At 52.0% G+C, this 57,671-nt stretch carries 44 protein-coding genes and 1 pseudogene (2 of these 45 only partly in view); 28 read left to right on the top strand and 17 right to left on the bottom strand.

The window, feature by feature from the left end; translation table 11 throughout:
• A protein-coding gene (locus OGV94_RS17990) for a MurR/RpiR family transcriptional regulator (RefSeq protein ID WP_042309464.1) crosses the window boundary here: on the top strand, positions 1-501 show its 3' portion. The gene continues 348 nt to the left of window position 1, outside the view; 501 of the gene's 849 nt are visible here — the last part of the coding sequence; the start codon falls outside the window, past its left edge; it ends in the stop codon at positions 499-501.
• 5 nt (positions 502-506) lie between these two features.
• Here the strand turns inward: OGV94_RS17990 and OGV94_RS17995 are convergent, their stop codons facing one another.
• The 6 genes from OGV94_RS17995 to ycaO all read right to left on the bottom strand — a co-directional run bounded on the left by OGV94_RS17995 (position 507) and on the right by ycaO (position 8,488).
• On the bottom strand, positions 507-1,301 hold the full coding sequence (locus OGV94_RS17995) for a PA3715 family protein (protein WP_286523899.1): 795 nt from the start codon (positions 1,299-1,301) through the stop codon (positions 507-509).
• Between the two features lie 11 nt (positions 1,302-1,312).
• Positions 1,313-2,047, bottom strand: coding sequence for a hypothetical protein (locus tag OGV94_RS18000; RefSeq protein ID WP_047412343.1), 735 nt, complete (start codon positions 2,045-2,047; stop codon positions 1,313-1,315).
• Positions 2,048-2,072: 25 nt separating this feature from the next.
• The gene (gene pflA / locus OGV94_RS18005; RefSeq protein ID WP_003035751.1) at positions 2,073-2,813 is read right to left on the bottom strand and encodes a pyruvate formate lyase 1-activating protein; all 741 of its coding nucleotides are present in this window, start codon (positions 2,811-2,813) and stop codon (positions 2,073-2,075) included.
• A gap of 310 nt (positions 2,814-3,123) precedes the next feature.
• Entirely contained in the window at positions 3,124-5,406 is a 2,283-nt protein-coding gene (gene pflB, locus OGV94_RS18010) for a formate C-acetyltransferase (RefSeq protein WP_043015754.1), read from the bottom strand.
• 59 nt (positions 5,407-5,465) lie between these two features.
• A complete protein-coding gene (gene focA / locus OGV94_RS18015; protein WP_043015755.1) occupies positions 5,466-6,323 on the bottom strand; it encodes a formate transporter FocA in 858 nt (285 codons plus the stop codon).
• Positions 6,324-6,727: 404 nt separating this feature from the next.
• Positions 6,728-8,488: a 30S ribosomal protein S12 methylthiotransferase accessory factor YcaO gene (ycaO, locus tag OGV94_RS18020; protein WP_080626331.1), complete on the bottom strand. Its 1,761-nt coding sequence runs from the start codon at positions 8,486-8,488 to the stop codon at positions 6,728-6,730.
• A gap of 136 nt (positions 8,489-8,624) precedes the next feature.
• Here ycaO and OGV94_RS18025 point away from each other — a divergent pair, with 136 nt between their 5' ends.
• The 14 genes and pseudogenes from OGV94_RS18025 to OGV94_RS18090 all read left to right on the top strand — a co-directional run bounded on the left by OGV94_RS18025 (position 8,625) and on the right by OGV94_RS18090 (position 24,497).
• Positions 8,625-9,317, top strand: coding sequence for a DUF421 domain-containing protein (locus OGV94_RS18025; protein WP_043015756.1), 693 nt, complete (start codon positions 8,625-8,627; stop codon positions 9,315-9,317).
• 212 nt (positions 9,318-9,529) lie between these two features.
• The gene (serC, locus tag OGV94_RS18030) at positions 9,530-10,618 is read left to right on the top strand and encodes a 3-phosphoserine/phosphohydroxythreonine transaminase (RefSeq protein ID WP_043015757.1); all 1,089 of its coding nucleotides are present in this window, start codon (positions 9,530-9,532) and stop codon (positions 10,616-10,618) included.
• Between the two features lie 69 nt (positions 10,619-10,687).
• The gene (gene aroA / locus OGV94_RS18035; protein WP_087051457.1) at positions 10,688-11,971 is read left to right on the top strand and encodes a 3-phosphoshikimate 1-carboxyvinyltransferase; all 1,284 of its coding nucleotides are present in this window, start codon (positions 10,688-10,690) and stop codon (positions 11,969-11,971) included.
• A 140-nt stretch (positions 11,972-12,111) separates the two neighbouring features.
• Positions 12,112-12,873 (top strand): metalloprotease LoiP, encoded by a 762-nt coding sequence (gene loiP / locus OGV94_RS18040; protein WP_048225883.1) that lies wholly within the window; start codon positions 12,112-12,114, stop codon positions 12,871-12,873.
• Between the two features lie 171 nt (positions 12,874-13,044).
• Positions 13,045-13,728 carry a (d)CMP kinase gene (gene cmk / locus OGV94_RS18045; RefSeq protein ID WP_005123561.1) on the top strand — a complete coding sequence of 228 codons (684 nt, stop codon included), beginning with the start codon at positions 13,045-13,047 and terminating at the stop codon, positions 13,726-13,728.
• A gap of 113 nt (positions 13,729-13,841) precedes the next feature.
• On the top strand, positions 13,842-15,515 hold the full coding sequence (rpsA, locus tag OGV94_RS18050) for a 30S ribosomal protein S1 (RefSeq protein WP_003035776.1): 1,674 nt from the start codon (positions 13,842-13,844) through the stop codon (positions 15,513-15,515).
• Positions 15,516-15,675: 160 nt separating this feature from the next.
• Positions 15,676-15,960, top strand: a complete 285-nt coding sequence (gene ihfB, locus OGV94_RS18055) for an integration host factor subunit beta (RefSeq protein WP_003035780.1) — start codon at positions 15,676-15,678, stop codon at positions 15,958-15,960.
• Positions 15,961-16,166: 206 nt separating this feature from the next.
• Positions 16,167-18,430, top strand: a pseudogene (locus OGV94_RS18060) (ComEC family protein).
• Between the two features lie 36 nt (positions 18,431-18,466).
• Positions 18,467-20,215, top strand: a complete 1,749-nt coding sequence (gene msbA, locus OGV94_RS18065) for a lipid A ABC transporter ATP-binding protein/permease MsbA (protein ID WP_043015761.1) — start codon at positions 18,467-18,469, stop codon at positions 20,213-20,215.
• The gene (gene lpxK, locus OGV94_RS18070; protein ID WP_087051461.1) at positions 20,212-21,189 is read left to right on the top strand and encodes a tetraacyldisaccharide 4'-kinase; all 978 of its coding nucleotides are present in this window, start codon (positions 20,212-20,214) and stop codon (positions 21,187-21,189) included. Before msbA ends, lpxK begins: the two co-directional genes overlap by 4 nt.
• Positions 21,190-21,230: 41 nt before the next feature.
• Entirely contained in the window at positions 21,231-22,463 is a 1,233-nt protein-coding gene (locus OGV94_RS18075; protein ID WP_043015763.1) for a winged helix-turn-helix domain-containing protein, read from the top strand.
• A gap of 51 nt (positions 22,464-22,514) precedes the next feature.
• Positions 22,515-22,697 (top strand): protein YcaR, encoded by a 183-nt coding sequence (gene ycaR, locus OGV94_RS18080; RefSeq protein WP_003035793.1) that lies wholly within the window; start codon positions 22,515-22,517, stop codon positions 22,695-22,697.
• Positions 22,694-23,440 (top strand): 3-deoxy-manno-octulosonate cytidylyltransferase, encoded by a 747-nt coding sequence (kdsB, locus tag OGV94_RS18085; protein ID WP_043015764.1) that lies wholly within the window; start codon positions 22,694-22,696, stop codon positions 23,438-23,440. Before ycaR ends, kdsB begins: the two co-directional genes overlap by 4 nt.
• Positions 23,441-23,603: 163 nt before the next feature.
• Positions 23,604-24,497 carry a YcbJ family phosphotransferase gene (locus OGV94_RS18090; RefSeq protein WP_043015765.1) on the top strand — a complete coding sequence of 298 codons (894 nt, stop codon included), beginning with the start codon at positions 23,604-23,606 and terminating at the stop codon, positions 24,495-24,497.
• Positions 24,498-24,590: 93 nt separating this feature from the next.
• On the opposite strand, the gene elyC is transcribed toward OGV94_RS18090, so the two are convergent.
• Positions 24,591-25,355: an envelope biogenesis factor ElyC gene (gene elyC / locus OGV94_RS18095; RefSeq protein WP_043015766.1), complete on the bottom strand. Its 765-nt coding sequence runs from the start codon at positions 25,353-25,355 to the stop codon at positions 24,591-24,593.
• Positions 25,356-25,490: 135 nt separating this feature from the next.
• Here elyC and cmoM point away from each other — a divergent pair, with 135 nt between their 5' ends.
• The 7 genes from cmoM to OGV94_RS18130 all read left to right on the top strand — a co-directional run bounded on the left by cmoM (position 25,491) and on the right by OGV94_RS18130 (position 36,155).
• Positions 25,491-26,270 (top strand): tRNA uridine 5-oxyacetic acid(34) methyltransferase CmoM, encoded by a 780-nt coding sequence (cmoM, locus tag OGV94_RS18100; protein WP_100194156.1) that lies wholly within the window; start codon positions 25,491-25,493, stop codon positions 26,268-26,270.
• A 3-nt stretch (positions 26,271-26,273) separates the two neighbouring features.
• Positions 26,274-27,596, top strand: a complete 1,323-nt coding sequence (gene mukF / locus OGV94_RS18105) for a chromosome partition protein MukF (protein WP_043015768.1) — start codon at positions 26,274-26,276, stop codon at positions 27,594-27,596.
• Positions 27,577-28,281: a chromosome partition protein MukE gene (mukE, locus tag OGV94_RS18110; RefSeq protein WP_016152457.1), complete on the top strand. Its 705-nt coding sequence runs from the start codon at positions 27,577-27,579 to the stop codon at positions 28,279-28,281. Before mukF ends, mukE begins: the two co-directional genes overlap by 20 nt.
• Positions 28,281-32,741: a chromosome partition protein MukB gene (gene mukB / locus OGV94_RS18115; protein WP_087052627.1), complete on the top strand. Its 4,461-nt coding sequence runs from the start codon at positions 28,281-28,283 to the stop codon at positions 32,739-32,741. The genes mukE and mukB overlap by 1 nt, the downstream gene beginning before the upstream one ends.
• A 260-nt stretch (positions 32,742-33,001) precedes the next feature.
• Positions 33,002-34,753, top strand: coding sequence for a L,D-transpeptidase (gene ldtD / locus OGV94_RS18120; RefSeq protein WP_043015770.1), 1,752 nt, complete (start codon positions 33,002-33,004; stop codon positions 34,751-34,753).
• A 177-nt stretch (positions 34,754-34,930) separates the two neighbouring features.
• Positions 34,931-35,479, top strand: a complete 549-nt coding sequence (gene mepK / locus OGV94_RS18125) for a peptidoglycan L,D-endopeptidase MepK (RefSeq protein ID WP_003831948.1) — start codon at positions 34,931-34,933, stop codon at positions 35,477-35,479.
• A gap of 28 nt (positions 35,480-35,507) precedes the next feature.
• Positions 35,508-36,155 (top strand): MBL fold metallo-hydrolase, encoded by a 648-nt coding sequence (locus tag OGV94_RS18130; RefSeq protein WP_003035823.1) that lies wholly within the window; start codon positions 35,508-35,510, stop codon positions 36,153-36,155.
• 52 nt (positions 36,156-36,207) lie between these two features.
• Here the strand turns inward: OGV94_RS18130 and aspC are convergent, their stop codons facing one another.
• The 4 genes from aspC to pncB form a co-directional block, all read right to left on the bottom strand.
• Positions 36,208-37,398 carry an aspartate transaminase gene (gene aspC, locus OGV94_RS18135; protein ID WP_181633941.1) on the bottom strand — a complete coding sequence of 397 codons (1,191 nt, stop codon included), beginning with the start codon at positions 37,396-37,398 and terminating at the stop codon, positions 36,208-36,210.
• A gap of 183 nt (positions 37,399-37,581) precedes the next feature.
• Positions 37,582-38,658, bottom strand: a complete 1,077-nt coding sequence (gene ompF / locus OGV94_RS18140; RefSeq protein ID WP_075144922.1) for a porin OmpF — start codon at positions 38,656-38,658, stop codon at positions 37,582-37,584.
• 599 nt (positions 38,659-39,257) lie between these two features.
• Complete coding sequence (gene asnS, locus OGV94_RS18145; protein WP_043015773.1) at positions 39,258-40,658, bottom strand: asparagine--tRNA ligase; 1,401 nt, start codon at positions 40,656-40,658, stop codon at positions 39,258-39,260.
• 166 nt (positions 40,659-40,824) lie between these two features.
• Positions 40,825-42,027, bottom strand: a complete 1,203-nt coding sequence (gene pncB / locus OGV94_RS18150; protein ID WP_286523906.1) for a nicotinate phosphoribosyltransferase — start codon at positions 42,025-42,027, stop codon at positions 40,825-40,827.
• A gap of 265 nt (positions 42,028-42,292) precedes the next feature.
• On the opposite strand from pncB, the gene pepN reads away from it, so the two are divergent.
• A complete protein-coding gene (gene pepN / locus OGV94_RS18155; RefSeq protein WP_286523908.1) occupies positions 42,293-44,905 on the top strand; it encodes an aminopeptidase N in 2,613 nt (870 codons plus the stop codon).
• Positions 44,906-45,001: 96 nt separating this feature from the next.
• Here the strand turns inward: pepN and ssuB are convergent, their stop codons facing one another.
• From ssuB to ssuE, 5 genes are read right to left on the bottom strand one after another with little or no spacing between them, the layout of a single operon-like run.
• Positions 45,002-45,769 (bottom strand): aliphatic sulfonates ABC transporter ATP-binding protein, encoded by a 768-nt coding sequence (gene ssuB, locus OGV94_RS18160; protein ID WP_043015776.1) that lies wholly within the window; start codon positions 45,767-45,769, stop codon positions 45,002-45,004.
• A complete protein-coding gene (gene ssuC / locus OGV94_RS18165; RefSeq protein ID WP_047412294.1) occupies positions 45,766-46,557 on the bottom strand; it encodes an aliphatic sulfonate ABC transporter permease SsuC in 792 nt (263 codons plus the stop codon). The genes ssuB and ssuC overlap by 4 nt, the downstream gene beginning before the upstream one ends.
• A gap of 10 nt (positions 46,558-46,567) precedes the next feature.
• Positions 46,568-47,713, bottom strand: coding sequence for an FMNH2-dependent alkanesulfonate monooxygenase (gene ssuD, locus OGV94_RS18170; protein WP_100194158.1), 1,146 nt, complete (start codon positions 47,711-47,713; stop codon positions 46,568-46,570).
• A complete protein-coding gene (locus OGV94_RS18175; RefSeq protein WP_286523912.1) occupies positions 47,710-48,684 on the bottom strand; it encodes a sulfonate ABC transporter substrate-binding protein in 975 nt (324 codons plus the stop codon). The genes ssuD and OGV94_RS18175 overlap by 4 nt, the downstream gene beginning before the upstream one ends.
• Entirely contained in the window at positions 48,677-49,252 is a 576-nt protein-coding gene (ssuE, locus tag OGV94_RS18180) for an NADPH-dependent FMN reductase (protein WP_172862876.1), read from the bottom strand. The genes OGV94_RS18175 and ssuE overlap by 8 nt, the downstream gene beginning before the upstream one ends.
• Before the next feature lie 243 nt (positions 49,253-49,495).
• Here ssuE and pyrD point away from each other — a divergent pair, with 243 nt between their 5' ends.
• Together pyrD and zapC are read left to right on the top strand one after the other, a co-directional pair.
• Positions 49,496-50,506 carry a quinone-dependent dihydroorotate dehydrogenase gene (gene pyrD / locus OGV94_RS18185; protein WP_220772074.1) on the top strand — a complete coding sequence of 337 codons (1,011 nt, stop codon included), beginning with the start codon at positions 49,496-49,498 and terminating at the stop codon, positions 50,504-50,506.
• A gap of 165 nt (positions 50,507-50,671) precedes the next feature.
• Entirely contained in the window at positions 50,672-51,214 is a 543-nt protein-coding gene (gene zapC, locus OGV94_RS18190) for a cell division protein ZapC (protein WP_016152473.1), read from the top strand.
• Here zapC and OGV94_RS18195 read toward each other — a convergent pair.
• Positions 51,211-52,317, bottom strand: coding sequence for a YcbX family protein (locus OGV94_RS18195; RefSeq protein ID WP_080625448.1), 1,107 nt, complete (start codon positions 52,315-52,317; stop codon positions 51,211-51,213). The two genes, zapC and OGV94_RS18195, sit on opposite strands and share 4 nt — an antisense overlap.
• A 98-nt stretch (positions 52,318-52,415) precedes the next feature.
• Between OGV94_RS18195 and rlmKL the strand changes: the two genes are divergently transcribed.
• The 3 genes in view from rlmKL to pqiA are tightly spaced (at most 15 nt apart) and all read left to right on the top strand, a layout consistent with a single transcriptional unit that may run on beyond the window.
• Entirely contained in the window at positions 52,416-54,524 is a 2,109-nt protein-coding gene (gene rlmKL, locus OGV94_RS18200) for a bifunctional 23S rRNA (guanine(2069)-N(7))-methyltransferase RlmK/23S rRNA (guanine(2445)-N(2))-methyltransferase RlmL (protein WP_286523914.1), read from the top strand.
• Between the two features lie 12 nt (positions 54,525-54,536).
• Positions 54,537-56,444, top strand: a complete 1,908-nt coding sequence (locus tag OGV94_RS18205) for an ABC transporter ATP-binding protein (protein ID WP_043015784.1) — start codon at positions 54,537-54,539, stop codon at positions 56,442-56,444.
• Between the two features lie 15 nt (positions 56,445-56,459).
• On the top strand, positions 56,460-57,671 hold the 5' portion of the coding sequence (gene pqiA, locus OGV94_RS18210; RefSeq protein WP_043015785.1) for a membrane integrity-associated transporter subunit PqiA. Its footprint extends 42 nt past the window's final position; the window shows 1,212 of its 1,254 coding nt (coding positions 1-1,212); its start codon is at positions 56,460-56,462; the stop codon falls past the right edge of the window.

The raw sequence follows: 57,671 nt of genomic DNA on the forward strand, positions 1-57,671 counted from the left end.
TGGATCAACCAGGTTAATTCTGTCGCGATATACGCTGTTGGTACGGCGGTGCCCGTCGCGCTGTTCTTACAAATGAACCTGATTAAAATGGGTAAGGCGGCAAGTTTTGTCGATCGTTTTTACCTCACAACCTCATCCATGATGGTTGAACCGCAGAGCCAGGGAATCATTGTGGTGCACACTGAGCAGGCATCGGCTGATATGATGCAAGCGCTGGCGTTGGCGAAGCAGCATGGCGCGCGGATCCTTTCGCTGACCCGCGGCACCTTTGCGCCGCTTAGCCGTCTTTCGGACTGGAATCTACAGGCCGCCGTAGCCCTGAAGGGTGAGGGGGAGTATGGTTTCGCAGAAATCGCCGGTGCAATGATGGTGGCGGACAAATTACTCAATGCGCTGGAGGAGCAAGATGAGCGCTATGCGGAGTGCCGTAAAGCGCATCAGAAGAGCATTTTCTCAATTGAAAGCGTGGCGAATAAGCTCTCGGAATATTTTATGTCCTGAACCGTTTACTCAAGCGGTGCCAGATTTTTGGGGACGACATACTGTTTTCCATTATAAAGCAGGGTCCAGCTCGCCTTGCTGGACTTATCTTTTGAGGTACACTCAGCATCAGCCTGAAGATTGGCGTTGGATGCTACACTTTTCTCGCTTACACGAATATCAACGTATCCATTATGCGAGTCAGGCGTAAGTGAGAGGGTACGAGTAATATCGTTGAATGTTCCTTCACAGTTCCCGTCCCATTCCCCGGTACTGTTTTCAAGGACGATACCGTTTAATATCGTTCGTAGTTGGTCATTTTCAATAACAAACAGCGATAGCACATCTTCACTAAATGGATTTACACGGGAACTGCCGGTGCGGGCTATCCGCAAGCCAAATGCGGTTTGGTTAGTGGCGACTTTCCAGCGAGCGGTATCCAGTATCAGACCGGAAATTCGAATAGCGTCGTCATTCATCCTTTCGGGCAGGCGTAATCGTTGTTTAACGTCGAGGCTCGCGGAGTCCAGTACCAAAAGTTCCAGATCGCCAGTATGATCGTAATCGTTATCCTGTTGTGCCATCAGCGGAATCGCCGCCAATGTCAGTTCCGGGTGAGCGGGCCAGACGCGGCAAATTACGCTTTGCGCTGAGTTGCCCGTGATATCGATAACCTGATTGCTTTTGGTGAGCATCTGACCTTCCGCTGCTGGTTTTGCCTCCGGCCACGCATGCTGCACAATGGCGTTGATATCACAGGTGCTGGCGGCATTCGTACTCTGAGCAAGCAGCAAAAAAAATGCTGAAACAAGTACTCTCATCGTGAAATCCTTTAGTGGCCTGAGAGGTAGAAGCGGGCAGCAACCAGCTCACTGTCGGTTAAATCAATGATTATTGGTACATGACCAGGGCGGTATAACAAGGAATCAATGGGCAAGCCATCGTTACCTTTTTGCATATCTACCGTGATTTTCAGCCCATTATCAAGGGGAAAAACCAGGTAACGTTTTTCGGTATCAACAATCTGGAGCTTATATTTTTCAAGAGATTCCATGGTTTGCGCGACGTAGTAAGCGTGGTCGGCGCTGGTTTCATTACCGTCTTCTTCACTGACTGACGGATCTAATTGGAACCTGGCGGTTATCAAACTGGCTTGTGTAATTTCCTGTTTTTGCGCTGCGGGTAATTTATTGTTATCTAACTGATAGTCAGGTGTGTCAGCAACCCAACGATAATCAATTATCTTCCAGGGGGACTCTTTTGGAATCTTTAATGGGAGAGGGAAACACTCTGCTGCGTTGATGCAGATTTTGTTATCAGCGACTTTATAAATATTGCCCATTCGGGTATCGAACGGCGTTGAGCGTAGCGCATCGATATCACTTTGACTGTACGGATTGCATTCGGCACAGCGAGCAAAGGAGTTATCGTAGAAGAAAGCGACTGTTTCTTCGGTGGTGTCATCGTTATACAGATAACGAATCTTCGGTCCGGAATCTGACCGGACCGAAGCTGTATGGAATATAAAGAGCAGTGCGAATATTCCGTATCGCAAAAATCTATCCATGATTTACTTCCTTAATGCATAAACATTAATACATCACTTTATGTCCATATTGCTCGAGAATGCCTTTCACGCGCTCCATGGTCTCTTTCTTTGGTGGCTTGACGCCATCCAGTTTGTACTCTTCGCCCATTGCCACCCATTTGTGTTTGCCCAGCTCGTGATATGGCAGCAGCTCGATTTTTTCAACGTTGCCCATATCGCGGGTAAACTCACCCAGGCGGTGCGCAGAGTCGTCATCGTCAGACCAGCCAGGCACGACAACGTAGCGGATCCACACTTTGATGTCTTTATTGGACAGGTAACGCGCGAACTCCAGCGTACGATGGTTCGATACGCCGACCAGATTCTGATGGATTTCATCGTTCATCTGTTTGAGATCGAGCATGACCAGGTCGGTGACTTCCAGCAACTCATCGATAACCGGATCGTAGCGGCGAACAAAGCCGTTAGTATCCAGACAGGTATGAATACCTTCTTTTTTACAGGCCCGAAACCAGTCACGTACGAATTCAGCTTGCAGAATAGCTTCGCCGCCGGACGCCGTCACACCGCCACCGGATGCGTTCATAAAGTGGCGATAGGTCACGACTTCTTTCATTAACTCGTCGACGGTGACTTCTTTGCCGCCGTGCGTATCCCATGTGTCACGGTTATGGCAATACAGGCAGCGCATCAGGCAGCCCTGGAAGAAGGTAATAAAACGGATGCCCGGGCCATCAACAGTGCCACAGGATTCAAAGGAGTGAATGCGACCAATAACTGACATTGCGGTGTATCTCCAGGTGTGGCCCATCCGGGGCCTGTGTTAGTGCACAGTTATTAACTGTGTCGAGTCTGTTTTGGCTGCTATCCATACTTTTCGTCTTTCAAGCTGCATCTTTGTTAGCTACCTTCGCTCACCCCAGTCACGTACTTCTGTACGCTCCAGGGGATTCACTCCGTTGCCGCCTCAATGCAACTCGAAATCCATCGAGTATATAAGTATAGATAGCTGACAAAGCAGGCTATTAAAAAGGCCCCACTTACGTGGAGCCTTTATTGTACGCTTTTTAAAGTACGATTTCAGTCAAAACCAATTACATGGTCTGAGTGAAGGTACGAGTAATAACGTCCTGCTGCTGTTCTTTAGTCAGGGAGTTAAAACGTACAGCGTAGCCAGAAACACGAATGGTCAGCTGCGGATATTTTTCCGGATGTTCCATCGCATCCAGCAGCATTTCACGGTTCATGACGTTCACGTTCAGGTGCTGACCACCTTCGATGGACGCTTCATGGTGGAAGTAACCATCCATCAGACCAGCCAGGTTGGTCTTACGAACTTCGTCGTCTTTACCCAGTGCGTTCGGAACGATAGAGAAGGTGTAAGAGATACCATCTTTAGCGTAAGCAAACGGCAGTTTAGCAACGGAGGTCAGAGAGGCAACAGCACCTTTCTGGTCACGACCGTGCATTGGGTTAGCACCCGGTCCGAACGGCGCGCCAGCACGACGACCATCTGGGGTGTTACCGGTTTTCTTACCATAAACCACGTTAGAGGTGATGGTCAGAACAGACTGAGTCGGGATAGCGTTACGATAAGTAGTCAGTTTCTGAATTTTCTTCATGAAACGTTCTACCAGGTCAACCGCCATATCATCAACGCGAGGGTCGTTGTTACCAAACTGCGGGTATTCGCCTTCGATTTCGAAGTCTACAGCCAGACCGTCTTCATCACGAATCGGTTTAACTTTCGCATATTTGATTGCAGACAGGGAGTCAGCAGCAACGGACAGACCAGCGATACCACACGCCATGGTGCGGATAACGTCACGGTCATGCAGCGCCATCAGAGAGGCTTCGTAGCTGTACTTGTCGTGCATGTAGTGGATAACGTTCAGCGCGGTGACATACTGTTTAGCCAGCCAGTCCATGAAGTGATCCATGCGGTCCATAACTTCGTCGAAGTTCAGAACGTCGCCTTTGATCGGTTCAGATTTAGGACCAACCTGCATTTTCAGTTTTTCATCAACGCCGCCGTTGATTGCGTACAGCATGGTTTTCGCCAGGTTTGCACGCGCACCGAAGAACTGCATTTGTTTACCAACAACCATCGGGCTTACGCAGCAAGCGATAGCGTAATCGTCGTTGTTGAAGTCCGGACGCATCAGGTCATCGTTCTCGTACTGCAGAGAAGAGGTGTCGATGGACACTTTAGCGGCGAATTTCTTGAAGTTCAGAGGCAGTTTTTCAGACCACAGAACGGTGATGTTCGGCTCTGGAGAAGGACCCATGGTGTACAGGGTGTTCAGGAAGCGGAAGCTGTTTTTGGTAACCAGAGTACGGCCATCAACGCCCATACCACCGATAGATTCAGTTGCCCAAATCGGGTCACCGGAGAACAGTTCATCATATTCAGGAGTACGCAGGAAACGAACCATACGCAATTTCATGACCAGGTGGTCAATCATTTCCTGAGCGTCTTGCTCGGTGATTTTGCCTGCTTTGATATCACGTTCGATGTAAGCATCCAGGAAGGTGGATACGCGACCGAAGGACATTGCTGCGCCGTTCTGAGATTTAACAGCGGCCAGGTAGCCGAAGTAAGTCCACTGGATAGCTTCCTGAGCGTTGGTAGCCGGACCAGAGATATCGCAGCCATATTTAGCAGCCATTTCTTTGATCTGACCCAGTGCGCGGTGCTGTTCAGCAATTTCTTCACGCAGACGGATAGTTGCTTCCAGGTTTACGCCGTTTTCCAGATCGGACTGCAGAGAGACGAACTGAGCGTATTTGTCTTTCATCAGGTAGTCGATACCGTACAGCGCAACGCGACGGTAGTCACCGATGATACGGCCACGGCCATACGCATCTGGCAGACCAGTCAGAACACCGGATTTACGGCAGTTCAGAATGTCTTTGGTGTAAACATCGAATACGCCCTGGTTGTGGGTTTTACGGTATTCGGTGAAGATTTTTTTCAGCATCGGGTCCAGTTCGCGATTGTACGCTTTGCAGGAACCTTCAACCATTTTGATGCCGCCAAACGGAATGATTGCACGTTTCAGCGGAGCTTCAGTCTGCAGACCAACGATTTTCTCGAGCGCTTTGTTGATGTAGCCAGCGTCGTGAGAAGTGATGGTAGAAGCAACGGAGGTGTCAAAGTCAACAGGCGCGTGAGTGCGGTTTTCCTGTTTAACGCCTTCCATCACGCTGTCCCACAGTGCAGTGGTCGCATCAGTTGCGCCAGCCAGGAAGGACTCGTCACCCTCATACGGAGTGTAGTTTTTCTGAATGAAGTCACGGACGTTTACTTCATTCTGCCAGTCACCTTTGGTAAAACCTTCCCAGGCTGTGGCTAACTTTTCATTAAGCTCGGACATGTAACACCTACCTTCTTAAGTGGATTTTTTATTTACTGCGTGTAATGGGCATCATCAGATTAATGATGATCGTTACCACGCAGATAAATGACCCAGTATGTCAACCCGACCAACAAACCGCCGCCGATAATGTTACCGATCGTAACCGGAATCAGGTTATCGGTGATGAAGTTCATCACGGTCAGGTGAGAAAAATTCTCCGGAGAAGACCCAACAGCGGCCCAGAATTCCGGGGTGGCGAAATCGCGTATTACAATACCCATAGGGATCATAAACATGTTTGCGATACTGTGCTCAAAACCGCTGGCAACAAACATTGCGACCGGTAATACCATGATAAACGCTTTGTCCATCAGGCTGCGGCCCGAGTAGCTCATCCATACCGCCAGGCACACCATCAGGTTAGCCAGGATGCCAAGACTTACCGCCTCAACAAAAGTATGGTGCACTTTGTGGTCGGCTGTCTGCAGGACGTTGAGCCCCCACGCGCCGTTGGCGGTCATGTATTCGCCGGAAAGCCACATCAGTAGCACGAAGAGCAAGCAACCAACCAGGTTACCGACATAAACGTTAAGCCAGTTTTTAGCCAATTGGCCCCAGGTAATACGACCACTGGCTTTTGCTACGACAATCAATACGGTTGAGGTGAAGAGGTCTGCGCCGCAGACAACACAAAGAATCAGCCCCAGGGAAAAGCAGATACCACCTACTAATTTTGCCATGCCGAAAGGCATAGTTCCGGTACCGGTTGTGGCGGTGATATAGAAAACAAAGGCAATTGAAATGAATACACCGGCAGTAATTGCCAGATAGAACGTCTTAAGCGGATGTTTCGTTGCTTTATAGACGCCTGCTTCTTCGGCAACTTTGGCCATTGCAGCAGGAAGAATAAGATCAAAAGGGTTGTCAGCTTTCACACTAACTCTCTCTTTATTAAGTCGGCGACGAGATACTAACAAAGCATTATAGATGAGAATTTGATATAGATCATATCTCGCCTGGCTTATAGGCCCGTAAGACGCATGGTTTTTATGCGATTACGGAGTAACTTGTTGATTATCCATATAAAAATAAATTTTAAAAATTATAAAGTGAGTTGAATTTTTTCTTTTTGTCTCCTGTCAGACGGTTAATTAAAATGGAGTAATTGAGATAAAAAACCACATTAATAAGCTAATTTTTTTAATATCAACTACTAATATTTAACCTTGTTTTTACATTTATTTTTTGATTTGACCAAAATAAAAAACAGGGCGCATAAAGCGCCCCGTAATATAGCCCAGACAATACCTTTAGCCTACTCAGCGCAGGTTGATTGTCACTATTTTGACCAGTGTGCAGCTTTCGCGCGCTGCAGTTTTTCGTAGGCTTTCAGCAGAGACTGATGCGCCGGGAAAGCCTGCAGATCGCTATCAACGGGTTGCAGCCCGTAGAACGGCGCTTCGCCACTTAATGCCGCACTTGCCGCTTCAACCGCATCGGCTCCGTACATGCGAACGAATGCGTTCAGATATTGCAGCGGTTGGCGATCTTCTTCCTGAGATAGCAGTAGCAGCGTTTGCAGGCAGCGGTAGTAGTTGGCTCTTTCAGCGCTAAAGACAGATGCGTTGAATTCCATCGTCCATTCAGTCCAGATCAGCGCCTGTTCCAGGTCGCCACCGGCCAGCGCCAGCATCACTTTAAGCTCGCCAATGCGCAGGGTATACCAACCGTTATCCGCACCGGTCGCCAGACCAAGCAGTTCACGTACACGGGTGAAGTCGTCAAAGCCTTCTTCGTCCAACTGTTCGATCAGATTGAGATAGTCTTCTTTATCCCATTCACTGCCTGGCAGAGAGAGGATGGTGTCACGCAGATGGGCACCCATGGCGTTGTTGGCTAACCACAGATCTTCTGCCGGATAGATGTCAGACATTCCCGGAACAATAATACGGCAGGCGTAAACGCTCAGATGCTCATAGTCGGCGATATACACTTCTTTATCTTCAGCATTGAAGATAGCCATCAGGGTGGCGAACTCTTCTTCCGTAGTGCCGGAGAAATTCCAGTCAACGAACGGGTAGTCGGCATCCTGCTTGAACAGATCCCAGGAGATCAGGCCGCTGGAATCAATGAAGTGGGTTTCAAGGTTAGTGTGTTCCGCCACTTCTTCATCGTCGAACGTCGGCGGGGTGAAGACATCAAGATCTTTCAGACCACGGCCCTGCAACAGTTCAGTGACGGTACGCTCCAGCGCAACACCGAAATCCGGGTGCGCGCCGAAGGAAGCAAAGCAGGTACCGTTGGCCGGGTTGAACAAGACAACGCAAATCACCGGGTACTTGCCGCCCAGCGAGCCATCGTAGGCGAAAATTGGGAAACCTTCCGCTTCCAGTTTGGCAATGGACTCCACCACTGCTGGATAGCGCGCCATCACTTCAGCCGGGATTTCCGGCAGGCTGATGCTTTCCGCGATAATGCGGTTCTTCACATGACGTTCAAAGACTTCAGACAGGCCCTGAACACGCGCTTCGTTACGCGTATTACCCGCAGACATGCCGTTAGAAACATACAGGTTGCCGATAATGTTCATCGGAATATAGACAGTCTGGTTATCCGACTGGCGGGTAAACGGCAGACCGCAGACGCCACGTTCTTCATTACCAGACTGTAGATCGATAAGCATGCTGCCGGTCAATTCGTTATCTGGATCGTAAAACGCACGCAGACGTGTATCCAGCAGACCTTCTGGTACGTCGTCATTTTCAGTCAGCGGGAACCATTTTTCGTTCGGGTAATGTACGAACGGGCCGTTGGCGATAGTTTCACCCAGCCAGAAATCCGCAAAGAAATAGTTAGTCGACAGACGCTCAAAATATTCGCCCAGCGCGGAAGCCAGCGCCGCTTTTTTCGTCGCACCTTTACCGTTGGTGAAGCACAGCGCGCATTCTTTGTCGCGAATATGTACCGACCAGACGTTAGGAACGGGATTCAACCACGAGGCTTCTTCAATTTGAAAACCGAGGTCGAGCAATTTTTGCTGGAAGCGAGCGATGGAGTCTTCCAGAGCGGCATCTTTGCCGGGGATAAATGTTTGCGTCATGAAAATCACTTTTGTCGTACGGAAAGCGCGCAATGATACGGGTTTTCAATGAACGGCGCTATCGTCGCCGGAGTTCAGGCGTAAATAAAAGTATTAGCTATGCTTTCCTACAGCCAACCACGTTTAGAGCATAATAATGAAAGCTTTCGATTTACACCGTATGGCGCTTGATAAGGTGCCCATGGATTTTCTGGGAGAAGTCGCGCTACGCAGCCTCTATACCTTTATATTGGTTTTTCTGTTTTTAAAAATCACCGGACGTCGCGGCGTACGCCAGATGTCGCTTTTTGAAGTCTTGATAATCCTTACGCTGGGTTCTGCGGCGGGAGACGTGGCATTTTATGATGATGTTCCAATGTTGCCGGTGCTGGTGGTCTTTATTACTCTTGCCGTGCTGTATCGGCTGGTGATGTGGCTGATGGCGCATAGCGAAAAAATGGAGGATTTGCTGGAGGGGAAACCCGTCGTGATCATTGAGGACGGAGAGCTGGCATGGTCAAAGCTCAGTAGCGCCAATATGACGGAATTCGAATTCTTTATGGAACTGCGTTTGAACGGTGTGGAGCAACTGGGGCAGGTGAAACTGGCTATTCTGGAGACGAACGGGCAAATCAGCGTCTACTTCTTTGCCGATGAAGACGTAAAACCGGGGCTCAGTATTCTGCCTAAACGCTGTACGCAACGATTTAAAGTCATACCTGAAGCAGGGGACTATGCCTGCATACGTTGTAGCGAAGTGGTGCACATGAACGCCGGAGATCACCAATTATGTCCGCGCTGTGCAAATCCAGAATGGTCGAAGGCCAGTCGGGCAAAACGGGTCACCTGACAGCGAAAATCTCGGTTTTTACCCGTCAATCCGATAGATTCTGTTGTGTGACGGATGACACATTTTTACCCTGGTCAGTTTTACCCATTGCGGCGCGTGTCACTGAATGATAAAACCGATATCCGCAGGAATAACTTATACCAATGTCTGTCACCGGATTATCGTCAATGACAGGATGTTGATTGGACAACAACACAACGTGGTGAGGGGAAATGGCTCAGGTCTTCAATTTTAGCTCAGGTCCGGCAATGTTACCGGCAGAAGTTCTTAAACTGGCTCAACAGGATCTTCGCGACTGGAACGGTCTTGGCACGTCGGTGATGGAAATTAGCCATCGTGGCAAAGAATTCATCCAGGTCGCAGAAGAAGCGGAGCAGGATTTTCGCGATCTTCTCAGCATCCCCTCCAACTATAAAGTGTTATTCTGCCATGGCGGTGGTCGCGGACAATTCGCCGGTATCCCGTTAAATATTCTCGGTGATAAAACAACTGCGGATTACGTCGATGCCGGTTACTGGGCCGCCAGCGCAATTAAAGAAGCGAAAAAGTACTGCACGCCAAACGTTATCGATGCCAAAGTTACCGTTGACGGACTGCGCGCTGTTAAGCCAATGAGCGAATGGCAGCTTTCTGACAACGCGGCGTATCTGCACTATTGTCCGAATGAAACCATCGATGGTATTGCGATCGAAGAAACGCCGAATTTTGCCAGCAACGTGGTGGTCACGGCGGATCTGTCCTCTACCATTCTTTCCGCACCGCTTGACGTTAGCCGCTATGGCGTAATTTACGCCGGGGCGCAGAAAAACATCGGCCCGGCCGGGCTGACAATTGTTATCGTACGCGAAGATTTGCTGGGTAAAGCCCATGTGTCCTGCCCGTCAATCCTCGACTATACCGTGCTGAACGACAACGACTCCATGTTCAATACGCCGCCAACCTTTGCCTGGTATTTATCTGGCCTGGTCTTTAAATGGCTGAAAGAGCAGGGCGGTGTTAACGCGATGGATAAAATTAACCAGCAAAAAGCGGAACTGCTGTACGGCGTCATTGATAACAGTGATTTCTATCGTAACGATGTGGCGAAATCCAACCGTTCACGCATGAACGTCCCGTTCCAGTTGGCTGACAGCGCACTGGATAAACTCTTCCTGGAAGAGTCATTCGCTGCGGGTCTGCACGCGTTGAAAGGGCACCGTGTGGTCGGCGGTATGCGCGCGTCCATCTACAATGCAATGCCGCTTGAAGGTGTAAAAGCGCTGACCGATTTCATGGTCGATTTCGAGCGTCGCCGCGGTTAATCTGCTGTATTTTTCATCCCCACAGCCTGTCTGTGGGGTTTTTATGTCTGTTTTTGAGAGTCGAGTTTCATGGAATCCCTGACGTTACAACCCATTGCGCGGGTGGATGGCACCATCAATCTGCCTGGATCCAAAAGTGTTTCTAACCGCGCTTTGCTGCTGGCTGCATTAGCAAATGGCACCACTGTCCTGACCAACCTGCTGGACAGCGATGATGTCCGCCATATGCTTAATGCTCTGAATGCGTTAGGGATCAGCTATACCCTTTCTTCCGATCGCACGTGTTGCGAGATAATCGGTAACGGCGGTGCGCTGCACGCAGAAGGTGCAGTAGAGCTGTTCCTTGGCAATGCCGGAACCGCAATGCGCCCGCTGGCCGCAGCGTTATGTCTGGGCGCCAATGACATTGTGTTGACGGGCGAACCGCGCATGAAGGAGCGTCCAATTGGTCATCTGGTTGATGCGCTGCGCCAGGGCGGAGCGAATATTGAATACCTGGAGCAGGAAAACTATCCGCCTTTACGTTTGCGCGGTGGCTTCACCGGGGGACAGGTTGAGGTAGACGGTAGCGTATCCAGCCAATTCCTGACTGCGCTGTTGATGACTGCGCCGCTGGCGCCGCAGGATACGACGATCGCAATCAAAGGCGAACTGGTATCCAAACCTTACATTGATATCACACTGAACCTGATGAAAACGTTTGGTGTTGAAATTGAGAATCAGAACTACCAGCGCTTTGTCGTACAAGGGCAGCAGCAGTATCAGTCTCCGGGGGCATATCTGGTCGAAGGTGATGCTTCTTCCGCCTCCTATTTCCTCGCGGCGGGGGCCATTAAAGGCGGTACGGTAAAAGTAACCGGGATTGGCCGCAACAGTATGCAGGGCGATATTCGCTTCGCTGATGTACTGGAAAAAATGGGGGCGACTATTACCTGGGGCGATGACTTTATTGCCTGTACCCACGGTGAACTCAATGCGGTAGATATGGATATGAACCATATTCCTGATGCGGCGATGACTATTGCTACGGCTGCGCTGTTCGCAAAAGGGACGACCACACTGCGTAACATCTACAACTGGCGCGTCAAAGAGACCGACCGCCTGTTCGCGATGGCGACTGAGCTGCGTAAAGTGGGCGCGACCGTTGAAGAGGGCGAAGACTATATTCGCGTCACGCCGCCTGTGGCGTTACAGTTTGCAGATATCGCGACCTACAACGATCACCGCATGGCGATGTGTTTCTCGCTGGTGGCGCTCTCTGACACGCCGGTGACCATTCTGGATCCGAAATGTACGGCCAAAACCTTCCCGGATTATTTCGAACAGCTGGCGCGTATTAGTACTCCTGCCTGATTCTCCCGGAACGCCGGTCCTCCAGGACTGGCGTTCCGAGGTCCGTAACCGCACTGTTTTTATGCTTTCAACTAATGCTAATTTGTTGATGATTTAACTTATTTATTTGTTTTTACTATAAATATCAACGGAAGATTAGCATGAAGCATAAATCACTCTTTTTGGCGTTAGCAGTTTCCGCCACGTTGCTGGCTGGTTGTAAAAATGGTGTGAATGGCGACCTTGTTGCCAGTTCCGGTATGGCTGCTTATAAAGCAGCGACACTTTCTGATGCTGATGTCAAAGCCCTCTCTAACAGTTCATGTAAGCAGATGGATAGCGAAAATCAGCTGGCGGGCGCGAAAAGCAAGTACACTAAGCGCCTGAATAAAATTGCGAAAGCGTTGGGGAATAACATTGATGGAACGCCGGTTAACTATAAAGTTTATATGACCAGTGATATCAATGCCTGGGCAATGGCGAATGGATGCGTACGTGTTTATTCGGGCTTGATGGACCTGATGACCGACAATGAAATAGAAGGCGTGCTGGGTCATGAGCTGGGCCATGTTTCTTTAGGGCACTCGCGTAAAGCAATGCAGACCGCGTATGCCACTCTGGCTGCGCGTGATGCTATTTCTGCGACCAGCGGTGTCGCTTCTCAGCTTTCCCAGTCTCAGTTGGGCGATTTGGCAGAAGGCGTGATTAATTCAGCGTTCTCCCGTAGTCAGGAATCAGATGCGGATGACTTTTCCTATGACTTGCTGAAAAAACGCGGTATTGACCGTCAGGGCTTAGTGACTGCGTTTGATAAGTTTGCCACGATGGACGCAGGCCATGCCAAATCGCTGATGGATTCTCACCCAGCATCTGACGATCGCGCTCAGCATATGCGTGAACGCATCGCTGCAGATAAAAAGTAAATCAGTGTCATCTTCCGGGCTGGTTTCTCACCAGCCCGCTATAATTGCGCAATTCTTCCTCATATCGTTACAGACTAATCGGGTTTTTACACTCTGTGTTAACGATTATTTGCGTTGGCGCGTATAATGCGCGGCGTTCACGTTAACGTATGCCCGTTTAAGGAGAAAAAGATGACGGCAATTGCCCCGGTTATTACCATTGATGGCCCAAGCGGTGCAGGTAAAGGCACCTTGTGCAAGGCAATGGCGGAAGCATTGCAGTGGCATCTGTTAGATTCAGGCGCGATCTACCGCGTACTGGCGCTCGCAGCGTTGCATCACCATGTTGATGTCACATCTGAAGATGCCCTGGTACCGCTTGCCTCACACCTGGATGTGCGTTTTATCTCAACGGACGGCAACCTTGAAGTCATTCTGGAAGGTGAAGATGTCAGCGGCGAAATCCGCACCCAGGAAGTGGCGAATGCCGCCTCTCAGGTCGCTGCGTTTCCTCGCGTACGTGAAGCGCTGTTACGCCGTCAACGCGCGTTTCGTGAAGCGCCCGGTCTGATCGCCGACGGACGTGACATGGGGACCGTGGTGTTCCCGGATGCGCCGGTGAAAATTTTTCTGGACGCCTCCTCGCAAGAACGTGCGCATAGACGTATGCTACAGTTGCAGGAAAAGGGCTTTAGTGTTAACTTTGAACGCCTTTTGGCCGAGATCGAAGAACGCGATTATCGCGATCGTAACCGTGCTGTAGCGCCGCTGGTTCCCGCTGCTGATGCTTTAGTTTTGGATTCAACCCGATTAAGCATTGAGCAAGTGATTGAAAAAGCGTTACAATACGCGCGCCAAAAACTGGCACTCGCTTAAGTGCGACCGAATTTGCAGTACCCCCGTTGCAATGGATTGACAGCGGGTATGTTAAACAACCCCATCCGGCATGGAGCCAGGTGGACGTTAAATATGAAACCTGAAGATTAAACATGACTGAATCTTTTGCTCAACTGTTTGAAGAATCCTTAAAAGAAATCGAAACCCGTCCGGGTTCCATCGTTCGTGGTGTTGTTGTTGCTATCGACAAAGACGTAGTACTGGTTGACGCTGGTCTGAAATCTGAGTCCGCCATTCCGGCAGAGCAGTTCAAAAACGCCCAGGGCGAGCTGGAAATCCAGGTTGGTGACGAAGTTGACGTTGCTCTGGATGCAGTAGAAGACGGCTTCGGTGAAACCCTGCTGTCCCGTGAAAAAGCTAAACGTCACGAAGCTTGGATCACGCTGGAAAAAGCTTACGAAGAAGCTGCAACCGTTACTGGTGTTATCAATGGCAAAGTCAAGGGTGGCTTCACTGTTGAGCTGAATGGTATTCGCGCGTTCCTGCCGGGTTCCCTGGTAGACGTTCGTCCGGTCCGCGACACGCTGCACCTGGAAGGCAAAGAGCTTGAATTCAAAGTAATCAAGCTGGATCAGAAGCGTAACAACGTTGTTGTTTCCCGTCGTGCCGTTATCGAATCCGAAAACAGCGCAGAGCGCGATCAGCTGCTGGAAAACCTGCAGGAAGGCATGGAAGTTAAAGGTATCGTTAAGAACCTCACTGACTACGGTGCATTCGTTGATCTGGGTGGCGTTGACGGCCTGCTGCACATCACCGACATGGCATGGAAACGCGTTAAGCATCCGAGCGAAATCGTAAACGTTGGCGACGAAATCACTGTTAAAGTGCTGAAGTTCGACCGCGAGCGTACTCGTGTATCTCTGGGCCTGAAACAGCTGGGCGAAGATCCATGGGTAGCTATCGCTAAGCGTTATCCAGAAGGTACCAAACTGACTGGTCGCGTGACCAACCTGACCGACTACGGCTGCTTCGTTGAAATCGAAGAAGGCGTTGAAGGCCTGGTTCACGTTTCCGAAATGGATTGGACCAACAAAAACATCCACCCGTCCAAAGTTGTTAACGTTGGCGATGTAGTGGAAGTTATGGTTCTGGATATCGACGAAGAACGTCGTCGTATCTCCCTGGGTCTGAAGCAGTGCAAAAACAACCCATGGCAGCAGTTCGCGGAAACCCACAACAAGGGCGACCGTGTTGAAGGTAAAATCAAGTCTATCACTGACTTCGGTATCTTCATCGGCCTGGACGGCGGCATCGACGGCCTGGTTCACCTGTCTGACATCTCCTGGAACGTTGCAGGCGAAGAAGCAGTTCGTGAATACAAAAAAGGCGACGAAATCGCAGCAGTTGTTCTGCAGGTTGACGCAGAGCGTGAGCGTATCTCTCTGGGCGTTAAACAGCTCGCAGAAGATCCGTTCAACAACTGGGTTGCACTGAACAAGAAAGGCGCAATCGTAAACGGTAAAGTCACTGCAGTTGACGCTAAAGGCGCAACCGTAGAACTGGCTGACGGCGTTGAAGGTTACCTGCGCGCTTCTGAAGCTTCCCGCGACCGCGTTGAAGATGCAACTCTGGTTCTGAGCGTTGGCGACGACGTTGAAGCTAAATTCACCGGCGTTGATCGTAAGAACCGCGCAATCAGCCTGTCTGTTCGTGCTAAAGACGAAGCTGATGAGAAAGATGCAATCGCAACTGTTAACAAACAGGAAGATGCTAACTTCTCTAACAACGCAATGGCTGAAGCTTTCAAAGCAGCTAAAGGCGAGTAATATCGAGTGCTCCTAAATCCTTTGTGCTGTTAACAGCACAAAGGGTGACGAGTAGCTTGACAGATTACAGGATTCGTCCTGTAATCAATGACAAAGGGCGGCTAAGGCCGCCCTTAATCAATGCAGCAGCTAATTATGCCTTTAAGGAACCGGAGGAATCATGACCAAGTCAGAATTGATTGAAAGACTTGCAACCCAGCAACCTCATATTCCCGCGAAAGCGGTTGAAGATGCAGTGAAAGAAATGCTGGAACATATGGCCTCGACTCTTGCGCAGGGCGAGCGTATTGAAATCCGCGGTTTCGGCAGCTTCTCTTTGCATTACCGCGCACCGCGCACCGGACGTAATCCGAAGACCGGTGATAAAGTGGATCTGGAAGGAAAATACGTTCCGCACTTTAAACCAGGTAAAGAACTGCGCGATCGCGCCAATATTTACGGTTAAGTTTTTAGCGAGACTTAACGCCGAGAAAAGCACCCGCATGGGTGCTTTTTTCATTTCTGCCTGCCCATCCTGGAATCCTCCTCCCAGTTAATTTGTACGTTACATGCGCTGTTAAATACCAGCGGAACACACGCCGTATAACGCTAAATTGGCACCAGACAACCGGCGCATATTACCGCACACTTCCTGTTACAGGGAGGTGACTGATGAAAATAACAACGGTTGGTACGTGTGCATTATTCGGCATTCTCCCGCTTATGCTCTTACCTGGGCTACCTGACATGCTGTGCATCAGCGTCGTATTTTGCCTGTTATGCTTGCTCTGTCTTATTTCTCGCAGGCCTGTACGTTTCGCCGGTGTAACTCTGCTGTTTTTTCTTTGGGGCGTTCTCGCTGCGAAAGATGCGCTGTGGGCCGGTAATACGCTGCCTGCGACAAACCAGCAGGCTATCGTGCGGATAACTGCAACCGATAACATGACAACGCACTACGGCCAGATCACGCATCTGCAGGGGAAGCGGATATTTCCCGCCATCGGAATTATTCTGTATGGACAGTACTTACCCGACGACGTTTGCGCGGGTCAGACATGGGCGATGACGCTGAAGGTTCGGGCTGTACATGGCCAATTGAACGAGGGCGGGTTTGATAGCCAGCGTTACGCGTTGGCGCAGCACCTGCCGCTGACGGGAAGATTTTTGCAGGCTTCGGTTATCTCACCACAATGCAGTTTGCGTTCGCGGTATCTCTCCTCGCTGAAAACTGCGCTCGCCGATTATCCCTGGCAGCAAGTCATATTGGGTCTGGGAATGGGGGAGCGTTTATCGGTGTCACAAGAGGTGAAAACCATTATGCGTGATACCGGTACGACCCATTTGATGGCGATTTCCGGGCTGCATATTGCGTTTGCCGCACTTCTGGCTGCAGGGTTAGTTCGCGCGGGACAATTTTTTATGCCAGCCAGTTGGATTTGCTGGCAGGTTCCTTTAGTGGGTGGGGTAGTCTGTGCAACATTCTATGCCTGGCTAACGGGACTACAGCCCCCGGCATTACGGACGGTTGTTGCGCTACTGGTCTGGGGGGCGCTAAAACTCAGTGGCAGGCAGTGGAATGGATGGTCGGTTTGGGTCTGCTGTCTGGCAGCCATTCTGGTGGTGGATCCTGTCGCCGTTCTTTCACAGAGTCTGTGGTTGTCTGCTTTTGCCGTTGCGGCACTGCTGTTCTGGTATCAATGGGTTCCAATGCCAGATTGGCCGCTATCGCGCGTTGGACGTCAATTTCTGGCGCTTGCTCATTTGCAATTGGGTATTACGCTTCTGCTTCTGCCAGTACAAATCGCGATGTTTCATGGTTTCAGCCTGACCTCATTTCTGGCGAATTTATTCGCCGTACCTCTGGTCACCTTTATTTCCGTACCGTTGATATTAGCAGGCATGATCGTGCATTTAACCGGGCTGGCGATGATTGAATCGGGCTTGTGGTATTCAGCAGATCGCTCGCTGGCGCTGTTATTTTGGGGCTCAGGAGCCTGCCTGAAGGGTGGATCAATATTGATGCACGTTGGCAATGGCTTGCATTTTTACCCGCACTCCTGCTCATCGTATATCGATTGAACGTCTGGCGAACGCTACCGGTAGTTTGTGTCACAGTGCCCCTTTTATTGAGCAGCCCGTTCTGGCAAACGTCACGTACTGACGTGTGGCAAGTGCATATGCTGGATGTCGGGCAGGGGCTGGCGATGGTGATTGCGCGTAATGGGAAAGCGCTGCTTTACGATACTGGTCTGGCATGGCCTGAAGGCGATAGCGCGCAACAGCTGATTATTCCGTGGTTACGCTGGCACAATCTGGAGCCGCAAGGGGTAATTTTAAGCCATGAGCATATGGATCACCGGGGTGGGTTGCGCTCGCTGCAGCAAGCCTGGCCGTCGTTATGGATAAGAAGTCCGTTAGGTTGGGAAGGGCATCTTCCGTGCTTTCGTGGGGAACGCTGGCAGTGGCAAGGGTTAACCTTCACTGCGCACTGGCCGGTACGTGGAAGCACAGATGCGGGGAATAACCACTCCTGCGTGGTAAAGGTCGATGATGGGAATCAGAGTATTCTGCTGACCGGCGATATTGAGTCTCCCGCTGAACAAAAAATGCTAAGTCACTATTGGCAGCATCTGCAGTCTACGGTGGTGCAGGTTCCGCATCATGGCAGCAATACCTCATCATCACTGGCGCTGATTCAGCGGGTGGGCGGACAGGCCGCGTTAGCCTCTGCATCCCGTTATAATGCCTGGCGTCTACCGTCCTGGAAAGTGGAGCAACGTTATCGACAACAAAATTATCAATGGCTGGATACACCACATCAGGGGCAGATTACGCTGGATTTTTATCCAAAAAACTGGCGAGTACGTAGCTTGCGGGATCAGATTTTACCTCGTTGGTATCATCAGTGGTTTGGCGTGTCGGATGATAACGGGTAGAATATGCGGCTATTCTAACAAATGCTGGTTTTTTGAATGCATAACGATAAAGATCTCTCTACGTGGCAGACGTTTCGCCGACTATGGCCAACCATAGCGCCTTTTAAATCGGGTCTGATCGTGGCGGGTATAGCGTTAATACTTAACGCGGCCAGCGATACCTTCATGCTATCGCTCCTTAAGCCATTACTGGATGATGGTTTTGGTAAAACGGATCGCTCGGTGCTGCTGTGGATGCCGCTGGTGGTCATTGGACTAATGGTTCTCCGCGGCTTTACCAGCTATGTTTCTAGTTACTGCATCTCATGGGTGTCAGGCAAAGTGGTCATGACCATGCGTCGCCGCTTGTTTGGTCATATGATGGGTATGCCGGTCTCCTTTTTTGATAAGCAGTCTACAGGTACGCTGCTGTCACGTATTACCTATGATTCAGAGCAGGTAGCGTCCTCGTCTTCCGGCGCGCTGATCACCGTGGTACGTGAAGGGGCTTCAATTATTGGCCTGTTTATCATGATGTTTTATTACAGCTGGCAACTGTCGTTGATCCTGATTGTACTGGCGCCAATTGTTTCAGTGGCTATTCGTATAGTTTCTAAGCGCTTTCGTAGCATCAGTAAAAACATGCAAAACACCATGGGGCAGGTTACGACCAGTGCGGAGCAGATGCTAAAAGGGCACAAAGAAGTTCTGATTTTTGGTGGTCAGGAAGTCGAAACCAAGCGCTTCGATAAAGTCAGCAACAAGATGCGCTTGCAGGGCATGAAGATGGTTTCTGCCTCTTCTATCTCCGATCCTATCATCCAGCTGATCGCGTCTCTGGCGCTGGCCTTCGTGTTGTATGCAGCCAGCTTCCCAAGCGTGATGGAAAACCTGACAGCAGGGACAATTACGGTTGTCTTCTCGTCAATGATCGCGCTGATGCGTCCATTGAAATCGCTGACCAACGTCAACGCGCAGTTCCAGCGCGGTATGGCGGCATGCCAGACCTTATTTACGATTCTGGATAGCGAGCAGGAAAAAGACGAAGGTACACGCGTAATCGAACGTGCTACCGGTAATCTTGAGTTCCGCAACGTGACTTTCACCTATCCAGGACGTGAAGTGCCTGCGCTGCGCAACATCAACCTGAACATTCCAGCGGGCAAAACCGTTGCTTTGGTTGGGCGTTCGGGTTCAGGGAAATCCACCATCGCCAGCCTGATTACGCGCTTCTACGATATTGATGAAGGGCAGATCCTGATGGACGGACACGATCTGCGCGAATATACCCTGGCATCCCTGCGCGATCAGGTTGCATTGGTTTCGCAGAATGTGCACCTGTTTAACGATACGGTTGCCAACAACATCGCCTATGCGCGTACCGATTTGTACAGCCGCGAGCAGATCGAAAAAGCGGCGCAAATGGCCTACGCCATGGATTTCATCAACAAGATGGACAATGGCCTCGATACGGTGATTGGCGAAAACGGCGTCCTGCTTTCCGGTGGTCAGCGCCAGCGTATCGCTATCGCACGCGCCTTGTTGCGTGACAGTCCGATTCTGATCCTTGATGAAGCAACGTCGGCACTCGATACCGAATCTGAACGCGCGATTCAGGCTGCTCTGGATGAGTTACAGAAAAACCGTACTTCTCTGGTGATTGCCCACCGCCTTTCTACCATCGAACAGGCGGATGAAATCATCGTGGTGGAAGACGGTATTATTGTTGAGCGCGGAACCCATAGCGAGCTGATTGAGCAGCGTGGGGTGTATGCGCAATTACACAAAATGCAATTCGGTCAATGATCGCACGAATCTGGTCTGGTGAGTCGCCGCTGTGGCGACTGTTACTCCCACTCTCCTGGTTGTATGGCCTGGTGAGTGGCGGGATCCGTTTATGCTACAAGCTTGGGATTAAACGCGCATGGCGTGCGCCAGTGCCGGTTGTGGTGGTCGGAAACCTAACCGCCGGCGGCAATGGCAAAACACCGGTGGTGATTTGGCTGGTTGAACAACTACGGCAACGTGGGATCCGCGTGGGCGTGGTGTCGCGTGGTTATGGCGGGAAAGCGCCTGCTTATCCACTGTTGCTGACCGCTGATACTACTACCGCAGAAGCGGGCGATGAACCGGTGCTGATCGCCCAACGTACCGGCGTGCCGGTGGCGGTATCCCCGGTAAGATCGGATGCGGTAAAAGCCATTTTGGCCCAACATGACGTGCAGATTATTGTGACAGACGATGGTCTACAGCACTATCGTCTGGCGCGAGATGTTGAAATCGTGGTTATTGATGGCGAACGTCGGTTTGGCAATGGCTGGTGGCTTCCCGCTGGTCCTATGCGGGAGCGCGCAGGTCGGCTTAAATCGGTTGATGCGACTATCGTTAACGGTGGCGTTGCGCAGCCAGGGGAAATCCCTATGCGACTTGAACCGGGGCTGGCCGTTAATTTACGCACGGGTGAACGCCGCGATGTGGCGCAGTTGACCAATATTGTCGCCATGGCGGGCATTGGCCACCCACCGCGTTTTTTTGCCACGCTGCAAGCGTGTGGTGCCAGCATACAAAAAAGCATTGCGCTGGCAGACCATCAGTCTCTGACCTACAGTGACGTCAGTGCGTTTGTAGACGCCGGACAAACGCTGGTAATGACGGAAAAAGATGCGGTTAAGTGCCGGGCATTTGCCGATGAAAACTGGTGGTATTTACCTGTTGACGCTCATTTGTCAGGCGATCGGCCTGATGTGTTGTTGGATAACTTAATCTCGCTGACTCGCTAACTGATTCACGCTGCGGCAGCGAATCATTTATGAGGCCATAAATGTCGTTGCCGCGTCTTTCTTTGACGGATGCCCGTCATCTTCACCTTGCCGCTCAAGGGCTGCTTAAAAAAACACGCCGTCGGGCAACCCCAGCAGATATTCTTACCACCATTTCTCGCATGTCGTTACTGCAAATCGATACCATCAATATTGTGGCGCGCAGCCCTTACCTGGTGCTGTTTAGTCGTTTGGGCGATTATTCCCCCCAGTGGCTGGATGACGCATTGCAGCAGGGCGCATTGATGGAATACTGGGCGCACGAGGCCTGTTTTTTGCCGCGCAGCGACTTTATGCTGATACGCCACCGCATGCTGGCCCCGGAGAAAATGGGCTGGAAATATAAAGCGGAATGGATGAAAGAACATGCGCATGAAATTGAGCAACTGCTCCAGCACATCCAACATAACGGACCAGTACGCTCTGCCGATTTTGAGCATCCGCGCAAGGGGGCCAGCGGCTGGTGGGAATGGAAGCCGCATAAGCGTCATCTTGAAGGGCTGTTCACTGCCGGGAAAGTCATGGTGGTGGAAAGGCGTAATTTCCAGCGAGTGTATGATCTAACCCATCGCGTCATGCCGCACTGGGATGATGAACGCGACCTGCTTTCGCAGGAGGATGCTGAAAGCGCCATGCTGGATAACAGCGCCCGTAGCCTGGGGATTTTTCGCGAACAGTGGCTGGCAGACTACTACCGTCTCAAGCGCCCGGCGCTAAAAAACTGGTGTAACGTGCGCGCGCAGCAGCAACAAATTATTCCTGTCGACGTCGAAGGGCTGGGAACCCTGTGGCTGCACAGTCACTTTCAGCCGCTGCTGGAGCAGGCGCTGGCGGGTAAATTAACGGCGACCCATAGCGCAGTATTATCGCCCTTTGATCCGGTGGTTTGGGATCGTAAACGGGCAGAACAGCTATTCGATTTTAGCTACCGGCTGGAATGTTATACACCGGCGCCGAAACGTCAGTATGGTTATTTCGTCTTGCCGTTGCTGCATCGCGGGCAATTAGTTGGGCGGATGGATGCCAAAATGCACCGCAAAACGGGCGTGCTGGATGTGATTTCATTGTGGTTACAGGATGACGTCAAACCTGGGGTTACTCTGCAAAAAGGATTGTTTCAGGCGATTGATGATTTTGCCCGCTGGCAGCAGGCAACACGCGTGACGCTGGGACGCTATCCTGAAGGTTTATTTGCTGATGTACGCCATGGTTGGGAAATAGACCCAGCCCTTTAAGCGATTATGTTAATATTTACGGATTCACAATCCGGTCCATCTGGAGGAACTATGGATCATCGTCTGCTTGAAATCATTGCCTGCCCGGTATGCAATGGCAAACTCTGGTTTAACCAGGAAAAACAGGAACTGATTTGTAAACTGGATAACCTTGCTTTCCCACTGCGTGATGGTATTCCCGTTTTACTGGAAACCGAAGCCCGCGTTCTGACTGCTGATGAGAGTAAATCATGAGTTTTGTGGTCATTATTCCTGCGCGATATGCGTCCACACGTTTGCCGGGCAAGCCGCTGTTGGATATCAACGGCAAGCCGATGATCGTGCATGTTCTGGAGCGTGCGCGTGAATCTGGCGCTGAACGTATTATCGTTGCGACCGATCACGAAGATGTCGCTCGCGCGGTAGAAGCGGTGGGTGGCGAAGTATGCATGACTCGCGCCGATCACCAGTCCGGTACGGAGCGTCTGGCGGAAGTCGTCGAGAAATGTGGTTTTAGCGACGATACCGTTATTGTGAATGTACAGGGTGATGAGCCGATGATCCCGGCGGTCATTATTCGCCAGGTCGCAGAGAATCTGGCGCAGCGCCAGGTCGGTATGGCGACACTTGCGGCTCCGATTCACAGTGCGGAAGAGGCATTTAACCCGAATGCGGTAAAAGTCGTTCTGGACGCCGAAGGGTATGCGCTCTATTTTTCACGCGCGACCATCCCGTGGGATCGCGATCGTTTTGCCAGGAGCCTGGAAACGGTGGGTGACACCTTCCTGCGCCATCTGGGTATTTACGGCTATCGCGCCGGTTTTATCCGCCGCTATGTTAACTGGCAGCCCAGCCCGCTTGAGCATATTGAAATGCTGGAGCAGCTACGTGTGCTGTGGTACGGCGAAAAAATTCACGTTGCCGTCGCCAAAGAAGTACCCGGTACCGGCGTAGACACTGCCGAAGATCTTGAGCGCGTTCGCGCCGAAATGCGTTAGTTTTTCTCACGACACTCCCCCTGGTAACGCGAATTTTTGGGAGGAGTGTCGTATCGTTACGCTTTCCCCCCACTTTTCTTTTCATCAATTGATCTCATCCGGGTGACATCTGTCTGCACGACGCTCATTATGAAAGCAGTAGCATTTATGAGGGCAATCTGAAATGGAACAGTTGCGTGCCGAACTCAGCCATCTGTTGGGTGAAAAACTCAGTCGTATAGAATGCGTGAATGAAAAAGCGGATACGGCCCTGTGGTCGCTGTATGACAGCCAGGGAAATCCGATGCCGCTGATGGCGAGGAGTTTCACCACGCCGGGTATGGCGCAGCAGCTGGCATGGAAAACCTCCATGCTGGCGCGCAGTGGTACGGTTCGAATGCCCGTCATTTATGGGGTCTTAACGCACGAGGAGCATCCCGGTCCTGATGTGTTGCTGCTTGAGCGTCTACGCGGCGTACCAGTGGAAGCGCCAGCCCGAACGCCTGAACGCTGGGAACATTTGAAAGATCAGATAGTAGAAGGTCTGCTGTCATGGCATCGGCAGGATAGCCGTGGCTGCGTGGGAATGGTGGATAACACGCAAGAGAATATCTGGCCATCCTGGTATCGTCAGCGCGTTGAGGTGCTGTGGACTACGCTAAATCAGTTCAACAATACCGGGCTGACGATGCAGGATAAGCGGATCCTGTTTCGCACCCGTGAGTGTTTGCCCGCCTTATTTGAAGGGTTCAATGATAACTGCGTGCTGATCCACGGTAATTTCAGTTTACGTAGCATGCTCAAAGACGCCCGCAGCGATCAGCTTCTGGCGATGGTGGGACCGGGGTTGATGCTGTGGGCGCCAAGAGAATATGAACTGTTTCGCCTGATGGATAATGCGCTGGCCGAAAGCCTGCTTTGGCAGTACCTGCAACGCGCGCCAGTGGCGGAGTCATTTATCTGGCGGCGCTGGTTGTACGTGTTATGGGATGAGGTCGCGCAACTGGTCAACACCGGACGTTTTAATCGCTCCAACTTTGACCTGGCGACAAAATCATTGCTGCCGTGGCTCGCCTGATGAACACGTGAACATCTTACGTGGCCTACAATTTTGCGCTGAACACGTAGGCCTGATAAGACGCGTCAGCGTCCCCATCAGGCAAAAATGCTATCAATGTTCCGATCCTTTTAGCCACTGCCAGATGCGTCCCAGGGTTTCATAACCCACACGATCGCTATGCATTAGCCAGACAGGTGAAGGAATTGCGCGCTCCCACGGATTAAGCGGTGAATCAATCGCTAACTGATTGGCCGGTGCTGGCAGCGGATGTAGCCCGGCCTGCTGGAAGAAAATCATGGCACGCGGCAAGTGTGAGGCAGAGGTTACCAGCAGGAACGGCGCGTGGCCGATGGCCTGCTTTACCGCTGCGGCTTCTTCTTCGGTATCTTTGGGTTGATCCAGGGTGATGATGTCATCGACTGGTACCCCCAGCGACTGCGCCACGTGGGCACCAACTTCTGCCGCACTTACGGTGTTGGTCTTTGCAACGCCTCCAGTGAAAATCATTTTCGACCCAGGATTGGCTCGCCACAAACGCAGCCCTTCATTCAGACGCGGAAGGCTGTTGTTGATCAGGTTAGAACTTGGCGCCCACTGAGGATTCCAGGTATACCCTCCGCCCAGCACTACAATGTATTCCACTTTTTGCGTATCCTGCCAGGTTGGATAACTGTCCTCAATTGGTTTCAGCAGACTGTCGGCGACGGGTTGTAAGCTAAGAAGTAACAGCGCCAGCCAACTCAGGCTAATACACACTTTCCCCGTTTTTTGAAAGCGGCTGAACCAGACCAGCGCCAGGCCGATGCCCATCACAAGCAGCATCAACGGAAGCGGCAGCATCATACCGCCAATCACTTTCTTCAGCGTAAAAAGCATTCTTTTTGGTTCCTTTTTTAACCATACAGCAGGGGATCTGCAGGGATATTACACCAGGAAGGTTCATTCTCGGCGTGGGTGTGACAAAATAGCGGTTTTACTTAGTCACCCTAAAGCCAGTATGTGGAGAGCCCGATGCGGGACCGCAATTTTGATGACATTGCAGAGAAGTTTTCCCGTAACATTTACGGCACCACCAAAGGTCAGCTTCGTCAGACGATCCTCTGGCAGGATCTGAACAAACTTCTTGCCGGCTACGCGGGTCAAACATTGCGTGTGCTTGATGCGGGTGGCGGAGAAGGGCAGACAGCTATTCTGATGGCGCAGCGGGGCCATCACGTTACCTTGTGCGATCTTTCTGCTGAGATGGTGGCGCGAGCGCAACGGGCGGCAGAAGAGCAAGGTGTGAGCGACAACATGCATTTTATACATTGTGCCGCTCAGGACATCCCACAGCATTTGGATTCTCAGGTTGATCTGATATTGTTTCATGCTGTGCTGGAATGGGTGGCCGACCCGCAAGCCGTCTTAAAAACACTGTGGTCGATGTTACGCCCGGGCGGTGCTTTATCGCTGATGTTCTACAATGCAAACGGTCTGTTGATGCGTAATGTGTTGGTCGGTAATTTCGGCTATGTACAGCAGGGAATGTATAAAAAGAAACGGCGCACGTTGTCTCCCGATTTTCCGCGAGACCCTCAGCAGGTCTATGGCTGGCTGGAGGAGATTGGCTGGGAGATAACCGGTAAAACGGGCGTGAGGGTGTTTCATGATTATCTGCGTGATAAACAAAAACAGCATGACTGTTTTGACGCTTTAACAGAAATAGAAACGCGCTATTGTCGCCAGGAGCCGTTTATCAGCCTTGGACGTTATATTCATGTCACCGCGCGCAAACCGCAGATGCAAGGATAATTTATGAGTGAATTTTCCCAGACAGTCCCCGAACTGGTTGCCTGGGCCAGAAAAAATGACTTCTCCATCTCTCTGCCGGTAGACAGACTTTCGTTCCTGCTGGCGGTTGCCACACTAAACGGTGAGCGACTCGACGGCGAGATGAGTGAAGGTGAACTGGTGGATGCGTTCCGCCATGTGAGTGATGCGTTTGAGCAAACCAGCGAAACCATCGGCGTACGCGCCAACAACGCGATCAACGATATGGTACGTCAACGTCTGCTGAACCGCTTTACCAGCGAGCAGGCGGAAGGCAACGCCATTTACCGTTTAACGCCATTGGGAATTGGCATCACGGATTACTATATTCGTCAGCGTGAATTCTCTACGCTGCGTCTTTCGATGCAGTTGTCGATTGTTGCAGGTGAACTGAAACGCGCGGCGGATGCGGCAGCGGAAGGCGGCGATGAGTTCCACTGGCATCGCAACGTCTATGCGCCATTGAAATACTCGGTGGCGGAGATTTTCGACAGTATTGATCTGACCCAGCGCATCATGGATGAACAGCAGCAGCAGGTAAAAGACGATATTGCGCAACTGCTGAATAAAGACTGGCGGGCGGCTATTTCCAGCTGTGAACTGCTGCTTTCTGAAACGTCTGGTACGCTGCGTGAACTGCAGGATACGCTGGAAGCGGCGGGGGATAAGCTGCAGGCTAACCTGTTACGCATCCAGGACGCTACGATGACGCATGACGATTTACATTTCGTCGATCGGCTGGTATTTGACTTACAAAGCAAGCTTGACCGTATTATCAGTTGGGGTCAGCAGTCTATTGATTTGTGGATCGGCTACGATCGTCACGTGCATAAGTTTATCCGTACCGCGATCGATATGGATAAAAACCGTGTCTTTGCCCAGCGTCTGCGTCAGTCCGTGCAGACCTATTTTGACGAACCGTGGGCGCTGACCTATGCCAACGCCGATCGTCTGCTGGATATGCGTGACGAGGAGATGGTGCTGCGTGACGAAGAGGTCACCGGTGAGCTTCCGGCAGATCTGGAATATGAAGAATTTAACGAGATCCGTGAACAGCTGGCGGCGATCATCGAAGAACAGTTGGCTATCTACAAATCCAGACAAACACCACTGGATCTCGGTTTGGTAGTGCGCGAGTATCTGGCGCAATACCCACGTGCGCGTCATTTCGACGTCGCGCGTATTGTTATCGATCAGGCGGTACGCCTTGGCGTAGCGCAAGCAGATTTCACCGGACTGCCAGCCAAATGGCAGCCGATTAATGATTACGGAGCCAAGGTACAGGCGCATGTCATTGACAAATATTGAACAAGTGATGCCGGTAAAGCTGGCGCAGGCGCTGGCGAATCCGTTATTTCCGGCGCTGGATAGCGCCTTACGTTCGGGCCGTCACATCGGTCTGGATGAACTGGATAATCATGCCTTCCTGATGGATTTTCAGGAATATTTTGAAGAGTTTTACAGCCGCTATAACGTGGAATTGATCCGTGCGCCGGAAGGGTTCTTCTACCTTCGCCCGCGTTCAACGACGCTCATTCCCCGTTCGGTCCTGTCTGAACTGGACATGATGGTTGGTAAAATTCTTTGCTATCTCTATCTCAGCCCGGAACGCCTGGCGAACGAAGGGATTTTTACTCAGCAAGAGCTGTATGACGAACTGCTAACGCTGGCTGATGAAGCGAAGCTGCTGAAGCTGGTGAACAACCGTTCAACCGGTTCAGACGTTGACCGTCAGAAGCTCCAGGAAAAGGTTCGTTCTTCGTTAAACCGCCTGCGCCGTTTAGGCATGGTGTGGTTTATGGGCCACGACAGCAGCAAATTCCGGATTACGGAATCCGTCTTCCGCTTTGGCGCGGACGTGCGCAGCGGTGACGATCCGCGCGAAGCGCAGCGTCGCTTAATTCGTGATGGCGAAGCGATGCCGGTCGAGAACCGCCTGCAGCTCAACGATGAGCCTGAAGAGAATCAGCCGGACAGTGGAGAAGAAGAATAATGATTGAACGCGGTAAATTTCGCTCACTTACGCTGATTAACTGGAATGGTTTTTTTGCCCGTACGTTCGACCTTGACGAACTGGTTACCACGCTGTCCGGTGGTAACGGTGCGGGTAAATCCACTACCATGGCGGCATTTGTTACGGCACTCATCCCGGACTTAACGCTGCTGCATTTCCGTAACACCACCGAAGCCGGGGCAACCAGCGGTTCACGTGATAAGGGCCTGCACGGTAAGCTAAAGGCGGGTGTCTGTTACTCAATGCTCGATGTCCTCAACTCGCGCCATCAGCGCGTGGTCGTGGGTGTGCGTCTGCAACAGGTTGCCGGTCGCGATCGCAAAGTGGATATCAAACCGTTTGCCATTCAGGGACTGCCGATGTCGGTGCAGCCAACCCAACTGGTGACAGAAACGCTGAATGAACGCCAGGCGCGCGTGCTGTCCCTCTCTGAGCTGAAAGAGAAGCTTGATGAGATGGAAGGCGTGCAGTTTAAGCAGTTCAACTCAATAACTGATTATCACTCGCTGATGTTCGATCTGGGCATCATTGCCCGCCGCCTGCGCTCCGCGTCTGACCGTAGTAAATTCTATCGTCTGATTGAAGCCTCGCTGTACGGCGGGATCTCCAGCGCCATTACCCGTTCACTGCGTGACTACCTGCTACCAGAAAATAGCGGCGTACGTAAAGCGTTCCAGGATATGGAAGCCGCGCTGCGTGAAAACCGTATGACGCTGGAAGCGATTCGTGTAACCCAGTCTGACCGCGACCTGTTTAAGCATTTGATCAGCGAAGCGACCAACTATGTGGCCGCGGATTATATGCGCCACGCCAACGAACGTCGTATTCATCTCGATAAAGCGCTGGAATACCGTCGTGAGCTGCATACTTCACGCAAACAGCTGGCGGCAGAGCAGTATAAGCACGTGGATATGGCGCGCGAGCTGGGTGAGCACAACGGGGCGGAAGGCGATCTGGAAGCTGATTACCAGGCCGCGAGCGATCACCTTAATCTGGTGCAAACCGCGCTGCGTCAGCAGGAAAAAATTGAACGCTATGAAGCGGATCTTGAAGAACTGCAGATCCGGCTTGAAGAACAAAATGAGGTGGTTGCGGAAGCCGTTGACCGCCAGGATGAAAACGAAGCCCGCGCAGAAGCCGCTGAACTGGAAGTGGATGAGCTGAAAAGCCAGCTTGCTGATTACCAGCAGGCGCTGGACGTCCAGCAAACGCGAGCCATCCAGTATACTCAGGCGATCCAGGCGCTGAATCGGGCGAAAGAGCTTTGCCACTTACCGGATCTGACCGCCGACAGCGCTGCCGAATGGCTGGAAACTTTCCAGGCCAAAGAGCAGGAAGCTACTGAAAAACTGCTGACGCTGGAACAAAAAATGAGCGTGGCGCAAACCGCGCACAGTCAGTTCGAACAGGCTTATCAGCTGGTGGCGGCTATCAATGGCCCACTGGCGCGTGGTGAGGCCTGGAGTGTGGCGCGTGAACTGCTACGGGAAGGTGTTGAACAGCGCCATCTGGCGGAACAGGTTCAGCCGTTGCGTATGCGACTCAGCGAGCTGGAGCAGCGTCTGCGCGAACAACAAGACGCCGAGCGTCTACTGGCTGAATTCTGCAAACGTCAGGGTAAACAGTTCGATATCGATGAGCTGGAAGCCCTGCATCAGGAGCTGGAAGCGCGTATCGCCGCCTTGTCGGACAGCGTTTCTTCTGCCAGCGAACAGCGTATGACGTTGCGCCAGGAGCAAGAGCAACTTCAGTCTCGTATCCAGCATCTGATGAAACGCGCGCCTGTCTGGCTGGCCGCGCAAAATAGCCTGAACCAGCTTAGCGAGCAGTGCGGCGAAGAGTTTACCTCAAGCCAGGACGTAACCGAGTATCTGCAACAACTGCTGGAGCGCGAGCGTGAAGCCATTGTTGAGCGTGATGAAGTCGGCGCGCGCAAAACTGCGGTTGATGAAGAGATTGAACGTTTAAGTCAGCCCGGTGGGGCGGAAGATCAGCGCCTGAACGCGCTCGCGGAACGCTTCGGCGGCGTGCTGCTGTCAGAAATCTATGACGACGTTAGCCTTGAAGATGCGCCGTACTTCTCAGCGCTGTACGGACCTTCGCGTCATGCTATCGTGGTGCCGGATCTGTCTCTGATTACCGAACAGCTTGAAGGGCTGACGGATTGCCCGGAAGATCTCTATTTCATTGAAGGGGATCCGCAGTCGTTTGATGACAGCGTGTTCAGCGTCGATGAGCTGGAAAAAGCGGTAGTGGTGAAAACCGCCGAGCGTCAGTGGCGTTATTCCCGCTTCCCGACGGTGCCGATTTTTGGTCGTGCAGCGCGCGAAAGCCGTATCGAAACCCTGCATGCCGAGCGTGAAGGGCTGTCTGAACGTTTCGCCACGCTCTCCTTTGACGTCCAGAAAACCCAGCGTCTGCATCAGGCGTTTAGTCGCTTTATTGGCAGCCATCTGTCGGTGGCGTTTGAAGACGATCCTGAAGCGGAAATTCGCCAACTGAATGGCCGTCGCGTTGAACTGGAACGTGCGCTAACCAATCATGAAAATGATAACCAGCAAAGCCGTATGCAGTTTGAACAGGCGAAAGAGGGAGTATCAGCGCTTAACCGCCTGCTGCCGCGTTTGAATCTGCTGGCGGATGACACGCTGGCCGATCGCGTGGACGAAATTCGCGAGCGTCTGGATGAAGCCCAGGAAGCGGCGCGTTTTGTGCAGCAGCACGGCAATCAGTTAGCCAAACTGGAACCTATCGTTTCTGTTCTGCAAAATGACCCTGAGCAGTTTGAACAGCTGAAGGAAGACTACGCGTATTCCCAGCAAATGCAGCGCGATGCGCGTCAGCAGGCTTTTGCCCTGACCGAAGTGGTGCAGCGTCGGGCGCATTTCAGCTATTCCGACTCTGCCGAAATGCTTAGCGGCAACAGCGATCTGAACGAAAAACTGCGTGAGCGCCTGGAACAGGCGGAAGCGGAACGTACTCGCGCCCGTGAAGCGCTACGCAGCCACGCCGCACAGTTAAGCCAGTACAACCAGGTCATGGCGTCGCTGAAAAGCTCCTATGACACCAAAAAAGAGCTGCTTAACGATTTACAACGTGAACTGCAGGATATCGGTGTTCGTGCGGACAGTGGTGCCGAAGAGCGCGCGCGTATTCGTCGTGATGAACTACATGCGCAGCTCAGCAATAACCGTGCACGCCGTAACCAACTGGAAAAAGCTCTGACCTTCTGCGAAGCGGAGATGGACAACCTGACCCGCAGGCTGCGCAAGCTGGAACGTGATTATTTTGAGATGCGCGAGCAGGTGGTTACCGCAAAAGCTGGATGGTGTGCGGTGATGCGGATGGTGAAAGATAACGGCGTTGAACGCCGCCTGCACCGTCGTGAGCTGGCGTACCTTTCCGGTGATGAACTGCGTTCGATGTCGGATAAGGCGCTCGGTGCGCTGCGTCTGGCGGTTGCGGATAACGAACACCTGCGCGATGTGCTGCGCATGTCTGAAGATCCAAAACGCCCAGAGCGTAAAATTCAGTTCTTTGTCGCGGTTTACCAGCATCTGCGTGAACGTATTCGCCAGGATATTATCCGTACCGACGATCCGGTTGAAGCCATCGAACAGATGGAGATTGAGCTGAGCCGTCTGACGGAAGAATTGACTTCCCGCGAACAGAAGCTGGCGATCAGCTCTCGCAGCGTGGCAAATATCATCCGTAAGACCATTCAGCGCGAACAGAACCGTATTCGCATGCTAAACCAGGGACTGCAAAGCGTGTCGTTTGGCCAGGTAAACAGCGTTCGTCTGAACGTCAACGTACGTGAGACGCATGCTACCTTGCTGGACGTACTTTCCGAACAGCATGAACAGCACCAGGATCTGTTTAACAGTAATCGCCTGACCTTCTCTGAAGCGCTGGCGAAGCTGTATCAGCGTCTGAATCCGCAAATTGATATGGGGCAACGTACGCCGCAAACCATTGGTGAAGAGCTGCTGGATTACCGTAACTATCTGGAAATGGAAGTTGAGGTTAACCGTGGCTCTGACGGCTGGCTGCGAGCTGAATCTGGCGCGCTGTCAACGGGTGAAGCGATCGGGACCGGGATGTCTATTCTGGTGATGGTTGTACAAAGCTGGGAAGACGAAGGGCGTAGATTACGCGGGAAAGATATTTCTCCTTGCCGTCTGCTGTTCCTTGATGAAGCTGCGCGACTCGATGCGCGCTCTATCGCGACCCTGTTTGAACTGTGCGAGCGTCTGCAAATGCAGCTGATTATCGCCGCGCCGGAAAACATCAGCCCAGAGAAAGGCACTACCTATAAACTGGTGCGTAAAGTCTTCCAGAACACCGAACACGTTCACGTGGTGGGTCTGCGCGGGTTTGCGCCTCAGTTACCTGAGCCGCTCCCTGGCACCGAAGATGCTTCCTCGCAGGCAAGCTAAACAAAAAGGCGGCTAAATGGCCGCCTTCTTTTTTTCCGAAAATTCTCAATACCTGGTGTAATTTCTTTAGACTTCTTTACATTAGGTTAGGCAAAAACTTTTTCATGTTTATATACTAAAGGTAAGCCTAACGCGTCACAGGCTTGCTCGTCATACTTCAGCTTGTATTGGCGTTTTACAGGTCCGACCCCGTTAAAATAAAAGGGGAATACACACGGCCTGGCTACTCAAAGTATGATAAAGAAAACAGGGGGCAAGGGATGTTGCTTAATAAAATGTGTGGTCGTCGGCTGTCGGCAATCAGTTTGTGCCTGGCCGTAACATTCGCTCCACTGTTCAATGCGCAGGCCGATGAGCCTGAAATGATCCCTGGCGATAGCTCAGCGACCGTCAGTGAACAGCCAACAGCGTTATCACAGCCGCAGGTTCAATCTTCCGCGACGGCTATCATGGCGGGTATTCAACCGCTGCCTGAGGGTGTGTCAGTTGATAACGCCCGCGCTGAACTACAATCTCAACTTCCAGCGGGCTATACGCCGGTGTATATGAGCCAGTTGGAACTGCTGTATGCCGCACGCGAAATGAAACCGATGTGGGAAAATCGTGATGCGGTAAAAGCCTTTCAGCAACAGTTAGCCGAGGTGGCGATTGCCGGTTTTCAGCCGCAGTTTACTACCTGGGTCGCACTTCTGACTGATCCGGCAGTTACGGGCCAGGCGCGGGACATCGTCCTCTCTGATGCGATGATGGGCTATCTGCACTTTATCGCCAACATCCCCGTCAAAGGTAATCGCTGGCTCTATAGTAATAAGCCCTATGCGCTGACGACCCCGCCAATTTCCGTGATCAATCAGTGGCAGGTGGCGCTGGATAATGGTCAACTGACTTCGTTTATTGCCAACCTGGCGCCTCAGCATCCACAGTATGCGGCAATGCATGAATCGCTGCTCAAGCTGGTGGGCGATACGCGCCCCTGGCCGCAGTTAACCAGTACCGCAACGCTGCGCCCGGGAGAGTGGAGTAACGACATCCCTGCGCTGCGTGAAATTTTACGCCGCACCGGGATGCTGGAATCCGTTGTCAGTCCGGCTGCCAAAGAAGGTCGTAGCGCTTACGATCGTGAACTTGTTGACGCGGTAAAGCGTTTTCAGACGTGGCAGGGGCTTGGAGCCGATGGTGCGATTGGCCCTGCGACGCGTGACTGGCTGAACGTGACGCCGGCTCAGCGTGCGGGGGTGCTGGCATTAAATATTCAGCGCTTGCGCCTGCTGCCTGGTGAGTTGTCTACCGGTATCATGGTGAACATTCCTGCCTACTCGCTGGTTTATTATCAGAACGGCAATCAGGTGCTGGCCTCGCGCGTGATCGTCGGGCGTCCCGATCGTAAAACGCCAATGATGAGCAGCGCGCTGAATAACGTAGTCGTTAACCCGCCGTGGAACGTGCCGCCAACGCTGGCCCGAAAAGATATCCTGCCTAAGGTCTGGAATGATCCGGGGTATCTTGAGCGTCACGGTTATACCGTGATGCGCGGCTGGAACAGCAAAGAGACGATAGATCCGTGGCAGGTAGACTGGGCTACCATCACTGCCTCCAATCTGCCGTTCCGCTTCCAGCAGGCTCCGGGAGCGCGTAACTCGCTCGGACGCTATAAATTCAACATGCCGAGTTCGGACGCTATTTATCTGCACGACACGCCGAACCACAATCTGTTCCAGAAGGATACGCGGGCATTAAGCTCCGGCTGCGTGCGGGTGAATAAGGCCTCTGAGCTGGCAAATATGCTGCTACAGGATGCGGGCTGGAATGATACGCGCATCTCGGATGCCCTGAAGCAAGGGGATACGCGGTACGTGAATATTCGCCAGAATATCCCGGTCAACCTCTACTATCTGACCGCATTTGTTGGCCCGGATGGTCGTACGCAGTATCGTACAGATATTTACAATTACGATCTGACAGCGCGATCCAGTGCACAAATTGTGTCAAAAGCCGAACAATTAATCAGATAAATGAAGCAGTTCGAGGAAAATGATTGTCGTAAGTTATGTTGGAAACGGGGCGAAATGGCTGCAAGCCCCGTATTTCCTGGGGTTGGGAGCCTTGACGTGGACTACTTAGCCAGATAAGGTTTCCTGCGTGCGCTAGAGCATACATACGATAACATTGACCTTGTAGACCTTAATACCATGGACAAATTTGACGCTAATCGCCGCAAACTGCTGGCGCTTGGTGGCATTGCCCTCGGCGCTGCCATCCTGCCTACGCCTGCGTTTGCCACACTCTCTACCCCACGTCCGCGTATATTGACTCTGAATAACCTGCATACTGGTGAGTCAATAAAAGCAGAGTTTTTTGATGGCAGGGGCTATATTCAGGACGAATTAGCAAAACTTAACCACTTTTTCCGTGATTTTCGGGCCAATAAAGTGAAATCCATTGACCCGGGACTGTTTGATCAACTCTTCCGTCTGCAGGGCCTGCTGGGCACGCGTAAACCCGTACAGCTTATCTCAGGCTATCGCTCTATCGATACCAATAACGAACTCCGTGCGCGCAGCCGCGGTGTGGCAAAGAAAAGCTACCACACTAAAGGCCAGGCCATGGATTTCCATATCGAAGGCATCGCATTAAGCAATATTCGCAAAGCTGCGTTATCTATGCGCGCAGGTGGTGTAGGATACTACCCCAGCAGTAACTTTGTGCATATCGACACCGGGCCTGCACGGCACTGGTGATCCATAAGCTTAATGAAACAGGAGCTGTATGAACTATCGTATTATTCCGGTCACTGCATTCGCCCAGAACTGCTCGTTGATCTGGTGTGAGCAGACTCGTCTGGCCGCGCTGGTCGATCCTGGCGGAGATGCCGAGAAAATCAAACAGGAAGTGGATGCCAGCGGTCTGACGCTTATGCAGATCCTGCTTACCCATGGTCATCTTGATCACGTAGGCGCGGCGGCTGAACTGGCACAGCATTATGGTGTACCAGTTATTGGCCCGGAAAAAGAAGATGAGTTCTGGCTACAAGGACTCCCTGCTCAGAGTCGCATGTTTGGCCTGGGCGATTGTGAGCCGCTGACGCCGGATCGCTGGTTGAATGAAGGCGACCGGGTAAGCGTGGGCAATGTAACGTTACAGGTGCTGCATTGTCCGGGTCATACGCCAGGACATGTGGTCTTCTTTGATGAACAATCAAAGTTACTGATTTCAGGTGATGTGATTTTCAAAGGTGGCGTAGGGCGCAGCGATTTTCCTCGCGGGGATCACAGCCAATTGATTGATTCGATTAAACGTAAACTGTTGCCGTTGGGTGATGACGTGACGTTTATTCCGGGTCACGGCCCTCTTTCTACGCTGGGTAACGAACGGCTACATAACCCGTTCCTGCAGGATGAAATGCCCGTCTGGTAACACACAGATTAATAAAAAGGCCGCTATTGCGGCCTTTTTTGTGCGCGATAGATTACAGTACTGCGACAATCGCTTCGCACAGCGGCGCCATATTGTCTGGCGTCATCCCTGCCACGTTTACGCGTCCGGAAGCGACGGCATAGACACCAAACTCTTCACGCAGGCGCAGAACCTGCTCTTTGGTCAGGCCGCTGAATGAGAACATGCCATTCTGTTTGATGATAAAGCTGAAGTCGCGGTTTGCACCTTTCTCCTGCAGCGTATTCACGAACAGTAAACGCATGCGCTGAATGCGTTGGCGCATATCAGTCAGCTCTTGTTCCCAGATGGCGCGCAGTGCGTCGTTGCTCAGAATCGTGGCGACTACGGATGCGCCGTGTGCTGGTGGGTTGGAATAGTTAGCACGAATGGCGGATTTCATCTGGCTAAATGCGCAGTCGACGGTTTCAGCATCGGCAGCCACCAGCGTACAAGCACCTACGCGCTCATTGTACAGACCAAAATTCTTGGAATAGGAGCTTGCGACGATCAGCTCTTTGTGCAGCGCTGCGAATGCGCGCAGACCTTCTGCATCTTCTTCCAGACCGCGGGCAAAGCCCTGGTATGCGAAGTCAAACAGCGGCAACCAACCTTTTTCGACAGAAAGCTGAGCCAGCGTTTGCCACTGCTCCAGCGTAGGATCGATACCGGTTGGGTTATGGCAGCAGCCGTGGAATAACACCACGTCGCCAGCCTGCGCTTCGCTGAGGCTTGCCAGCAGCGCATCAAAATCTAATGAGTGATTCGCCGCATCGTAATAGTTGTATTCACGAACCTCCAGACCGGCAGAGTTAAAGACACTCTTATGGTTTGGCCAGCTAGGATTGCTCACCCATACGCGTTTAGCTGAGGTGTTTTTAGCCAGGAAATCAGCTGCCACACGCAATGCGCCAGTGCCGCCAGGGGTCTGAGCTGTACGTGCGCGTTTGTCGTTGATAAGCGAACTCTCTTTACCAAACAGTAATTCCTGAGTGCAGCGACCAAACTCTGGAATACCGTCGATGCCAAGGTAATTTTTGGTGGTTTCATTTTCCAGTATATATTGCTCGGCTTTTTTAACGCTGGTCAGTACCGGCGTTTTGCCTGTCTCATCTTTATATACACCGATCCCCAGGTTTATTTTTCCAGGGCGGTCATCGGCACGAAACAAATCAGCCAGACCCAAAATGGGGTCGGCAGGAGCGGCAGTAATGTTCTCAAACATGACGAGGTTCCATAGTGATAACAGAAGGGAAGTCCGCTATCAGGTTAACGGTAGATTTACAAAATGCCAACCGTTACTGACGAAAAGCTGAGGTGTTTTTTTAAGACGCAAGAATCCGCTAGCAGAGATAAAAAAACAGGACCGAAGTCCTGTTTTTTAGGCATTTAACAAAGAGGTCTGCTATTAGAACTGGTAAACGATACCCACTGCAACGGTGTCGTCAGAGCCTACGCCCAGTTTGTTGTCAGAATCGATCTGGTTGATGATGTAATCAACATAGGTGGACATGTTTTTGTTGAAGTAGTAAGTCGCACCCACTTCGAAGTAGTTCACCAGATCTACGTCGCCGATTCCTTCGATGTCCTTACCTTTAGATTTGGTATAGGCGAGGGACGGACGCAGGCCGAAGTCGAACTGGTACTGAGCAACCAACAGCACGTCTTCAGTTTTGTTAGCATAACCGTTAGAGATACGGGTTGCGTTACGGGTTTCGCTGTAGTTCGCTGCCAGGTAAATGTTGTTCGCATCGTACTTAACACCGGTCGCCCACTGCTCAGCTTTCGCGCCGCGGCCATAGGCCAGCTGCTCTTGCGCGTTGGTACGGTCAGCTGCACCGTAAGCACCGACGATACCGAAACCATCCATTTCGTAGCTTACGGAACCGCCAACGCCGTCGCCGTTAGAACGGGTTGGGCTGCTAGAGCGTTCGTTTTTACCCAGGTACTGTACAGCGAAGTTCAGGCCTTCAACCAGACCGAAGAAGTTAGAGTTACGGTAGGTTGCGAGACCGCCGTTACGCTGGGAGAAGAACTGGTCAGAAGCAGCGGTATCACCACCGAATTCTGGCAGCATATCGGTGTAACCCAGAGCATCGTATACAACGCCGTAGTTACGACCGTAATCGAAGGAGCCTGCGTCACCAAATTTCAAACCAGCAAACGCCAGACGGGTTTTGTTGCCTTTCTGGGCATCGTCACCGCCTTCTGCGTTATTGCCGCTGAACTGGTATTCCCACTGGCCGTAACCGGTCAGTTGGTCGTTAATCTGAGTTTCCCCTTTGAAACCAAGACGGGCATAGGTCTGATCGCCGTTAGGCGCGTAGGCGTTATCACCGTTGTGCTTGGAAAAATAGTGCAGACCCACAGCTTTACCGTAGATGTCTACTTTGTTGCCATCTTTGTTATAAACTTCTGCAGCGTTAGCTGCCCCGGCTACCAGCAGAGCAGGGATAACCACTGCCAGAATATTGCGCTTCATCATTATTTATTACCCTCATCGGTTTTTATATGACACCTGCCACTGCCGCCAATAAATTCCGTCAATAAAAATTTACGGAACTATTGATGAGAGTTTGGTGTCTTTATGTGTCTGACAGGCATCTTTCCATTCAAACTAACGTTTCGCTACCGTCAAAGTGCTACAAAGATAAAGATTTAGTTTCAAAAAGAAAAAATGTGTAACTAAATGTTATTTTTGTGCAACTTTGTGAACAACTTCAAACTTCAGATGTCTCTGCGCTAAAAATCACCGCTTCTATTTCTATTTATATGATTTTCTTATGTTTAATTTAGATAACCCCCATTTTTCTCTGATCTGACAGGAAGTTTCTGTTTTACAGATGGCTATTTTTGGACGTCCGGAGCGCCGTGCAAATGGTTAGAAAATGTACTATTTTGTCAGAAAATGCTAATCCACAATAAAAATACTGATTATTTTTTGTTCAAATGTGTTGCGGTGAAATATTACGTAACAGGAAGGGAGAAGAGGAAGGGTTGTGTTTAACGCGGGAGGGGGATCCCAAAATGTGATGTGGCTATAAAAAAGGCCAGCAATGCTGGCCTTTGTTTCTAAATGCAGGTTTAGAACGTAGCGTTACGCGGGGTGCGCGGGAACGGAATAACATCACGGACGTTCTGTACGCCGGTAACGTAAGCGATCAGACGCTCGAAGCCCAAACCGAAGCCGGAATGTGGCACGGTACCGTAGCGACGCAGGTCGCGATACCACCAGTAATCTTCTTTGTTCAGACCCATCTCCAGCATACGGGCATCCAGTACGTCCAGACGCTCTTCACGCTGAGAACCACCGATGATTTCACCGATTCCCGGAGCCAGTACGTCCATTGCTGCAACGGTTTTACCGTCTTCGTTAAGGCGCATATAAAACGCTTTGATATCTTTCGGGTAGTTTTTAACCACCACCGGCGCTTTAAAATGCTCTTCAGCAAGGTAACGTTCGTGTTCAGAAGACAAGTCCACACCCCAGTAAACTGGGTTTTCAAACTGTTTGCCGCATTTTTCCAGGATGCTAACCGCGTCGGTGTAATCCACCTGAGCGAAGTCTGCGTCAATGAAACGTTCCAGGCGCGAAATCGCGTCTTTGTCGACACGTTCAGCGAAGAATTTCATGTCATCTGCACGCTCTGCCAGTACGGCTTTAAACGCGTACTTCAGCATCGCTTCAGCCAGAGCTGCAACATCGTTCAGGTCGGCGAAAGCCACTTCTGGCTCCAGCATCCAGAACTCTGCCAGGTGACGGCTGGTGTTAGAGTTTTCTGCACGGAACGTCGGACCAAAGGTATAAATTTTGGACAGGGCGCAGGCATAGGTTTCGCCGTTCAACTGACCAGAAACGGTCAGGAAGGCTTCTTTACCAAAGAAGTCTTTATCGAAGTCGACTTTGCCCTGATCGTTACGCGGCAGGTTTTCCAGATCCAGCGTAGACACTCGGAACATTTCACCGGCACCTTCCGTATCGGAAGCGGTGATCAACGGAGTCGATACCCAAAAGAAACCCTGCTCGTGGAAGAAACGATGCAGAGCTTGCGCCAGCGTATGGCGTACACGCGCGACTGCACCAATCATGTTGGTACGCGGACGCATGTGCGCCACTTCACGCAGATACTCAATGCTGTGACGCTTAGCTGCCATTGGGTAGGTGTCAGGATCTTCAACCCAGCCCGTTACTTCAACCTCAGTGGCCTGAATTTCAAAGCTCTGTCCTTGTCCAGGTGATGCAACGACTTTACCCGTTACGATAACTGAACAACCCGTCGTCAGGCGCAGTACGTCCTGATTGTAATTGGGCAGAGAATTATTGATGACGGCCTGTACAGGATCAAAGCAGGAACCGTCATAAACGGCGAGGAAGGAGATGCCAGCTTTTGAATCTCGGCGGGTACGCACCCATCCGCGCACGGTGACTTCGCTGTCAACGGCTACGCGGCCCTGGAGTACGTCGGCTACAGGCACAACGCTCATAATATTCTCTCTGTTAATAGTCGGATATATAAACACATGTCCACCCGTAATGGGGGGATACCTATGTTACCTGGCATCTGCAATCAGACAAGCAGAATTCGTAGCTGGAGTGAAAGATTTCGGAAATAAACGCGAATAAGGGAGCCAAAATGGCTCCCTGGAAGGCTTAACTGGCTTTTTTGATATGCGGGAGATCGAAGGCTTTGCGCAGTGCGCGAACAAACGCTTTATCATGGCAGATGGTTTTACCCGGGCTGTCAGATAACTTCGCTACTGGTTTGCCGTTACACTCCACCAGTTTGATAACGATATTGAGCGGCTTAACCTGGGGAATATCGCAGGTTAGTCGTGTCCCAATGCCAAAACTCAACTGCACGCGAGAAGAGAAGTGGCGGTATAGCTCAATCGCTTTTTTCAGATCGAGATTATCTGAAAACACCAGCGTTTTGCTCAGCGGATCAATACCCAGTTTTTCATAATGGGCGATGGCTTTTTCACCCCATTCCACCGGGTCGCCAGAGTCATGGCGTAAACCCTGATAGCGGGTAGCGAACTCAACGCCAAAGTCGCGTAAAAACGCGTCCATGGTGATGCAGTCGGTCAATGCAATGCCGAGTTGGTCAGGATATTCATTTAACCATGCGGCCAGCGCAACGCGCTGGCTGGTGGCAAGCTCAGGGCTGATTTGCTGATGAGCCTGGAACCACTCATGCGCCTGCGTACCCATTTGGGTTAATGACAGGCGGCGGGCCAGATCGTAGTTACTGGTGCCGACAAACCAGGACTCTTGCTGCAGGCGTTTAACGATAGCTTGCTGCACTTCACGCGAAAAACGACGGCGCGTACCGAAATCCATCAGATGGAAGCGAGACATATCGACATCTTTCGTTAAAGCAGAGAATTCTACTAGTTTGCTTTCCAGCTCATCGAGTGCCTGCGGGACGCCTGATTCAGGTGAACGGTAACGGTGTACCAGCTCACTAATCACCGCCAACAGCGGGACTTCCCACATGATCACTTCACGCCACGGACCGGTTAAGCGGATGTTTAGCTTACCGTTATCATTAGTGACGCAAACCTGTTCCGGGTTATAGCGGAAATCACGTAACCAGGTGAGGTAATCAGCTTTAAAGAAAGGCAGGCCGGAGAGCCACTGGTACTCGTCCTCCTGCAGTCGCAGGTGTTGCATAGCATTCACCTGCTCACGAATAGAATCGGCATAAATACCGAGCAGGTCATCGCCACGGCAACGAAATTCAGCCGCTACTTGTACATCATAGTAGTGGTGAAAAACGGCTTGCTGCATATGCAACTTATAAGCGTCTGTATCCAGCAGCGAGTGCAGAACAGGAGAAGCGAATTGTGTCATAGGTGCGCAGTAGCATCCTCTCACGGGAGCGTTTAGTACAATAAACAACTAAGAAAACCGCTGGAGTATACCCTGTTTAGCGATTTATTGAACCCCGATCACACCATAAGCTGTCTTTCTGGTCGAGGGCATTTCGTGCCGCGTGTTATAAAAATGTAGCAAAAAGGGTGTTTGTGCCTGAAAAGATGAACATTCTGCGTAGCGCGATTTACGCAACAGGAATAGACTGAAGCCGAGACTCTACCAAAGATGCTAAAGGTTTTTTATGACACAACAGCCACAAGCCAAATACCGTCACGACTATCGTGCGCCGGATTACCAGATTACTGATATTGACTTGACCTTTGACCTGGATGCTGAAAAAACCGTGGTCACCGCAGTGAGCCAGGCTGTCCGTCATGGCGCGCCTGATGCGCCTCTGCGCCTGAATGGCGAAGATCTGACTCTGGTGTCGATCCACGTGAACGACGAGCCGTGGACAGAGTATAAAGAAGAAGAGGGCGCTCTGGTCATCAATCAACTGCCGGAACGTTTTACGCTGCGTATCGTGAATGAAATTAGCCCAGCGGCCAATACCGCGCTGGAAGGACTGTACAAGTCCGGCGACGCGCTGTGCACCCAGTGTGAAGCGGAAGGTTTCCGTCATATTACCTGGTATCTCGACAGGCCTGATGTCCTGGCGCGTTTTACCACCAAAATTATCGCCGATAAAACCCAATATCCGTTCCTGCTCTCCAACGGTAACCGCGTGGCGCAGGGGGAACTGGAAAATGGTCGTCACTGGGTACAGTGGCAGGATCCGTTCCCGAAACCGTGCTATCTGTTTGCGCTGGTAGCCGGCGATTTCGACGTTCTTCGCGACACCTTTACTACCCGTTCCGGGCGTGAAGTAGCGCTGGAACTGTACGTCGATCGCGGCAACCTTGACCGCGCGCCGTGGGCGATGACCTCGCTGAAAAACTCCATGAAATGGGATGAAGAGCGCTTTGGCCTCGAGTATGACCTTGATATCTATATGATTGTCGCCGTGGATTTCTTCAACATGGGCGCGATGGAGAATAAAGGTCTGAACATCTTTAACTCCAAATATGTGCTGGCACGTACCGATACCGCCACCGACAAAGACTACCTCGATATTGAGCGCGTCATCGGTCATGAGTATTTCCACAACTGGACTGGCAACCGCGTGACCTGTCGCGACTGGTTCCAGTTGAGCCTGAAAGAAGGGTTAACCGTGTTCCGCGATCAGGAGTTCAGTTCCGATCTCGGCTCACGTGCGGTAAACCGGATCAGCAATGTGCGTACCATGCGTGGCCTGCAGTTTGCCGAGGATGCCAGCCCAATGGCGCATCCTATCCGTCCGGATATGGTCATCGAAATGAACAACTTCTATACCCTGACCGTGTACGAAAAGGGCGCTGAAGTGATTCGTATGATCCACACCTTGCTGGGTGAGGCTAACTTCCAGAAAGGGATGCAACTGTACTTTGAGCGTCACGACGGCAGTGCTGCCACCTGTGATGATTTCGTGCAGGCGATGGAAGATGCGTCCAACGTCGATCTCTCGCATTTCCGCCGCTGGTACAGTCAGTCCGGTACGCCGATTCTGACCGTGCGTGATGACTACAATCCGTCAACTGAGCAGTACACGCTGACTATCAGCCAGCGCACGCCGGCCACGCCGGATCAGGCCGAAAAACAGCCGCTGCATATTCCTTTCGCCCTTGAGTTGTATGACAACGAAGGGAAAGTGATCCCGTTACAAAAAGGCGGGCATCCGGTGAATTCCGTACTCAACGTCACTCAGGCAGAGCAGACGTTTGTCTTTGATAACGTCTACTTCCAGCCGGTTCCGGCGCTGCTGTGCGAATTCTCCGCGCCGGTCAAACTGGAATACAAATGGAGCGATCAGCAACTGACCTTCCTGATGCGTCATGCGCGTAACGATTTCTCTCGTTGGGACGCGGCGCAAAGCCTGCTGGCGACCTATATTAAGCTTAACGTTGCCCGGCATCAGCAGGGCCAGCCGCTGTCGCTGCCGGTACACGTGGCCGATGCATTCCGCGCAATTCTGCTGGATGAGAAAATCGATCCGGCGCTGGCGGCAGAGATCCTGACGCTGCCTTCAGTAAACGAAATTGCAGAACTGTTTGATATCATCGATCCGGTGGCGATAACCGAAGTACGCGAAGCGTTAACCCGCACGCTGGCAGCCGAGCTGGCGGATGAATTCCTCGCCATCTATAACGCTAATCATCTTGATGAGTACCGCGTTGAGCATGCCGATATTGGCAAGCGTACGCTGCGTAACGCCTGCCTACGTTTCCTGGCCTTTGGCGAAACCCATCTGGCTGACACGCTGGTAAGCAAGCAGTACCGCGAAGCCAACAACATGACCGATGCGCTGGCGGCGCTGTCGGCGGCAGTGGCGGCACAACTGCCTTGTCGCGACGCGCTAATGCAGGAGTATGACGATAAGTGGCACCATGACGGCCTGGTGATGGACAAATGGTTTATCCTGCAATCCACAAGCCCGGCGAGTAACGTGCTGGAAACGGTTCGTGGCCTGCTGAAGCATCGCTCTTTCAGTATGAGTAACCCGAACCGAATCCGTTCTCTGATCGGTGCCTTTGCGGGTAGCAACCCGGCGGCATTCCATGCGGAAGATGGTAGCGGCTATCAGTTCCTGGTCGACATGCTGACTGAACTCAATAGCCGTAACCCTCAGGTGGCATCACGTCTGATTGAGCCGCTGATTCGCTTAAAACGTTATGATGCAAAACGTCAGGCGAAGATGCGTGCGGCGCTGGAACAGCTGAAAGGTCTGGAGAATCTCTCCGGCGATCTGTATGAGAAGATTGACAAAGCGTTAGCCTGAAACGTTGACCTGTAGTTTAGTAGGCCGGATAAGGCGGTAACGCCGCCATCCGGCAAAAGGCCCGGTAAGCGCTACCGGGCCTTGTTTTCTGAGTGTTTATCCATGTCGACGGATCGGTTGTTCCGTCTCGCCGCGTTTCATGACCCGGTTCAACACTTCCGCTTCCAGCTCGGCTAACCGCACCGATCCCAAACGGCGGGGGCGCTGAATATCCACCGTCAGATCCAGCCCGATTTTTCCATCCTCAATCAGCAATACGCGATCGGCCATTGCCACCGCTTCGCTGACATCATGAGTGACCAACAGTACGGTAAAGCCGTGCTCTTGCCATAAAGAAACAATCAGATCCTGCATTTCAAGGCGGGTTAGGGCATCCAGAGCGCCGAGGGGTTCGTCCAGCAGCAGCAAACCGGGGCGATGAATTAATGCCCGCGCCAGGGCCACACGCTGTTTTTGTCCACCGGACAGCGCAGCCGGCCATTCGCGAGCACGACTCTCCAACCCAACTGCGGCCAGCGCATCTCGGGCCGCATCGCGCCACTGACCTTTCAGACCCAGGCCCACATTATCGATAACCGTCTTCCATGGCAGCAGGCGCGCATCCTGAAACATCATTCGCGTATCATCCTGAATATCCGCCAACGGGGTGGTTCCGGCAAGTAATGCGCCTGAGGAGGGGGACTCCAGTCCAGCCAGCAGACGCAGCAACGTGCTTTTACCACCGCCGCTGCGACCAACCACGGCAACGAATTGTCCGGCCGGAATGTGCAAATTTAACTGATTGAGCACTGTATTGGCGGCGTATTGTTTCGTCACGGCGCTCAGCAGCAGCGGCGTGCCCTGGTTCAAGCGAGCGGTATTCATACGGTAGCCTCCTTCACATGATAAGCCGGGTTCCAGCGCAGCCAGATTCGCTCCAGCAATTGGGCGCTGACGTCGGCCAATTTGCCGAGCAGGGCGTAGAGAATAATGGCCACCACGACCACATCGGTTTGCAGAAATTCGCGGGCGTTCATCGCCAGGTAACCGATACCGGCATTGGCTGAAATGGTTTCTGCGACGATAAGCGTCAGCCACATCAGTCCGAGAGCAAAACGTACGCCGACCATAATTGAGGGCAGGGCTCCTGGGAGGATCACATGAAGGAACAGTGAAAAGCCGGACAACCCATAGCTGCGTGCCATTTCTACCAGCCCACGATCGATATTACGGATCCCATGCCAGGTGTTAATGTAAATCGGGAACAGCGTGCCCAGGGCGACGAGAAAGATCTTGGCGGATTCATCAATACCGAACCACAAAATTACCAGCGGGATCAGCGCCAGATGCGGTACGTTACGTAGCATCTGCACCGAAGTATCCAGCAGACGTTCTCCCCAACGCGAAAGACCGCTGATCAGTCCCAGCGTCAGGCCAATCGATCCACCGATGGAGAATCCGATCAGCGCGCGCCATGAGCTGATTGCCAGATGCTGCCAAAGCTCGCCGCTGGCGGAAAGCGTCCAGAAGGCTTCGACAACGCCCTCCGGTGAGGGCAGGATGCGGGTGGACAGCCAGCCCATTGATGATGCGAGCTGCCAGAGCGCCACCATACCTACCGGTAAAAACCAGGGCGCGAGGCGCAATAACCACCTGTTTTTCGGCGTTGTCATTCGCAGCTCCTTAGCTTTGCGCGACTTTGCGCGGGATAAATTCGTTTGCCACCGCTTCGCCTTGTTGTTGCAGGCGTTGTGGCTGTGGAATTTCTGGTATAGCGACATCCAGGTGAGGGAACAGCAGCTCGCCAACCTTGTATGCCTCTTCCAGATGCGGATACCCGGACAACACAAAGCTGTCGATTCCCAGTGCGGCATACTCGTTGATACGCGCCGCGACGGTAGGACCATCTCCGACCAGCGCGGTACCCGCGCCACCGCGAACCAGTCCAACACCTGCCCACAGATTCGGGCTAATTTCCAGTTTGTCGCGTTTACCGTTGTGCAGTGCCGCCATTCGCTGCTGACCAACTGAATCCGTTCTTGAGAAGGCGGCCTGGGCTTTGGCAATGGTGTCGTCATCCAGATGGGCTATCAGACGATCCGCTGCCTGCCATGCCTCTTGCGTTGTCTCCCGTACGATCACATGCAGACGAATACCAAAGCGGATCTTGCGCCCGAGCGCCCCCGCTTTGGCTCGCACCTGTTCAATCTTCGCTTTCACCTGCTCAGGGGGCTCGCCCCAGGTCAGATAGAGATCAACCTGCTCGGCAGCAAGGTCTTGTGCGACATCAGACGAGCCGCCGAAATAAAGCGGTGGCCGGGGTTGTTGTACGGGAGGGAAAAACAGCTTCGCGCCGCGAACATGAATATGTTTGCCGTTGAAATCCACCGTTTCACCTTGCAGCAGTCGCCGCCAGACCTGAGTAAATTCAGCAGAGGCTTCATAGCGCTCGGTGTGATCGAGGAACACACCGTCACCAGCCAGTTCCTGTGGATCGCTACCGGTCACCAGGTTAAATAACGCCCGGCCGTTTGAAAGTCTGTCGAGCGTAGCAGCCTGACGCGCGGCGACCGTCGGCGAGGTTACGCTTGGACGCAACGCGACCAGGAACTTTAATCGCTGGGTAACCGGGATCATCGAGGCGGCGACCAGCCAGGCATCTTCGCAGGAGCGACCGGTTGGGATGAGAACACCGGTAAATCCCAGGCGATCGGCCGTTTGTGCAATTTGTTGCAGATATCCGTAATCGACCGGGCGCGAACCTTCTTCTGTCCCCAGATAATGGCCGTCACCGTGGGTGGGTAAAAACCAGAACATGTTCAGACTCATAATTTGTCTCCTGCCTGTTGAGTGGGTTGCCAGATACGCTGGCGAATATCGATTTTTTTCGGCAGCAACCGGTTGTCATAAAACAGATCGGCGGTTTGTTGTTGCAGAGCGGCAACAGAAGCGCTGACGGGCGTGATAGTGGTTGGCGGGCGGTGATCCAGATAAGACGCAATGACCGGCTCGGGCAGGCCCATGGTTTTAGCCAGCAGGGAAATGCTTTGTTGGCGCTGGCTGAGGGTTAACGCATCGGCCTGGCTAAAGGTATCCAGCACGCCAAGTACAAAAGCACCATTTTTCTCGGCATAAGGACGTGCTGCGAGATAAAACGAACCGGTCTGTTTGAGGTCTGAACCGTCTTTTAGCACGCGTACATCGCCTTGCAGTAATGCGGCGGAATAGTAGGGATCCCAGATAGCCCACGCATCCACGTTTCCTTGCTGGAAGGCCGCTCGCGCATCTGCAGGAGTCAGATAAGTCGGCTGAATATCGGTAAATTTCAACCCGGCTTGTTGCAGCGCACGGAGCAGTAAATTGTGGGCGCTGGAACCTTTCTGAAAGGCGACTTTATGTCCTTTAAGCTGCTCGACGCTCTGGATCGGGCTATTTTTCGGCACCAGAATTACTTCGGCTTTTGGTTTAGGCGGTTCAACGCCCACGTAAACCAGATCGGCTCCGGCGGCCTGGGCGAAAATCGGCGGAATGTCACCGGTACTGCCGAGATCGATACTGCCGATATTGAGTGCTTCCAGCATTTGCGGCCCAGCCGGGAATTCAACCCACGAGATTTTGGTCTGCGGGTAGCGTTTCTCCAGTAGCTGATGGCTTTTAGCCAGCACCATACTGACGCTTCCTTTTTGATAACCAATGCGCAGGGCATCGGGGGCCGATTCTGCGGCATGCCCCAGAGTTGACAGTGACAACAGCCCGGTCAGCGCCAGCCAGGACGTGTGACGCTTGAGAAGATCAAGCATGGGCGGCACCTCGCAGGGTGTTCAGTTGAGGGAGTTGGATATCGCGACGATGCAACGCCAGCCAGAAGGTGTCGATCGCACTGTCCAGACGCTGCTGCAGGTTGGGCGTAAACTGCGGTTTATGTTGATAATCGATGACCTGCGAATCATCGGCAAACACGCCGTGCAGGATCTCCTGAGCTTTTAACGCGCTCAGGACCGGTTTCAGGGCGTAATCGACGGCCAGTAAATGCGCTACGCTGCCGCCTGTCGCCAGCGGCAAAACCACTTTTCCTTCCAGCGCCCGCTCGGGGAGCAAATCGAGCAGCGTTTTCAGTGCGCCAGAGTAAGCGGCTTTATAGACCGGGGTTGCGACAATCAGCCCGTCAGCATCCTGCAGTTGTTCGATAAATGTCTTCAGCGCCGGACTGTCGAAACGGGCATAGATCAGGTCTTCCGGGGTAAAGTTGTGCAGATTCCAGTGAAAGATTTCGACATCCTGATCGTTTAGTTTTTCTCGGGCATATTCCAGTAACGCACTGGAGCGAGAAGGAAAGCGAGGGCTCCCCGCCAGAGTGATGACGCGCATAATTTCATTCTCCCCTTATAACCAATTGTTTGCTTTTAATTAACATTGATAACAATTTATGCAGTTTGGCAGAGAGGCTTTGTTTATCGAAATGATTTATACGGGATAGAAAAGTTGGAAATTGAATAAAAAGGCAGGGGCGAGGAAAACGATTGCTATTTATTGCCGCAGGTCAATTCCCTTTTTGCTCGCGATCGCACATAATACGCCCCCGGTTTGCACACCGGGAATCCAGGAGAGTTCATGTACTACCCCTTCGTTCGTAAAGCCCTTTTTCAGCTCGATCCAGAGCGCGCCCATGAATTGACATTCCAGCAATTACGTCGCATTACCGGCACGCCGCTCGAAGCGCTTGTCCGCCAGAAAGTACCCGCAAAACCGGTTACCTGTATGGGGCTGACGTTTAAAAATCCACTCGGGCTTGCTGCCGGACTGGATAAAGACGGGGAGTGCATTGACGCACTCGGCGCGATGGGATTTGGCTCCATTGAGATTGGTACCGTGACGCCGCGGCCTCAGCCGGGTAACGATAAACCGCGTCTGTTCCGTCTGGTCGATGCGGAAGGTTTGATCAACCGCATGGGGTTTAATAACCTGGGGGTTGATAACCTGGTTGAGAACGTTAAAAAATCGCATTTTGACGGTATTCTGGGGATTAATATTGGTAAGAATAAAGATACTCCGGTAGAGAATGGCAAAGATGACTATCTGATTTGTATGGAAAAAGTCTATGCTTACGCCGGTTATATCGCGATTAATATCTCTTCACCAAATACACCGGGATTACGTACACTGCAATACGGCGAGGCGCTGGACGATCTCCTGACGGCAATTAAAAATAAGCAAAATGATCTGCAAGCGATCCACCATAAATATGTTCCGGTGGCGGTAAAGATCGCGCCGGATCTTTCTCTGGAAGAACTGATCCAGGTTGCTGACAGTTTAGTTCGTCATAATATTGATGGCGTAATTGCAACTAACACTACTCTCGATCGTTCTCTCGTTCAGGGAATGAAAAATTGCGATCAAATGGGGGGCCTGAGCGGTCGACCATTGCAATTAAAAAGTACAGAAATTATTCGCCAGCTGTTTCAGGAATTAAAAGGTCAACTGCCGATTATTGGTGTTGGCGGTATCGACTCGGTGATTGCCGCGCGTGAGAAAATAGCTGCCGGTGCAACCCTCGTTCAGATTTATTCAGGCTTTATTTTTAAAGGCCCGCCGTTGATTAAAGAAATCGTCGCCAATATCTGAATGCTACCTTAATCACAATCCAGGGCTTTATTTCTGGCCCTGGTTGTTTTATATTCCTTTACTGTTGCTTATTTAAACATTCTGAGCTTTTATTATTAGGGCAATAAACGAAGCGGCAAAAGGATACTGTCGTAACGGCGATGATTAAGGAAAGGAGAGAAACTGATGCGAATTAAACCCGACGATAACTGGCGCTGGTATTATGATGAAGAGCACGATCGTATGATGCTCGATTTAGCCAATGGCATGTTATTCCGTTCGCGTTTTGCTCGTAAAATGCTCACTCCTGATGCATTTTCTCCGTCGGGTTTTTGTGTCGATGACGCCGCGCTTTATTTTTCCTTTGAAGAAAAATGTCGCTACCTTGATTTAGCCAAAGAGCAAAAAGCGGAACTGGTGCTTAATGCGCTGGTGGCGATTCGTTACCTTAAACCGCAAATGCCAAAAAGCTGGCACTTTGTCGCACACGGTATTAACTGGTCGCCGGTCGTGGGTGACGCTGCCTGTGTTGATTTAAGCGATACCGATGAACAGGTTAACCTGTTAGTGGTTGAGCCGGGGGAAAACGCCGCGCTTTGTCTGCTTGCACAACCTGGTGTGGTTATTGCCGGGCGCACAATGCAACTTGGCGACGCGATTAAAATAATGAATGACAGACTGAAACCGCAGGTTATTGCCGACAGTTTCAGCCTTGAACAGGCGGTTTAACTCTCCAGCCTGATTGTCGTTTTGGGAACGCAACTGCAGCACAGAATCGTCCCGTCATCACCAATCGCTGATTTTTTCAGTGGACTAACTTCGCCTTCCAGCAGTCGAATTCGACAGCATCCGCAAATTCCAGCCCGGCATGAATAGGGAACCCGGATACCTTGGTTTTCAAGCTGTTCAAGCAATACCTGCTGATTATTTCCGCGAAAAGTCTGTCCCTGCCAGTCAATAAGCACGGTGGCGTCAGGCTGTTGTTGCTGTACAGTATCGTCTGATTCAGCCGCGCCATACGCTCTCGCAGGACCAGTAGCCAAAATTTCTACTTCATCGCCGACGCGAATAACACCACTGTTGCGCGCGATAAGATTTTGGCCGAAATCAACGTCGCCGTTATCCACCGCAGTTCGGAAGGTTTGCAGCGTGGCGAGCGGCTCACCGGACGGATGTTTCAGGCCTTTTTCTGGGCTAACTGTCGTGAAAATGCAGCGGCTACAGGGTTTTGCCACATCAAAAATGACGTCGCCAATGCGAATCACTTTCCAGGTATCTTCTTCCCAGGCGTCAGCCCCCGAAACTACCAGATTGGGGCGAAACTGTTCCATTTTGACACTTGCCGGACATCGCTGTTGCAGATCGCGCAGAGATGCTTCGTTGGCCAGCAGGTAGGGATAGCCATCGGCGAAGGACAAAGGAATATCCGCGTGACGCTTCACCCGACGCGTCAGTTGCTGACCGACCCAGCGTAGTTGTACGTCACGGGAGAAAAAGCCGCTAAGCCACTGGTTGATAGCCGCAGGCGCAATACGCGCGGTAAAATGGTTTCCCCACACTTCTGTCGGCGCATCCTGGGTCGCGAAGTCGGCAAATCGCACGAGCGCGCTGCTGCCGTCTGGAGCCGTAAGATGCAGTCCATCGTGGAAAGGGGAAGGCGTAAAGCGGACCATTTGTGGGAACTGTCGGGCGGTAATGAACGTCCCGTCAGTCTCGGTAATCATAAATATACGATCAAAGGCAAGACCGCTAACGTCTGCCAGGGCGTGCGTGAGTCCAATTCCACGCATTGATTTAACCGGATGAATAAAAAGTCGGGTCAACGTTACCACTGCACAGCCCCTTGAACGAAAATAAGCCTTCAACTTTATGACATACAGCCCATATTAGCTATAATGCGCAGCAATTTTCCAGGAGTAAAAGTGACATTATGAATTCTCTGTTTGCCAGTACGGCCCGTGGGCTGGAAGAGCTGTTAAAAACTGAACTTGAAAACCTCGGCGCGCTGGAGTGTCAGGTCGTTCAGGGTGGGGTCCATTTTAAGGGCGACACGCGGCTTGTTTACCAGAGCCTGATGTGGAGCCGCCTGGCCTCGCGCATTATCCTGCCGATGGGAGAGTGCAAGGTCTACAGCGATCTTGATCTGTACCTCGGCGTTCAGGCAATCGACTGGACAGAGATATTTAATCCCGGTGCTACCTTTGCCGTTCATTTTAGCGGCCTGAACGAAACCATTCGTAACAGCCAGTACGGCGCGCTGAAGGTCAAGGATGCGATTGTCGATGCCTTTACCCGTAAAAATCTGCCGCGTCCGAATGTGGATCGTGAATCTCCGGATCTGCGCATCAACGTCTGGTTGAACAAAGATACCGCCAACATTGCGCTCGATTTGAGCGGTGATGGTTTGCATCAGCGCGGTTATCGCGATCGCGCGGGTCAGGCGCCGATTAAAGAGACGCTGGCCGCCGCTATTGTTATGCGTTCTGGCTGGCAGCCGGGCACACCGTTACTCGACCCGATGTGCGGCTCCGGCACGCTGCTGATTGAAGCGGCGATGTGGGCAACCGATCGCGCACCGGGCCTGCACCGTGGGTACTGGGGCTTCAGCGGTTGGGCGCAGCACGACGAAGCTGTCTGGCAAGAAGTTAAAGCCGAAGCGCAGGTGCGTGCGCGTAAGGGACTGGCTGACTATACCTCGCATTTCTACGGCTCTGACAGCGATGCGCGCGTGATTGAAAAAGCGCGTAGTAACGCTCGCCGCGCCGGGATTGCCGATCTGATGACGTTTGATGTGAAAGATGTCGCCAAATTGAGTAATCCGCTGCCAAAAGGACCGTACGGGACGGTTATCAGTAACCCGCCATACGGCGAACGTCTGGATAGCGAACCGGCGCTGATTGCCCTGCACAGCCTGCTGGGCCGTACGATGAAAAAACAGTTTGGCGGCTGGAATTTGTCGCTGTTCAGCGCTTCTCCGGATCTGCTCAGCAGTTTGCAATTACGTGCCGACAAGCAGTTCAAAGCGAAAAACGGCCCGCTGGATTGTGTCCAGAAGAACTATCACGTTGCAGAGACCACCGCGGACAGCAAGCCTGCCACGGTAGCGGAAGATTATGCCAACCGCCTGCGCAAGAATATTAAGAAGCTGGAAAAATGGGCGCGTCAGGAAGGGATTGAATGCTATCGCCTGTATGACGCTGACCTGCCGGAATACAACGTTGCAGTGGACCGTTACGGTGAGTGGGTCGTGGTTCAGGAATATGCCCCACCGAAGACGGTTGATGCGCAAAAAGCGCGTCAACGCCTGTTCGACATCATTGCCGCAACGCTGTCGGTACTGGAAATCGCGCCAAATAAACTGGTGCTAAAAACCCGTGAACGTCAGAAAGGGAAAAATCAGTATCAGAAGATGAATGAGAAGGGTGAATTCATTGAGGTAAGCGAGTACAACGCGCGCCTGTGGGTTAACCTGACAGACTATCTTGATACGGGCTTATTTCTCGATCACCGTATTGCGCGCCGCATGCTGGGACAGATGAGTAAAGGTAAGGATTTCCTTAACCTGTTCTCCTACACCGGCAGCGCCAGCGTACATGCCGGACTGGGTGGTGCGCGTAGCACCACGACGGTTGATATGTCGCGTACCTACCTGGAATGGGCGGAACGCAACCTGCGTCTGAATGGCCTGAGCGGTCGCGCTCACCGTTTAATTCAGGCCGATTGCCTGGGCTGGCTGCGCGATGCCAATGAACAGTTTGATCTGATTTTCATTGACCCGCCGACGTTCTCTAACTCAAAACGTATGGAAGACTCGTTTGATGTGCAGCGCGACCATCTGGCGCTGATGAAAGATCTGAAACGTCTGCTGCGTAAAGACGGCACGATAATGTTCTCTAACAACAAACGTGGGTTCCGTATGGATCTCGACGGTCTGGCTGAACTGGGATTGAAAGCACAAGAAATTACCCAAAAAACGCTTTCCCAGGACTTTGCCCGTAACCGACAGATCCACAATTGCTGGCTGATTACCGCAGCCTGAAAGGATAAATAGATGTCATTGATCAGTATGCATGGTGCATGGCTGTCGTTCAGCGATGCCCCGCTTCTTGATAATGCAGAACTGCATATCGAAGATAACGAACGCGTCTGTCTGGTAGGCCGTAATGGCGCAGGCAAGTCGACGTTGATGAAGATCCTGAACCGTGAACAGGGTCTTGACGACGGACGTATTATTTATGAGCAGGACCTGGTTGTAGCGCGTCTGCAACAGGATCCGCCGCGTAATGTCGAGGGCAGCGTCTATGACTTCGTTGCCGAAGGTATTGAGGAACAGGCCGAGTATCTGAAGCGTTATCACGATATTTCGCGTCTGGTGATGACCGACCCGAGTGACAGAAACCTGAATGAGATGGCGCGGGTTCAGGAAATGCTCGATCACCACAATCTGTGGCAGCTCGAAAGTCGCATTAATGAAGTGCTGGCGCAACTGGGCCTGGATCCTAACGCCGCGCTTTCTTCGCTTTCGGGCGGCTGGCTGCGTAAGGCGGCGCTGGGCCGCGCGTTAGTGAGCAACCCGCGCGTATTGCTGCTGGATGAACCCACGAACCACCTGGATATTGAAACCATCGACTGGCTGGAAGGGTTCCTGAAAACGTTCAATGGGACGATTATTTTTATTTCCCATGACCGTTCATTTATTCGCAATATGGCGACACGCATTGTCGATCTCGACCGTGGCAAGCTGGTGACCTATCCGGGGAATTACGATCAATATCTGCTGGATAAAGAGGAAGCTCTGCGGGTAGAAGATCTCCAAAACGCGGAATTTGATCGCAAGCTGGCGCAGGAGGAAGTCTGGATCCGTCAGGGCATCAAGGCGCGTCGTACCCGTAACGAAGGCCGAGTGCGTGCGCTGAAAGCCATGCGTCGCGAGCGTGGCGAACGTCGCGAAGTGATGGGCACGGCGAAGATGCAGGTCGAAGAGGCGAGCCGTTCTGGCAAGATTGTCTTCGAAATGGAAAATGTTGATTACCAGGTTGACGGAAAGCAACTGGTGAAAGATTTCTCCGCGCAGGTGCAGCGTAGCGACAAGATTGCGCTAATCGGACCTAACGGCTGCGGCAAAACGACGCTGCTGAAGCTGATGCTAGGTCAGCTTCAGGCTGACAGCGGACGCATTCATGTCGGAACCAAGCTGGAAGTCGCTTATTTCGATCAGCACCGCGCCGAGTTGGATCCGGACAAAACCGTGATGGACAACCTGGCTGAAGGTAAGCAAGAGGTGATGGTTAACGGCAAACCTCGCCACGTGCTGGGTTACCTGCAGGACTTCCTGTTCCATCCGAAACGCGCGATGACACCAGTGCGTGCGCTCTCTGGTGGGGAACGAAATCGCCTGCTGCTGGCGCGTCTTTTTCTGAAACCCAGTAATCTTTTGATTCTCGATGAACCAACCAACGATCTGGACGTCGAAACGCTGGAACTGCTTGAAGAGCTGATTGATAGCTACCAGGGCACCGTGCTGTTGGTGAGCCACGACCGTCAGTTTGTGGATAATACCGTTACTGAATGCTGGATCTTCGAAGGCGGCGGCAAAATTGGTCGTTATGTCGGCGGTTACCATGACGCGCGTAGCCAGCAATCTCAGTATGTGGCGTTTAAACAACCGATCGCTAAAAAAACAGAGGAAGCTGTTGCTCCTAAAGCAGAAATTGTCAAACGTGGCACGAGCAAACTAAGCTATAAACTGCAGCGCGAACTGGAGCAGCTCCCCGCGCTGCTTGAAGAACTGGAAGCTAAACTGGAAGCATTACAAGCTCAGGTCGCTGACGCCGCTTTTTTCAGTCAGCCGCACGAGCAAACGCAACAGGTATTAGCTAACCTGAACGAAGCAGAACAAGAACTTGAGCAAGCCTTTGAGCGCTGGGAGTATCTTGAGTCTTTGAAGAGTGGCGCATAATTTAAAGGAGCACATATGTGCGAACATCACCATGCCGCGAAGCATATTCTGTGCTCGCAGTGTGACATGCTGGTGGCGTTACCTCGCCTTGAGCATGGTCAGAAAGCGGCATGTCCACGATGTGGCACTACATTAACGGTTGAGTGGGACGCGCCACGGCAGCGTCCTACCGCCTATGTGTTAGCAGCATTGTTCATGCTGCTTTTATCAAACCTCTTTCCCTTTGTGAATATGAATGTCGCAGGGGTGAGCAGCGAAGTCACGTTGCTGGAGATCCCAAGCGTTCTCTTTTCGGAAGACTACGCCAGTCTGGGCACCTTCTTTTTATTATTTGTGCAATTGGTTCCCGCGTTTTGTCTGCTGACTATTCTGCTGCTGGTGAATCGGGTGCAGATGCCCGGCAGACTTAAAGCGGGTCTTGCGCGCGTTCTGTTCCAGTTAAAAAGCTGGGGGATGGCGGAAATCTTCCTCGCTGGCGTGCTGGTCAGCTTCGTTAAGCTGATGGCCTACGGCGATATCGGCGTGGGCAGCAGCTTTATTCCGTGGTGCTTCTTTTGCGTTCTGCAACTGCGCGCATTCCAGTGCGTTGACCGCCGCTGGCTGTGGGATGATATTGCGCCAATGCCGGTGATTAAGCAGGTCTTGAAACCTGGCGTACCCGGTATTCGACAGGGGCTGCGTTCCTGCTCCTGCTGCACTGCTATTCTTCCCGCTGACGAACGGGTATGCCCGCGCTGTCAGACGAAAGGTTATGTGCGGCGTAAAAACAGTCTGCAATGGACGTTGGCATTACTGTTTACGTCGATAATGCTTTATCTTCCGGCCAATATTCTGCCAATCATGATTACCGATCTGCTCGGGTCAAAGCTACCGTCAACAATACTCGAGGGCGTGGTTTTAATCTGGAGCGAAGGCTCTTATCCGGTGGCTGCGGTTATTTTTATCGCCAGTATTATGGTGCCGACGTTGAAAATGATCGCCATTGCCTGGCTATGCTGGGACGCCAAAGGGCATGGCAAACGCGACAGTGAACGTATGCACCTGATTTATGAAGTTGTGGAATTTGTCGGTCGCTGGTCAATGATTGACGTTTTTGTGATTGCGGTACTCTCTGCGCTGGTGCGCATGGGAGGGTTAATGAATATTTATCCTGCGATGGGTGCTTTGATGTTTGCTTTAGTCGTCATTATGACAATGTTTTCTGCGATGACATTTGATCCGCGTCTG

Origin of the sequence: Citrobacter sp. Ce006, from assembly GCF_030336535.1 — a bacterium.
GTDB classification, from domain to species: domain Bacteria; phylum Pseudomonadota; class Gammaproteobacteria; order Enterobacterales; family Enterobacteriaceae; genus Citrobacter; species Citrobacter europaeus.

Bases quoted from the DNA above. Each gene is read 5' to 3' on its own strand.
- ompF (WP_075144922.1), bottom strand. From the start codon at position 38,658: ATGATGAAGCGCAATATTCTGGCAGTGGTTATCCCTGCTCTGCTGGTA.
- ycaO (WP_080626331.1), bottom strand. From the start codon at position 8,488: ATGACGCAAACATTTATCCCCGGCAAAGATGCCGCTCTGGAAGACTCC.
- pyrD (WP_220772074.1), top strand. From the start codon at position 49,496: ATGTACTACCCCTTCGTTCGTAAAGCCCTTTTTCAGCTCGATCCAGAG.
- ldtD (WP_043015770.1), top strand. From the start codon at position 33,002: ATGTTGCTTAATAAAATGTGTGGTCGTCGGCTGTCGGCAATCAGTTTG.
- ssuB (WP_043015776.1), bottom strand. From the start codon at position 45,769: ATGAATACCGCTCGCTTGAACCAGGGCACGCCGCTGCTGCTGAGCGCC.
- pflA (WP_003035751.1), bottom strand. From the start codon at position 2,813: ATGTCAGTTATTGGTCGCATTCACTCCTTTGAATCCTGTGGCACTGTT.
- kdsB (WP_043015764.1), top strand. From the start codon at position 22,694: ATGAGTTTTGTGGTCATTATTCCTGCGCGATATGCGTCCACACGTTTG.
- mukB (WP_087052627.1), top strand. From the start codon at position 28,281: ATGATTGAACGCGGTAAATTTCGCTCACTTACGCTGATTAACTGGAAT.
- ycaR (WP_003035793.1), top strand. From the start codon at position 22,515: ATGGATCATCGTCTGCTTGAAATCATTGCCTGCCCGGTATGCAATGGC.
- cmk (WP_005123561.1), top strand. From the start codon at position 13,045: ATGACGGCAATTGCCCCGGTTATTACCATTGATGGCCCAAGCGGTGCA.
- mepK (WP_003831948.1), top strand. From the start codon at position 34,931: ATGGACAAATTTGACGCTAATCGCCGCAAACTGCTGGCGCTTGGTGGC.
- OGV94_RS17995 (WP_286523899.1), bottom strand. From the start codon at position 1,301: ATGAGAGTACTTGTTTCAGCATTTTTTTTGCTGCTTGCTCAGAGTACG.
- pflB (WP_043015754.1), bottom strand. From the start codon at position 5,406: ATGTCCGAGCTTAATGAAAAGTTAGCCACAGCCTGGGAAGGTTTTACC.
- asnS (WP_043015773.1), bottom strand. From the start codon at position 40,658: ATGAGCGTTGTGCCTGTAGCCGACGTACTCCAGGGCCGCGTAGCCGTT.
- pncB (WP_286523906.1), bottom strand. From the start codon at position 42,027: ATGACACAATTCGCTTCTCCTGTTCTGCACTCGCTGCTGGATACAGAC.
- elyC (WP_043015766.1), bottom strand. From the start codon at position 25,355: ATGCTTTTTACGCTGAAGAAAGTGATTGGCGGTATGATGCTGCCGCTT.
- mukF (WP_043015768.1), top strand. From the start codon at position 26,274: ATGAGTGAATTTTCCCAGACAGTCCCCGAACTGGTTGCCTGGGCCAGA.
- loiP (WP_048225883.1), top strand. From the start codon at position 12,112: ATGAAGCATAAATCACTCTTTTTGGCGTTAGCAGTTTCCGCCACGTTG.
- aroA (WP_087051457.1), top strand. From the start codon at position 10,688: ATGGAATCCCTGACGTTACAACCCATTGCGCGGGTGGATGGCACCATC.
- OGV94_RS18025 (WP_043015756.1), top strand. From the start codon at position 8,625: ATGAAAGCTTTCGATTTACACCGTATGGCGCTTGATAAGGTGCCCATG.
- lpxK (WP_087051461.1), top strand. From the start codon at position 20,212: ATGATCGCACGAATCTGGTCTGGTGAGTCGCCGCTGTGGCGACTGTTA.
- ssuE (WP_172862876.1), bottom strand. From the start codon at position 49,252: ATGCGCGTCATCACTCTGGCGGGGAGCCCTCGCTTTCCTTCTCGCTCC.
- OGV94_RS18205 (WP_043015784.1), top strand. From the start codon at position 54,537: ATGTCATTGATCAGTATGCATGGTGCATGGCTGTCGTTCAGCGATGCC.
- ssuC (WP_047412294.1), bottom strand. From the start codon at position 46,557: ATGACAACGCCGAAAAACAGGTGGTTATTGCGCCTCGCGCCCTGGTTT.
- cmoM (WP_100194156.1), top strand. From the start codon at position 25,491: ATGCGGGACCGCAATTTTGATGACATTGCAGAGAAGTTTTCCCGTAAC.
- OGV94_RS18000 (WP_047412343.1), bottom strand. From the start codon at position 2,047: ATGGATAGATTTTTGCGATACGGAATATTCGCACTGCTCTTTATATTC.
- zapC (WP_016152473.1), top strand. From the start codon at position 50,672: ATGCGAATTAAACCCGACGATAACTGGCGCTGGTATTATGATGAAGAG.
- OGV94_RS18075 (WP_043015763.1), top strand. From the start codon at position 21,231: ATGTCGTTGCCGCGTCTTTCTTTGACGGATGCCCGTCATCTTCACCTT.
- ssuD (WP_100194158.1), bottom strand. From the start codon at position 47,713: ATGAGTCTGAACATGTTCTGGTTTTTACCCACCCACGGTGACGGCCAT.
- OGV94_RS18175 (WP_286523912.1), bottom strand. From the start codon at position 48,684: ATGCTTGATCTTCTCAAGCGTCACACGTCCTGGCTGGCGCTGACCGGG.
- rlmKL (WP_286523914.1), top strand. From the start codon at position 52,416: ATGAATTCTCTGTTTGCCAGTACGGCCCGTGGGCTGGAAGAGCTGTTA.
- aspC (WP_181633941.1), bottom strand. From the start codon at position 37,398: ATGTTTGAGAACATTACTGCCGCTCCTGCCGACCCCATTTTGGGTCTG.
- ihfB (WP_003035780.1), top strand. From the start codon at position 15,676: ATGACCAAGTCAGAATTGATTGAAAGACTTGCAACCCAGCAACCTCAT.
- OGV94_RS18130 (WP_003035823.1), top strand. From the start codon at position 35,508: ATGAACTATCGTATTATTCCGGTCACTGCATTCGCCCAGAACTGCTCG.
- rpsA (WP_003035776.1), top strand. From the start codon at position 13,842: ATGACTGAATCTTTTGCTCAACTGTTTGAAGAATCCTTAAAAGAAATC.
- mukE (WP_016152457.1), top strand. From the start codon at position 27,577: ATGTCATTGACAAATATTGAACAAGTGATGCCGGTAAAGCTGGCGCAG.
- OGV94_RS18090 (WP_043015765.1), top strand. From the start codon at position 23,604: ATGGAACAGTTGCGTGCCGAACTCAGCCATCTGTTGGGTGAAAAACTC.
- msbA (WP_043015761.1), top strand. From the start codon at position 18,467: ATGCATAACGATAAAGATCTCTCTACGTGGCAGACGTTTCGCCGACTA.
- serC (WP_043015757.1), top strand. From the start codon at position 9,530: ATGGCTCAGGTCTTCAATTTTAGCTCAGGTCCGGCAATGTTACCGGCA.
- pepN (WP_286523908.1), top strand. From the start codon at position 42,293: ATGACACAACAGCCACAAGCCAAATACCGTCACGACTATCGTGCGCCG.